Below are 57,671 nucleotides of genomic sequence, written 5' to 3'. Positions count from 1 at the left end.
TACTCATTTGTAGCATAACTGTAACAGGGGCTTCCTGTCTTTTTTATAGCCCCCTTATACTCCAATTGAGCACAAGAGGTTTCCATGTCTGCCACGACTGTGTTTTCCGATACCCCGGTCATCGAAACAGAAGAATTAAGCTACACGCCGGAAGTCGCCAAGCGCACGGCAGGAATTTTCAAACGCGTTGCTCCAGCCATCAGCGCAGAAGAATGGCCCGACTTTGCCCCTTATGTCGATGAGATCGTACGTCTAAAAAAAGAACGCAATGCCGTCATCCTCGCGCACAATTATCAAACTAGGGATATCTACCACTGCGTATCCGATATTGTGGGAGACTCTCTTGCCCTCGCGCAAAAAGCTGTTGATGTAGAAGCCGATGTCATCGTCATGGCTGGCGTTCACTTTATGGCGGAAACCACCAAACTGATGAACCCGACCAAGACGGTTTTAATCCCCGACCCCGAGGCGGGATGTTCTCTCGCTGATTCAATCACGGGCGAAGACGTCAGAAACCTGCGCAAAAAATATCCCGGCGTGCCCATTGTCACCTATGTAAATACGTCAGTAGAGGTCAAAGCTGAATCAGATATCTGTTGCACATCGGGCAATGCAGTCAAAATCGTTGAATCCCTCGGCGTAGATCGCGTTTTACTTATTCCTGATCGTTTCCTGGCTGCCAACGTTGCCGCAGAGACCAATGTTGAGATCCTGACCTGGGCGGGAGAGTGCGAGGTTCATGAACGTTTTACCGCGCAACAAGTGACACAACTGCGCAAAGAACATCCCGATGTCACGGTTCTCGCTCACCCCGAATGTCCCCCAGAAGTGGTTGAGGCCGCGGACTATTCTGGCTCAACCGCAGGCATGATAAACTTTGTAACAGATCGAAAGCCAAAGGAAGTTGCGCTGATTACCGAGTGCTCCATGGGCGATAACATCGCGTCACAAAATCCGGACACGACCTTTATCCGATCCTGTAATCTTTGCCCGCACATGCAGCGCATCAACCTGATGAATATCTGTGATTCGCTCAAAACCATGACACACGAAGTCACAATAAATCCAGAACATGAAGACAGAGCACGTTTGGCAGTACAGCGGATGCTTGACGCAAGCTAAGGAGCGATGAGGTGATGGGCACAACGACAGAGAACGCCCTAAAAACGGGCGTATTGGTGATCGGGGCCGGGCTTGCTGGTCTTATGACCGCCCTCACCCTTGCGCCAAAATCCGTCATTCTCCTCTCCAAAGGGCCGCTCGGTGAAGAAGCTTCCAGTACCTGGGCTCAGGGGGGGATATCCGCAGCGCTGTCCCCTGAAGACAGCCCCGCCAATCACCTCCGCGATACCCTTGCTGTGGCAGGGGGCATTGCCGATGAAGATATCGCAGCACTGGTAACCGACCTTGGCCCGGAACGAATTCAAGATCTAATCGATCTCGGGGTTATTTTTGATCAGGATGAAAACGGCTTATCTCTTAGCCGTGAAGCAGCCCACAGTCACCGACGCGTTGTTCATGCCAATGGCGATTCCACCGGGCGCGAAGTCATGCGTGCCCTGAGACTTCGCACTTTAGAAGCTTCCCACATTACCGTCTTGGAAAATGCCGAAGCTCTCGACCTGATCACTGAAGAGAGTGAAGAGGCAAAAATTGTCGGGGGCGCAACTGTTTTTCAGGATCAACAACACATCGTTATTCAAGCAGAAGCCGTTGTATTGGCCACGGGCGGAATTGGTCAACTCTATAGCGCGACCACAAATCCCCTTGCTGCTTGTGGAGATGGTCTTGCCATGGCGGCACGGGCAGGCGCGACACTGAAAGACCTTGAGTTCGTTCAGTTCCACCCCACCGCAATCGATGTCGATGCTACCCCTCGTCCCTTGGCGACAGAAGCTTTGCGCGGGGATGGCGCCTGGTTGGTCAATGATCTTGGCGAGCGCTTTATGAAAGCTGAACACCCTTTGGCTGAACTCGCACCACGAGACATCGTTGCCAGAGGGATTTGGCGACAGAGAGAAGCGGGCCAGAAGTGTTACCTCGATACCAGAAACAGTATTGGGCGGGCCTTGCCGGAGCACTTCCCAACAGTGTTTAGCCATTGTCAGGACCACGGCATCGACCCAAGAACAGACCTGATCCCGGTTGTCCCCGCCGCGCATTACCACATGGGCGGTATCGAGGCTGATAACCGAGGACGTACCGATATCAAAGGGCTTTGGGCCTGTGGCGAAGTGGCGTGTACCGGATTACACGGCGCAAATCGTCTTGCCAGTAATTCTTTGCTGGAAGCACTGGTCTTTGCGCCGTTGGTAAGCAAAGACATTAAAGATCAGCAGCAAAAGCACCCATTATCCAGCGATATAAAAAACTTGGCGGTAAGCACTCCTCCTTACCCAAAACTTAAAACCGGACTTGAGACAGATGTTATTGCTGAGTTACAGGTCCTGAATTATCGCTATATCGGCCTTTGCCGAAACGCCCACGGGTTGGAGACGCTTGTTACGCACCTCGATAATCTCAAACAAAAATACCCCGCTCCCTCTGCAAGACTACGAAACCTGATGACGGTTAGCAGACTAGTTGCTCAATCAGCTCTGACACGGAAAGAAAGTCGAGGAGGCCATTACCGCGATGATTATCCAGAGACACTGGATGGCTATAAAGCCCACAGTCGCCTTACCTTCGACGACACACAAAAAACAAACTTTGAAATCACACGAAGCCCCTCTTTAAAAATGGCTTCATAAGTTAAAAAAAGTACCTATATCATGACAACTAGCCTCACCCCCCTTCCGCGCCCCTTAATCACCAAAGCCGTTCAAGCCGCCTTACTTGAAGATTTGGGATCAACCGGGGACCTCACCAGCGATAGTACCATCCCAGAAGATGCTGTTCTTTCCGCCTCTGCTGTCTCTCGGCAAAACGGGACCATTGCTGGCACAGATTTTCTGATCGCTGCAATGGCTGAACTATCCGAAGATGTCAGTGTTGAAGTTCTGGTAAAGGACGGTACCAAGGTCACTCCCGGCACCATCATCGCCCAAATTTCAGGTCCAGCGCGTGCCATCCTCAGTGGAGAACGGGTTGGCCTTAATTTTATGGGACACCTGTCAGGAATTGCCACAGCAACCCGCAACATTGTTGATCTCATTGAGGGTCTGCCTGTACGTGTGACCTGTACGCGTAAAACTACACCGGGTTTGCGCGCCTTTGAAAAATACGCCGTGCGTTCCGGCGGCGGCCACAATCACCGCTTCGGTCTCTATGACGGTGTCATGCTCAAGGACAATCATATCGCCGCTGTCGGTGGGAAAATTGGCAAAGCAATTGATCAGGCACGTGCCAATATCGGACACATGGTCAAAATCGAAGTTGAAGTCGATACTCTTGCACAATTACAAGAAGCCCTGCCCCATAAACCGGATATCATTTTACTCGATAATATGAGCCTCACAGAGCTTCGGGAAGCCGTCGCAATGATTGATGGCAATGCCATCGCCGAGGCCTCGGGTGGCATCACTTATGAAACCGCCCGCGCGATTGCCGAAACAGGTGTGGACGTGATCTCACTTGGTTGGCTCACCCATAGCGCTCCATGCCTAGATCTTGGATTGGATATTCTTTGAATCGGGTTCTTAACATTACATACCCAGCCAGTAACGAATACCGTATCCGATAACCGCTAAAGACAGAACACCCCCCAACCAAAGGGCCATAAACCATCCAAGCTTGCTTATCAGTGGCGAGGTGTCCTTTGCCATCAGTGATAACCTTCCGATGGGTCAACCTTACCTCTGAACACCCAATAGGCATAGGCGGTGTACGCCAAGATAAGCGGAATTAAGACGGCTGAGCCAACCAACAGGAATGACAGACTTTCGTCAGGCGCCGCGGCCTGCCAGATGGTTACACTTGGTGGGACCATATAGGGAAAGAAACTGATCCCCAGACCTATATAAGTAAGAATAAAAAGTGCAATTGCCGCGACAAACGGCTGCCCGTCTCGTTGTAATCTTATTCCCCTGAGAAGAAGCCAAGCGACTAAACAAACCAGAAGAGGGACTGGCGCCGTATAAAAAATCCGAGGGACGGAGATCCAGCGTTCCATGAAAATCGGGTTAAGAAACGGCGTCCAAAGACTAACTGCACCGATCAAGAACAACATGCCCCACAAAGCTGGTTTTGCAACAACGTACGCTTTGTCTTGAACGGGGCCAAAGGTCTTCAAAATCAGCCACGTAGATCCAAGCAGGACATAGCCGACAACCACCGCCAAGCCTGTCAGTAAAGAGAACGGCGTCAACCAGTTCCACCATCCTCCCGCATAAGCACGGTCAACAACGTCGATGCCCTGAACCAAAGCTCCTAAAGCTATACCTTGGCAAAGTGCCGCTGCGAGAGAGCCAGCAAAGAAAGCAAAATCCCACTTCCCTTGCGAATTAACACTGCGCCATCTGTATTCAAAGGCAACACCCCGAAAAACAAGGCCCAGCAGCATAATGGTCAAGGGAGCATAGAGCGCAGGAAGCACAACTGCATAGGCAAGAGGGAAAACTGCAAAGAGGCCCCCGCCGCCAAGGACAAGCCAGGTTTCATTACCATCCCAAACTGGCGCGATCGTATTCATAGCATAATCACGTTCACTCCCCTTATTAAAGAAAGGAAACAAAATCCCTATGCCCAGATCAAAACCATCTAAAAGCACATAAGCCAAAACAGCAAAAGCAATGATAAGAGACCAGATCAGCGGAAGATCAAACATCATTGTCTTTCTCCTTTGTTGTTTGTGGCTTTTCGCGTCTCCGGTAACAGTGCCGCCATCGGCGTGATCCCGGCAGAGCGCAATGGCCTATCCGTCATAAATTCGGGGGCTTCACAATCAGGCGTTCGTTTCATCAATCGTAAAATGTAAACCAGACCAACACCGAAAACCGCGAAATAGACAACGACAAAAGCCAGAAGCGAGATAGCAACAGCAGGTGCATCGATAGGAGATATTGAATCCGCTGTGCGCAGCAACCCGTAAACAGTGTAGGGCTGGCGCCCCACTTCGGTGGTAACCCAGCCAGACAAGAGAGCAATAAAACCTGCAGGCCCCATAAGAATCGCAAATCGAAGCATCAAGGGCGTCTCAAATAACTTACTCTGCCAGCGCCGGACCAAGCTCCAGATCCCCAAACCTGCCATCAAAAATCCCAACCCCACCATTATGCGGAACGACCAGAAAACGATCGCAACGTTTGGCCTATCTTCTTTTGCCCATTCCTCTAATCCCTTGATCTCGCCATCCGGATCATGGGTTAAGATAAGGCTGCCAAGTTTAGGAATTTCCAACGCATAATGAACCTCCTCATCTTCCATACTCGGAATACCAAACAGGATTAAGGGCGCGCCCTTTTTCGTTTCAAAATGTCCTTCCATCGCCGCGATCTTGGCGGGTTGATGCTCCAGCGTGTTCAAACCATGAAAGTCCCCGGCAACAATCTGAATTGGGGCCACAATAACCGCCATCCACATCGCCATAGAAAACATAATCCGCGCGGCCTGATTGTCACTATCGCGGTACAGGTGCCACGCCGACACCCCGCCAACGACAAAAGCCGTGGTGAGATAAGCTGCCAGTACCATATGGACCAGACGATAGGGAAAAGATGGGTTGAACACCGCCGCAAACCAATCCACAGGGATAAACTGGCCAACGTCGTTAATTCCGTATCCGGCTGGTGTTTGCATCCAAGAGTTGACAGACAAAATCCAAAAGGCGGAAAACAAAGTTCCCACAGCAACCATTAAGGTCGCAAAGAAGTGCAACCTCTTTCCGACCTTGTTCATGCCAAACAACATGACGCCGAGAAACCCGGCTTCGAGGAAAAAGGCTGACAAAACCTCATACGCCATTAGAGGTCCGAGTATCGGCCCAGTTTTATCAGAAAACACGCTCCAGTTAGTCCCGAACTGATAACTCATCACAATACCGGATACCACGCCCATACCAAATACAACGGCAAATATCTTTATCCAGTAGCGGAAAATTTGCAGATAAACATCGCGCCCTGTCCACAGCCATAAACCTTCAAGAACGGCAAGATAGCTTGCCAAGCCAATTGAAAATGCAGGAAAGATAATGTGAAAAGAAATTGTAAATGCGAACTGTACCCGGGCAAGAAGGGTTGCATCAAGGAACTCGACCATATCCAAATACACCGTTTCAAACGATGTCCTTAGCTGTTGCTTTGATGGATATTGTCATACCAAATCATATCGAGAGCAACTAGCCAGCTCGGTGCGAATTGTCTCGCACAAATTGTAGGGACATTAATTTAAGTTCAAAAACATTCTTAACCAAAGACCAAGTTTAGTTTGCTGAAACAGGCAAACAATCATTCCGTCACCTTGAAAGACAACTATAAATAGATTTTTCATAAAATCACTGACGCAAATATCTTGATAACACAAATTTAATTATAGATTATATGGTTAATAATTAAAAAATTACCTAAGCAGGGATAGTAAATGAAATTAACTCAAGTCCTCTCAAGCACCAATCAAGTCGAGAAATCTAAGTTTATTTCCTGCTTAGACAAGCTTTGCTCTATTGCTGCAAATAGTGACAAACAGCTGGCAAAATCAGTAAATAAAATTGATGGTCAGATAAAAAATGCATCAGGCAGTGAAATCACAACACTATTTTCTTTGGTATCTTCAGATTTTAAAGATGCGATAAAAGAACAAATTGCTATGTCTGATGCTCAAATAGGCCTGTTAATTAATATTTTAACGAGGGATGGAAACGGCATAGCAAGAACGTCTTGGATCGAAAGTTTATACAATAAAGAATTGAGCAAACTCAAAAAACTATCGAAAGAACTTCAGCTTGAAATTGAATCAAGTCAACATTCAGATTCTTTTAGTCGCGGTACATTCTTAAGTATTTACTACGATTGCCTAAAAATGGCGTTTGTAAATGATGAAAAAATCAATCGGGAAGCAAGAATTACCGATGATGAAAGAAGCATCCTCAACGTATTGGCAGACAGATTAACCATTTCTATGGATGAGGCTTCTGCTATTGAGCATTTAATCAACCCTATATCCCACAACAATGTATTAGATGGTTTAAATACACTCAGAGAAATGGGCCTTCTGTTCATAAATAGAAAGCGTTCCGAAGTTTTAATTGCTGATGAAGTTGTTGCCATCCTCAATGACTTACAGGGAAAAGAATTAGCAGATAAACATACCTTACGAGTTTTAAGAAGCCTAAGTGATGCAGAGCTTTCCAATATACTTAAGCATTACGGCAAGAAAATTAGAGGCATTGAAAGAGTAGAAAAAATTCATGACATAATTCATTCAAGAACATCGATTAGATGCATACTTCAGCGGGATATCTTTGCCTCAAATGAAACTCAGAATCAGAGAAAAGAGAGACTCAAAATATTAATTGATGAACTGGATTTGAGTATAGAGAAAATTGGCACAACGCTAGATGAACGTATAGATGTTATTTTAAGTGCTCTCAATCAATCAGCACATAATGAATTTGAAGCTCTGAGTGCCGCTGGCTTCAAAGAAATGTATTCAACTCTTCAGGTTCACTTCCCCGCACTAGAGAAACTACTTAAAAGGGAATTTGAACTTGAAGATAGTCAAGAAATAGACACTGACAAGCTTCGAGCATTAAGCATAACACCCGTTGATATCTTATATTTGCTGAATAATGATCAGATAAAAATTATTCGTGATAAAATGTCACTTCCAAAGAGAGGAAAACCAAGACAAGTTATCTTGGAATCATTTGCGAATGCTAATGATAAATTGATCGAAAACTATGCCGCATTAGCTCAAAGGGATTTGGCAAACTTAAAGGGTGCAGGTATTGAAATTGCGGAAGCAGAGCTAGGTGTCAAATTCGAAGAAATAACAAAAGAGATATTTGAAACACTCAACTTTGTAGTAGATGAAGACCTCCGCAAAGCAATAAATTCCACGAAAGATAAAGCAGATATTATCATTTCATTAAGCGATGATGACGTCATTATAGGAGAGGCAAAAACTTGTAAAAGCGGTGATTTCGCTAAATACTCTACAACATCGCGGCAAGTAAAAGCTTATGTGACCAGATGCGAAAACCAAGGCAAAAGAGTTGCACAAGTCTTGATAATTGCTCCGAGTTTTTCTAATGATTTTGTTGAAAGCGCCGAGATGGATACTGAAGTAAATATATCCTTACTTGAAGCTAAAGGCTTAAAGTTAATTTACGATGCATTCAAAGCGAGACGAAACCCTAAATTCTCTGCTAAGCTATTGACCAAGGGTGGATTATTGAAAGCTGAACTCATTGCTAAAAACATTTAACCCACATAAATAATTTTTCTTTTTATACAAAGTGTTATTACCCAATGAATTACGAAAATACCCGGGTTACCCGGGCATTTTCATTTCAAACACGGCTAGAATGAAAAAAATTTAGCCCGCTGATATCGCCGAATAATCATTCCAGCTTGATACAGGAACGATCTCTTCGCGCGGTGAGACGTTTGCTCTGGTGACAGGGCGGTAGCCGTCGGCGGCTTTTTTGCGAAGAGCATGATCTATTTGAGCAGTTTCCTCTGGTGATTTTCCGCCGTGTACCAGAATTTTCTGGCCATCTTGATGCACGGGGAAGCCCGCCTTGATGGTGTCGCTGTTTTCAACATAACACACGCCGTCAACCAGGTCTGAGACCGTATCATCGGTGAAATCATGATCCGCAGAATATTCCAGAAGTAACGGCACAGAAGATCCCAGCTCGATCAAAGCATGACGCGCGGATGCGAGTTGAGCACGCGCTTGTTCAAGACCAGACACTGGACTAAAACTCAATGCATCTACACCACCGGATACAAGCCCCTGAACCTGAATATACGCATCATTGCGTAACTCATTGTCGCTGCCTTGTGCAGATGACTGGTCAACCACGCCAATAACAAAACGCCTGCGATCGCCGCCCGCGAGCGAATCAACTGCCTGACAAGCTGCTTCAGCTGCAAGATGATTGATAATAAATGTCTCTTCTCTCATGCCGTACTTATCCAAAGCAACAGGCGATGCTTGCGCCGTATTGGTTCGAATGACATCAGATCCCGCTTCGAGGTAGCTTTTATGAATTGCAGTGATGACATCAGGGCGAGATATATTCAAAGCTGCAAGACACTCAGGATGACCAAAAGTTGCTCGGTCAATATCTACACTTAACTTTGCCAACACAGGCGCAATATCGCCATCTGTGAGAAGTACGCGTGAGTTCAAAGCATCAATAAAATTACGCATTATGCAGCTTCCTTCTGTTTTGTCTCTAGCGCCAACAAGCGGCATACAGCTTCGGTTAATGGTGAGCGATTGAGGGTATAAAAATGGAAAGCGTCAACACCCCCTTCAACAAGGTCACGACACAGATCAAGACAGAGCGAAACAGCAACCGCTGCTGATGTTTCTGGGTTATCTTCCAAACCATCAAATGCCTTGATCACCCAGTTTGGTATTGTTGCACCACAACGATCCGCAAACCTTTTGAGTTGAGAGATGTTATTGATCGGAAGGATACCCGGGATAATCGGAATCGTAATTCCGGCCTGACGTGCTGCCTTAACAAAATTAAAATAGCTCTCAGCTTCGAAGAAGAACTGTGTGATTGCACGGGTTGCCCCGGCATCTTGTTTATGCCTTAGAAATTCGAGATCCCGTGCCAAAGACTGGCTATCAGGATGAGGGTCAGGATAGGCCGCAACTGCAATATCGAAATCACCAAGCTCGCGGAGCGCCGCAATGAGCTCTACCGAATCTTGAAATCCGTCAGGATGCGGAACAAAAGCTTCGCCCGGAACCGCAGCATCACCACGAAGAGCTACCAGACGTTTGATGCCCAATACCTGCCAGGATTTCACGGTATTGATGATTTCTTGGCGCGATGCCCCCGCGAGAGTGATATGCGCCGCAAGCGTCAGATCTTTATCTTCCACCAGCGTATTTATCAGCTCATTGGATTTTTGCTGGCCTGAGCCACCAGCGCCGTAAGTTATTGAATAATATTTCGGATCGAAACTCTTCAGGCGTTTAACCGCCTGTCCGAGGTTGTCCAAGCCATCTGCCGACGCCGGCGGGAAAAGCTCAAAACTGATATCAGGTCTTTTCATTGTTTCCTTGCTCCGTTTCGGGATCGCGACGGGCTGTCCATATACAGACTGTCAGCGGGTCCCCGGGAAGATGTTCCGGTTTCGATAGGCTTAAACCTGCATCGATACAGAATTCTTCGATTTGTGTATCTTCAAAGCCTAGCCAGTGGTGTGCGTGATCATCACGCAGGCTGTCCATACGGTGGGGCGCGAAATCCACCAAAATCAATCGGCCGCCAGGTTTAATAACGCGGGCAGCTTCGCGCAGACACATTCGCGGGTCTAAAGCGTAGTGGAGCACCATATTGAGGCACACAGCATCGAATCGACTGTTCCCAAAAGGAATTTGGTACATATCCCCTTGACGGACCTGACAATTATTTAATCCTGCGCGGTCGATGTTGTTACGCGCGATGGCGAGCATCTCACGAGAGATATCAAGACCAACGACAGAACCAACCTCACTTGAAACCAATTCAAGAACACGACCTGTGCCCGTACCAACGTCGAGTAACTCTTCGACAGGCTCTTCAAGCAATTTCCCTTTAAAGGCACTTTCGATTTGAGTGGTATCAATATGCAGGGATCTGATTTCGTGCCAGTCTGAAGCATTTTTACTGAAATACTCATGTGCTTTACGTGCACGCTCAACCTTGATGTCTTCAAGACGCTGAAAATCGAGTGCTAATTTAGGATCATCAATTGGTATCAAGTCGATAATTAAACGACCAAGCTCTGAACAAGGCTGATTATCTGACAATCGGAAATACGCCCAGTTGCCTTCTTGATGACGTTCAAGAAGGCCAGCTTCCATAAGAAGCTTTAAGTGACGCGAAACACGTGGCTGACTTTGTCCAAGAATTTGCACAAGCTCACTGACGGTTAATTCAGCGTGCGCACACAACCCCAACACCCTTAAACGAGTTGGTTCGGCAATAGACTGAAGACCTTTAAGTAATACTTCCACGTGACTTCTCCATTATGGCAGCACGTTGGCTGCTCGAATTGACATAACAATATCTTTATATCGTAATTTGACAAGAAAAAAAATACCCCAATTGCGCACATTTTTCATCTTTTTACGACTACAAATAACATAAGTTATTGATATTAATAAATATTTATTAAATATTCACTCGTTAGTTTTTTTGACATTAATGAATGCAACAGTTTTTAAGTGGTAAAACAGACAAAGAACCATCATTTTCACATTCAAATTGAAATGAATTTAGAAAATCCAAAAATCACCGTTTTGCCACATTTATGGCTAAGTCCCTTCGCAATTGGGAACTACATTTAAATTCGTAGAGAGCTTCCCCTCTCTATGAGAGATCCTGAAGATCTCCACATTACCCCAAAGCTGGACTCTCGCGGCTGCTGGATACCCGACTGGCAGCCGCATCCTTTTTTGATCTCCCAAATTCTTCCCCTGCGTCATAAGGAAACATCCCATTGGCGACAGGGGATTTTTTTTGTTATACGCAACAGCAATAATTCGGCATGATGGTGCTTACACAAACCATCTTCATATATTTTCTGCGATGTAATAAAGGGTGAGAGTTTGGGCAAGAGCCTTTTTAGCGGTGAAAACCTGACATGTATCAGGGGCGGTCGCACCGTCTTCATCGGACTAAATTTTCATTTGAACGAAAGCAGTGCCCTTATCCTTGAAGGTCCAAACGGCAGTGGGAAATCAAGCCTGATTCGCATATTATCCGGTCTGCTACGCCCTCGATTGGGTTCCTTGACATGGCAAGAACAAGACGCCACGAAAGAGCCAGAAATTTTTCAAGACCATATCCATTACATCGGTCACCGTAATGCGATTAAACTGGTTCTGTCTGTTCAAGAAAACCTCTCCTACTGGTCTGGATTAAATAAAGATGATCCACAACTCGACAAGGCGCTTGACCAATTCAATATGCTACCCCTTAAGAACACACCAGCTAACCTGCTCTCATCAGGGCAAAGCAGGCGCTTAGCTCTATCTAGATTACTCGCATCAAAAAGAAAATTATGGCTATTGGATGAACCCTCGGTGGGTTTGGATATCGCTTCTGTACAGTTACTGGAACAAGCTATTACCAAACACCGGGCCAGCGGCGGGTCAGTTATTTTTGCCACCCACAGTCCAATTAAAGTCACCACTCCAACCATATTAAACCTTCGCGATTACAGTCCCCTTTATAATCGCGGCTTAGTGAACTTGGATGACGAAGAGGAATGCTGGATATGAACGCTTTCCTTAATATTGTCTCCAAGGATTTGCGCCTCGCCTTACGCCAAAGATCCGACCTGACGATGGCCGTGTTATTTTTCATACTCACCGCCATGCTCTTTCCCTTTGGCTTGGGGCCAGAACCTAACCTACTTGCGAGAATCGCCCCGGGCATTATCTGGGTCACTGCTTTGTTATCTGTGCTTTTATCATTAGAACGTATTTTTCTGGCTGATTATGAAGACGGCAGCCTTGAGCAACTCGCACTCTCACGCGCCTCTTTCGAAATTGCGGTTTTGGCAAAAGTACTCGCCCATTGGCTAACAACAGGTTTGCCTCTTATATTGGCCGCCCCTTTAATCGCTCTGTTATTCAATATGGATACAGAGGCAATGACGATTCTTTTAATAGCCATGTTACTTGGCACACCAAGTTTAAGTCTCATTGGCGCCATCGCCGCAGCCCTCACACTAGGTGCGCGGCGCGGTGGCGTACTCATCCCCCTGCTCGTCTTGCCGCTTTACATCCCAACACTTATTTTCGGGGTAGGGGCAATTGATGCCGCCATGAACAGCCTTGAAGCAGGGGCGGTTATCGCCAATGCGCGACCTCACCTTTTGTTGCTTGGCGCAATCCTGCTGGTTTCGCTATTAATAGCACCACTGGCTGGTTCTGCTGCTTTAAAACAAGCACTAGAATAAAGTAGAACGAAAATATAAAACCGTTTGTCGATCCTAAAACACTGATCGACATCAAGGAAATGGTAAGATCGATCAACTATGATCTTACCCATAATCATAAAGCGTGTGCTCTGCACACAAACAGACGTCAATGGAAGGGATAAGGAATGTCGGTCTTTCACCGATTGGCCAATCCAAACCGCTTTTTAAAGCTAACAAACACAATACTCCCATGGATTTCAGGGATTACGATACTGTCGCTGGTTATCGGCCTTTACATGGCCTTTTTCACGTCGCCACCCGATTATCAACAGGGTGAAAGTGTGAGAATTATGTACATCCATGTGCCTTCCGCCTGGATGGCGATGTTTATCTATTCCGCTATTGCCTTTGCCTCTGTGTGCTCTTTGATATGGCGCCATCCTCTTGCAGACCTCGCAGCAAAAGCATCAGCCCCCATTGGCGCGGGCTTTACCTTCCTTGCCCTTGCGACAGGCTCTCTATGGGGCAAACCCATGTGGGGTGCTTGGTGGGTATGGGATGCACGACTTACATCCGTATTGATTTTGTTCTTCTTGTATCTTGGCCACATGGCCTTGATGAATGCATTTGAAGAACAAGAACGGGGTAATCGTGCCGCTGCCGTTCTCGCCATCGTTGGCTTCGTCAACATTCCCATTATCAAGTTTTCGGTGGATTGGTGGAACACGCTTCACCAACCAGCCTCTGTCATGCGCGCAGACGGTCCCGCCATTGACCCCTCGATGCTGTGGCCGCTTCTCATCATGGGTCTGGCCTTCAAGTTTTTTTACCTCGTGGTTGTGCTTATAAGGATTAAAAGCGAGCTTATTGAAGCTAAATTGAGAAAATATCGCCGCGCAGTCGTTGATAACAGCTAAGCATCGATTTCGATCAAGAAAATTTGATCACAATTTGAAGTAAAAACCGAGAGCAATAGTGTGACATAATGCGCTAGTGTTTACGCGATACAATTTAGTTATCGTTATATGACGAGAATAAGTATTAACGAGCTTAAGCTGGGAACATGTTATCATCAATCTCGGCACAACTCTGGTTACGCAGGATAGTATGGATCAAGTAATGAACTTCTTCTCCATGGGAAACTATGGAGCTTACATTTGGACGGCGTATAGTCTGACCGCCGCCGTCATGCTGACCCTGCTTGTCACCACCTTACAACGTCTTCGCAAGAATCAAGCCGAGCTTTTGGAGCTTCAAAGCCAGCGAGAATCTTCAGGACAAAGTAACAATAAGGAAGAGACAGCCCGCCCATGACGCGGAAAAGCCGTAGAATGTATATAATCGTGGTCGCCTTTGCATTATTGGCCTCTGCGACAGCTTTAGTATTAACCGCTTTCGAAGATAATTTGGTTTATTTCTATAGCCCGAGCGATCTCAAAACCAAACAAGTAACAATTGGTCGCTCCCTACGTCTGGGTGGTTTGGTAGAAGAAGGCACTTTCGTCAAACTTGGCGATGGTTTGAACATACAGTTCTCCATTACGGATGGTGCCGAGAGCATCCCTGTTTCGTACAAAGGTATTCTTCCGGATCTCTTCCGTGAAGGTCAGGGAGTGATTACCGAGGGAAGCCTGAATGAAAAGGGTGAATTTATCGCCCATGAAGTCCTCGCCAAACACGACGAAAATTACATGCCTGCCGAAGTCATTGAAGCCTTGAAAGCATCTGGCGAGTGGCGCGGCGACGAGGAAGGTCAGGCAACAGAATGATTGCGGAACTTGGTCAGTATGCTCTTATCATGGCTTTATTGGCGGCCATCGCTCAATCAGTTCTCCCATTGATTGGCGCAGAAAAACTCGATAGCCGCCTCATGGCTTTTGGCAACCACGCGTCCATGATCCAGCTTCTATTTCTCGTCATGGCATTTGGATGTTTAACCCAGGCTTATATCGTATCCGACTTTACTCTCCTCAACGTTGTTGAGAACTCTCATTCGACCAAACCCCTCCTCTATAAAATCAGTGGTGTATGGGGTAATCATGAGGGTTCCATGTTGCTCTGGGTCCTCATCCTTGCAATCTTTGGCGCCGCAGTCGCCGCCTTTGGTCGCAACTTACCTGTCACGCTAAAGGCGCGTGTATTAGCCATTCAAGCCATGATCGGTGTAGGCTTTCTAACCTTTTTGATCTTTACATCTAATCCCTTTACCCGCCTTCTCGTTCCACCCGAAAACGGGCAAGATCTGAACCCGCTACTCCAAGACCCTGGTCTCGCGTTTCATCCCCCCATGCTATATGTGGGTTATGTAGGATTTTCAGTTGCCTTTTCCTTTGCAATTGCCGCCTTGATCGAGGGTAAGGTTGATGCAGCTTGGGCGCGTTGGGTACGCCCTTGGACGTTGACCGCCTGGATTTTCCTTACCGGAGGCATCGCACTGGGAAGCTGGTGGGCTTATTATGAACTAGGTTGGGGCGGTTGGTGGTTCTGGGACCCCGTCGAAAACGTATCTTTCATGCCATGGCTTATGGGAACAGCATTACTCCACTCTGCCATCGTCGTGGAAAAGCGAAACTCTTTGAAGGTTTGGACTATCCTGCTTGCGATTCTGACTTTCTCTCTTTCTCTTATTGGTACCTTTATCGTCCGTTCAGGCCTTTTGACCTCCGTACATGCCTTCGCCGTTAACCCTGAACGCGGAATTTTTATTCTCTTTTTATTAGCCATCGCTATTGGTGGATCGCTCACGCTCTTTGCCCTTCGTGCACCTGCGCTAAAGGCTGGAGGAATTTTCTCCCCGATCAGCAGAGAAGGCGGATTACTCCTGAACAACCTGCTGCTAAGCACCGCTTGTGCTACCGTCTTTTTGGGTACGCTCTATCCACTGTTTATGGAAGCATTGGGCGGTGGACGGGTCTCCATTGGACCACCATTTTATAATAAGACTTTTATTCCTGTAATGGTGCCGCTGTTCTTACTTGTATGTATAGGGGCACACCTGCCGTGGAAACGCGCAGATCTCCTTGGAGTTTTCAAGCGATTGAAATATGCCGGATTAGGATCACTACTTGCCCTGCTCCTTGCTTGGTACATATCCAATGGCGGTCCTCTTTTGGCTATTCTAGGTCTCGGCATGGCTGCATGGTTACTTTTGGGTACTCTCAGTGAATGGGCAGACCGGGTTAAACTGTTTAGAGTTCCCTTGGGCAAGAGCTGGCAACGAGCAAAGAATCTGCCCGGCTCCACTTGGGGCATGACCCTTGCCCACGGTGGCCTCGCCATCGCGATCGCCGGGATGATTTCTACGACAGCTTGGAAAGTGGAGGATGTCGCTGTTCTAAAGCCAGGAGAAACCATATCCGTTGCAGGCACTGATTATCGCTTTGATGGCGTTAAAGAAGTAACAGGCCCCAATTACACTGCGGTAGAAGGAACCTTTAACGTCAGCCAAAATGGCGTTTACATGGCTACGCTTAAACCAGAAAAGCGCCTCTACACCGTCAAACGTATGCCAACGACAGAGGCCGCCATATACTCGACCTTTATTGGGGATTATTACGCCGTAATTGGTGATTCGGACGGTTCCGGCGGCTGGACTGTTCGCATCTACCGCGAGCCTCTGGTTACCTGGATCTGGTTTGGATGTGGCCTCATGGTTTTTGGTGGCATATTATCTCTCGCAGATCGTCGACTACGTGTTGGCGCCCCAGCTGACAAACGTAAAAAACAAAAGATTAAAGAAGCACAAGCATGAGTGCGAAAAGAAAAATCATCTTTACCCTACCACTTCTGATTACAGTCGTGATTTTTGGATATTTTTTCTGGGCTTTAACCAAACCCGGACGGGATCCAAAAATACTGCCTTCGGTTTTGATCGACAAGCCGGCACCAACCTTCGATCTCGTTGCTTTAGAAGGACTCAATGTTCCAGGTTTCTCAAGACAGGATTTAACCAGCAATGGCAAAATTTCAGTGGTAAATATTTTTGCATCCTGGTGTATACCCTGCCTTGTCGAACATCCCGATATGGTGAAGTTGGGTCAAAGGAATGATATCAATCTATACGGTATCAACTATCGTGATAAACAAGAAGATGCCCTGAACTGGCTTAACAAAAATGGAAACCCCTATCATCGGATAGGACGAGATCCCAAAAGTCGCGCAGGTATTGATTGGGGCGTTTACGGCGTCCCCGAAACATTTATCGTCGATGCCTCCGGCACTATTCGTTACAAGCATGTAGGCCCCCTTAATCAAGGCGACCTAGAAGATACCATACTGCCGATAATAAATAGCCTACAGGCCCAGTCGTCGCAGTAATAAAGGAAGCACCTGAAAGCATGCGTGGCTTTACTCTTATAACACCCCTTTTCTTCGCCCTGATGATGGGCATCAGCCTTGTACAGGCTGTAGAACCCGATGAGGTCTTGGACGACCCTGTGCTTGAAGCAAGAGCACGCGAAATTTCAAAAGAAGTCCGATGCCTTGTTTGCCAAAACGAACCGATTGATTCTTCCAATGCAGATCTTGCCAAAGAACTGAGAATTGTCGTGCGAGAAAGGCTTGTTGCCGGAGACAGCGACGATGATGTGAAAAATTATTTATCATCTAGGTACGGGGATTTTGTGCTTTTCCGCCCTCCCTTTAAAACCTCTACCTTACTGCTTTGGTTCGGTCCTCTTTTAGTTCTCGTGATTGGTGTCGTTGGCATAACTTTCTTCTACCGAGGTAATCGCGGACTTAAAACCGCAACACCACTGAGTGCTGAAGAACAAGACAAACTCCAACAACTTCTTTTCGACACACAAGAATCTCCCCAAAAAGAAAAACCCCACAATAAGGGAAAGCCATTATGATTTTTTGGGTCCTCATTAGTCTTTTAACTGCACTTTCTCTCCTCGTCTTGCTCAAGCCTCTGTTAAACACGCCCAAAAGCGCGCCCGCCAATACTGCGGAATCAGATCTAGCCGTTTATAAGGATCAACTTTCAGAGATTGAACGAGATCTCAACGAAGGTAATTTAGGCGAATCACAGGCTGAAACTGCACGCATTGAAATTCAGCGCCGAATTTTGAACACCAGCCAAGAACAATCGTCTTCAACAAAGGGCATGCCTTTGTCATCTGCAGGTATAAAGGCGGTCGTTGGCCTGTTAACTTTAGCTTTCCCTCTTGGAGGTTTGGTTCTTTATCTCGAGCTTGGACAACCTGGAATGCCAAGCATGCCTCTGGCTGCAAGAGATATTGCTGCAGAACGTTCTGCCCTCGCGGAACAACAGAATACCTCAAGAAACGAAGAGATGATGGGACTGGCGCAAAAGCTGGAAGCCAGATTACACAATGACCCGACCAACCTTGAAGGTTGGATGCTACTCGGCAGTACATATGCTGAAATAGGCGCCTATTCAAAAGCTGAAAACTCTTTCCGACAAGCCATGGAAAACACCCCACCTTCCGCTATTGTCTATGGTGCCGTGGCTGAAATGATGGTTGCCAGAGCAGACGGCCAAGTCGCTCCTGAAGCACGCGCTTTGTTTCAAAAGACCCTCGACCTCAATCCCGAAGACCCAAGAGGACTTTTCTACAGCGGTCTAGCCCTGAGCCAAGTCGGCGAAAATGACGGCGCGCTCAAACTCTGGCTCAAATTACGACAATTAACTTTTGCCAATGATCCATGGCTTCAAGTCCTGGACACACAAATTAGCGATTTGGCCAGTAGGGTTAATAAAAGCCCATCCGAAATCATTGCTTCTAATCCAGCCAAAGCACCTCCTATCGTCCCTACTCAGGAGCAATCGAATCAGGAAATCCAACCACAGCCTGGCCCAACGGCAGAAGAGATGGCCAGTGCCGCAGAACTCAGTGCTGAAGATCGCAACGAAATGATTAATGGTATGGTCAATCGTTTGGCGGATAAACTCAACAAAAATCCTGATGATTTCAACGGTTGGCTGCAGCTGATTCGTTCCTACCATACTTTGGGGCGTGTTCAGGAAATTGCACCCGCTTTTGCGAATGCAGAGAATGCCGCATTACAACAACCTGACGTACAACAAGCTCAAGAACAAATCATCGCGTTGAAACAAGAACTTGGATTTTAGCAACCGCTTACATTTCATCTTTCCATTAAACATAGGCATTGCGATTTAGAGCGCCAACAAGTGTCTTCGTGTTATTTTTGCTTTTCATAATGAAAAAATCACACTAACTTCATTAGGAGGAAACATAGCATATAATTTAAAAATGAGGACATAACCTATGGCGTCAAACGCCGCGGCTATGGTGAACAATACACCTGCACTTGTTTGTGATGATATATACAAATCATTCGGCAACATTGAAGTCCTTAAGGGTGTTTCTCTGACCGCTCACCAAGGTGACGTTATTTCCATGTTGGGCTCCAGTGGCTCTGGGAAAAGCACCTTTTTGAGATGCATAAATTTGTTGGAGACTCCGAACTCCGGTAAAGTCACGGTTGGTGGTGAACTCATCAACATGAAGCTGACAAAATCCGGCGAATACACACCAACCGATCCAAAACAAATTGTCCGTATCCGGTCTAAGCTTTCGATGGTTTTTCAAGGATTTAACCTATGGGCACATATGACGGCGTTGGAAAACATCATCGAAGCACCCATCCATGTTCTTGGCCTCAGTAAAGCCGAGGCAACCGAACGTGCTAATGCGATGATGGAAAAAGTAGGTATTTACGAGCGCAAAGACTACTATCCTGCGCACATGTCTGGTGGACAGCAACAACGTGTCGCTATCGCGCGTGCTCTGGCAATGGATCCATCGGTCATGCTTTTTGACGAACCTACCTCGGCTCTGGACCCGGAATTGGTCGGAGAAGTTCTTAAGGTAATCCGGGATCTCGCTGAAGAAGGACGTACGATGATCGTGGTAACACACGAGATGGGATTTGCACGGGAAGTATCGAACAAAACACTATTCCTCCATCAAGGACAGATCGAGGAACAAGGAAATCCCAAGGAGATCTTTGCAAACCCTCAGTCCGAAAGATTTAAGCAATTTATCGCTGGAAACTTGAAGTAATAAAAAAAACAAAACCACAAAACTCAATTAGGGAGCTTATAAATGAAAAAAATTCTAATCACGGCTGTTGCAGCCGCTATGACTTTTACAGCAGGTTCTGTATCTGCTGAAGATCTACGCATCGGTGTAGAGGGTGCTTACCCTCCGTTCAGCAGTATTGACACAAACGGCAACGTCGTTGGTTTCGACATTGAAATCGCAAACGCCCTTTGCGAAGAAATGAAAGCAAACTGCACCATGGTCGTTCAAGACTGGGATGGCATTATTCCCGGCCTAGAAGCAAAAAAATATCACGCTATTATTGCTTCTATGTCCATTACGGATGAACGTAAGAAGAAAGTAGATTTCTCTGAAAAATACTACAATTCACCTGCTCGCTTCCTGCGTAAAAAAGGCTCCGGTATTGAAATCACTGCAGAGGGCATGAAGGGCAAATCCGTTGGCGTACAACGCGGGACCATCCATGACGTTTTCCTGACAGCAGAATTCCCAGAAGCTGAAATCAAACGCTACGGTACACAGGACGAGGCTTATCTTGATGTTGCAGCTGGTCGTGTAGATCTTCTAATCGCAGACTCCATTGCTATGGATGATGGTTTTGTCAAAACACCTGCAGGCAAAGATTTCGAACTATTTGGCCCTTCGTATAACGAACCAAAATACTTCGGCGTTGGTGCTGGCATTGCTGTTCGTAAAACCGACACAGATCTTCGTGATCGTTTCTCTGCTGCGATTAAAGCCATCCGTGCAAACGGTGTCTATAAAACGATCAACGATAAGTACTTTGACGTAGATATCTACTAGGATTTAGATGGCTTCTCCCATCAAAAAAATCTCAGTAAAACTCGAAAAGCACCACCAGAAATTATACTCTGGTGGTGCTTTTTATAAAAGCTTGATCCAAACAGGCTATACGACCGGAATTTAAAAATGATTGATCTTGGTGGCTACGGCTTCAGTATCCTTGTATCAGGTGCCAGCATTACAGTTTCTGTTGCGATCTCTTCTCTTGTGATCGCCTGCATACTCGGCATGATGTCCGCATTAGCAAAATTATCAAAAAGCCCTGTGGCCCGTGCATTGTCGACTTGTTACACGACGGTTATTCGTGGCGTACCTGATTTGGTTTTGATGCTTTTGATTTTCTTTGGCGGCCAAGTCTTCATTAACAATCTTCCCGACAATCTTTTAAGCCTAACGTCAATGCTCGGTGATTTACCGGGAATAAAAGGAAATTTAGTAGATAACGGTGAGCACTTAAAAATCTTGGCCCAACCTTATTTTGATTGGGGCTACATTGACATTAATCCATTTATAGCAGGCGTCATTACTGTTGGATTTATCTTTGGGGCCTACATGGGCGAGACCTTCAGAGGCGCCATCCTCGCCGTTGATAGAGGCATGCTCGAGGCCGGCACCGCTTACGGCATGACCAAGTTCCAAATCACAAGACGTATACTCTTCCCCCAAATGGTCCGCCATGCTCTTCCTGGCTTTGGTAACAACTGGCTGGTTCTCATGAAGGCAACAGCCATTGTCTCTATTATCGGCTTGGAAGATATGGTTCGAAAAGCGGGCCTTGCGGCTGGTGCAACGCGTCAGCCTTTCAAGTTTTACTTAACAGCTGCAGTAGCATTTCTGCTCTTTACTACAATTTCGATTTGGCTACAACGAATGGCTGAGAAGAAGTATTCAGTTGGCGTAAGGAGTGCTCTCTAATGGATTTTGAAATCATTTGGAACGAGCTTCCCCTTTATTTTGACGGGCTTCTCTTAACTGTACAACTTGTTCCACTCGCCCTTGCTATTGGATTTGTACTCGCTGTACCGCTCGCGATTATGCGGCTTTCAAAAAATCCTCTTATCAATTATCCAGTATTTGCTTTTACCTATGCTTTCAGAGGTACGCCCTTAATTGTACAGCTTTTTTTACTCTACTACGGAGTTGGACAATTTGAAGGCTACAGTGAGCTCGCGAAGGAATATTCATTTCTAAAAGGGGCATACTTTTTTGCACTCGCAGGCTTCACTTTAAATACAGCAGCTTACACGACGGAAATTTTTCGTGGTGCAATGGCACAAACATCCTTTGGAGAAGTTGAGGCAGCAAAAGCCTGCGGGATGAGCCAAAGTTTGATATTTAGACGTATCATTATCCCAAGTGCGTTACGTAGAGCTCTGCCTGCATATTCAAACGAAGTTATATTCATGCTACACGGTAGTGCCCTTGCAAGTACAATAACGCTCGTTGATTTAACCGGGGCTGCAAGAATTGTCATGTCTCGGTACTACGCGCCTTACGAAGCCTTTATCACCGCTGGCGTTTTCTACTTCTTTTTGACCTTTGCTTTCATATGGGCGTTTCGTCTGGTTGAAAAGCGGTACAACAAGCACCTCAACCGACGGGAAGAAACAGTCCAAGTTGTGACCTGATCTACACAATAATCTGAACAAAAGGGAGGATTGGCAATGCTGGTCCTCTTTTTTTGCTTTATCTATAAAATATTAAATAGTGAAAAGCACACCCGTAAAGCGACTTTGTAATATCAACATCTACCTATAGGGACACCCCAACTCAAAAGCGATAGGTACATTTACTAAATTGCGGTTTGGTTTAAGACATTGTTTACCTAACCCCATGTTATCATCATGGAACTCAACCGCATTAGATCCTTATTTATACAAGATTAATGGTTAATTCGTATACTCAGTAACGAATAAGAGAAAGTACCTTAAATTTTAATGATAGTTAATGAGGAACTTGCCATAGATATGAATGTTAGCAAAGTCGATCTCGATAGTATCAGGGCCCAACTTCCTGGTTCTAACATTGACGAAAAATCCTTATTAGCGACGGATTACCTCAATCATTTAAATGAAGCTGTTATGATGCTTGAGATGGTCCCCGACATGCCCGATCTTTTTGAAGAAGTATTGGCGTGGCAGCCCAAAACATATCAACAACATTTTCTCGACAGTAGCTTTCAGGCAAAAGAACTTGCCGTTTCGGCTTATGAAGCTGCCCTTCCAGAATTTCGTCAACCTTTCGATAAAGCCGTCGATATGGCGAACAAAGGGATCATGGATAGTAGAGACGCAATCGAACAAGCACTGGCTGCTGGTGACCATGTATCTATTGCTGCACTGGTTCCCGATGCTTCCACTCATATTCGTCATATGATCGATATTGCAAGTGCCGTCATACACGGTAACCCCAAGGTATTGTCTCCCGAAAAAGCCGTTGAAATAGAGATGGACTGGCAGGCAACTCTCTCTGGTAACATGATGGCTGGCGGTATGGCCGTCGAGGAAGAAGAGGCCCTTGATGCAGAAGCTATGGGTCAAGACGATATCGACGCTCTCTTCGATTAACCCTCGGCTTTTTTTACGATTTTTCACATAAATCTACAAACGCCTGCATCCTGCGAAATCTATTCCTATTCATAATTAGAAAAATCCAACCCACAGTCTTGACGTCACCTCTTTCCCTCAGCACACTCCCCGCGCGTGTTAAGAGGAGAACTCATGCAAGATTTATCTCAATTTTGGGACATCACAGTCGAAGTTTGGTCCAAGGGTGTTTTTGGCATTGATATCGGACAAATATTAACGGCCATCGTTATTTTTATAGGCTTCATGGTCATTCGGGGTCTTTTTTCTCGCTTGGTGATCAATCGCCTAAAAGCGATAGCAAGCCGAACTAAAAACTCAGTGGATGACAAGGCACTCGAGGCCCTAGAAGGCCCTATACGCATGATCCCTGTCGCTCTCGGGGTGTTTTTATCACTCGATTATCTCAATCTCGACGGTGAAGCCGCGAAACTAGGTAGTAATTTTGTTCGCTCCCTCATCGCTTACACTCTTTTCTACGCTGTCTATAAGCTTATAGATCCCCTCGACTTTCTCCTGCACCGCTTTACCACTGTTCTTACCAGTATCATGGTTGATTGGATCATCAAGGCTCTCAAGATCATTGTCGTTCTTTTGGGAATTGCCAGTATTCTTGAACTTTGGGGCATCAACGTCGGAGCCATTATTGCAGGTCTTGGCCTCTTTGGTGTCGCAGTTGCTCTTGGCGCTCAGGATTTATTTAAAAACCTCATCGCCGGTATACTCATCATTGCTGAAAAGCGCTTTAGCCGGGGAGATTGGGTCAGTATCGAAGGCGTTGTTGAAGGTACCGTTGAAGATATTGGTTTTCGCTCAACGAGAATCAGACGCTTTGACAAAGCACCGGTCTACGTTCCGAACGCAAAACTTGCAGACAATGCTGTTATCAATTTTTCAAAAATGACCAACCGCAGAATTTACTGGAAAATTGGCCTTGAATACGACACGACCAGCGTGCAATTGAGGCAAGTCGTCAAAGAGATCAAAGATCACATTCGCAACAATCCTGATTTTGAAACAGACGATACCCGCGCAACAACTCTGGTCAACGTGGATAGCTTCAACAGTTCTTCTATTGATATCATGATTTATTGCTTCACAAAGACCACAAACTGGGGCATTTGGATGAACATAAAAGAAGATTTTGCTCTTACTTTAAAGGAAATCGTTGAGAACAACGGCACGGCCTTTGCCTTCCCGACCTCGACCCTTCATGTCGCATCTTTACCGGAAGCCCCGGCACAAATTGGCAACCTACCAGGACTGACTCCGGAGATGCCTTTAAACAAAACTTAGCCCTTTCTTTTTGTAAGGCGAGATGTAAAAAGAGCCCTCAAAATAGGGCTCTTTTATTATAAACATCTTATTTTTACCCCTCGGACCAAGGCATAATAGGTACCGAAGTAATAGAGTTCTTTGGGCTTCCTTCGATCAACCTGTCGCTATAGACCAGATAAACGAGAACATTACGCTTTTTGTCAAAAAAGCGCACAACCTGCATAGATTTGAAAACAAGAGATGTTCGTTGCGTAAAGACTTCTTCTCCATCCTTGAGCTCTTCTCTAAATTTAATAGGTCCAATTTGGCGGCAAGCTATAGAAGCATCCGTCGTATCTTCAGCGAGACCAACTGCTCCTGAAATTCCTCCAGTTTTAGCTCGACTTAGATGACAAGAAACTCCTTCAACCTTGGGATCATCAAAGGCTTCAATTATAATTTTATGGTTAGGGCCGACCCACTTAAACACGGTATCGACCGAGCCAATTATTTCTGCTGAAAGCGGCGTACTGAAAAGAATAACGAAACAAAAAAACGGAGTCAGTTTTTTTGATATTATTTTTGAAAAAATTCGAGACATCATAACCTCATAAATAAAACATTTTGGGATAAATAATTACGCGCGCGGAGAGATTTCCTCATGACGGAAACACCCCGTCACATGGTCATTGACCATTCCGCAGGCTTGCATATAAGCATAACAAATGGTCGGGCCAACAAATTTAAACCCCTTCTTTTTTAATAATTTAGATAGTTCTTCAGATTCAGCCGTCGAAGTCGGGGTCTCATTTAAATCATTCCACCTGTTGATAATCGTCTTTCCCGCCACAACGGACCAAATAAGATCACAGAAAGCACCTTCTCCCGCTTTCATGATTTCAACCCAGGCATTGGCGTTTGAGATTACGGATTTTATTTTTAAACGATTTCTGATAATTCCTTCATCGCTCATCAAGCGCTCAACATCATGATCTGTAAGCTCAATAATCGCGTAAGGATCAAATTTTTTAAAGGCTGCTCGATAATTCTCGCGTTTACGTAAAATTGTGATCCAAGATAATCCGGCTTGCGCCCCTTCCAAAATCAACATTTCAAAAAGCTCGCGATCATCCGTTACGGGCACACCCCATTCTTGATCATGATAATCAAGATAGAGTGTTTCGTCGCTAACCCAAGCGCATCGGACGGATTCTTCAGATATTTTTCCCAAAATTCGATCCTCTTACTCTTATTATCGTTACTCTGGTTAAAGAGGTATTATTATCTTAGCCTTATAATTTACACACGCTTTTGCTATTGTCTTTAGGTTTACAAGATATTGATAACCAGATAATCAATTCCTACTTAGGATCAGAACCCAAATCATACTGGTAAGATATATAGGACGGTAAATGAGCGAAATCAATTCACTGATTAAGGGGTATCACGCATACCACACCGTAGACTATCGTCGTGATGAAGCGTTGCTGCGTTCCCTCGCTGAAAAGGGACAGTCCCCAAAAGCTATGGTGATCAGTTGTTGTGATTCGCGTGTTGAGCCCTCAGCAGTCCTCGGCACAATACCGGGTGATTTGTTTATGGTTCGAAACGTCGCAAACCTTGTGCCTCCCTTTGCTGCGGATAGTAAACACCACGGTACATCTGCTGCCTTGGAATATGCGATTGATAAGCTCGAAATTCCCAATATCATCATTTTGGGTCACGCCATGTGCGGGGGTATCAAAGCCCTAATTGACGGTTCTGTTGATACTGAAGACGATAGTCTTTTTATCTCAAACTGGATGGCAATTGCCAAAGATGCAAAGAACAATGCCACTTGTTGTAAGGGTGACAAGATCGAGTTTCAACGTCACGTTGAACAAGCTTCAATCCTTAATTCATTAAAAAACCTTATGACTTTTCCTTTTATCAAAGAACGAGTTGAAAAAGGATCTCTTGAGTTACATGGCTGGTATTTTGATTTCTCTTCAGGAGAATTATTTGGCTACAATAAAAAAGAAGATATTTTCGAGAACTTATAAAAACGTTTAAATGATTCTAAACGTTAACCTTTAATCAAATTTATCGAGTCATTATCATCCTCAATAAAAATAACTTTGGGGGTAGTGCGTTTGCGCGTACTACAGGGATTATGGCACTCGCGGAATTAGATGAAAGAAAAGGCGCATCAACTAAGGCAGCCTTTAAGGACGACAAAAAAATCTCTACAGATCTTTTTATAAAGCATTATTTTGAAAGGATTTCGCCTGAAGTTGCTGCAACTTTTACTGATGACCAGAAGCACGCCATCAAACAAATGTTTGGAGCACGAGGATATGCTAAACACCCTGTCGAAATCAGACGCTCCATTCCTTTTGGACGGAACAGATTTTATTTGATTTTCCTCCTCGGTCGTGAGCGCCGGGCGTATGATCGACTAAAAACAGAAGGACAAGCCTCAGGCTACGTCGCTTATGCGCTTGCCAGTGCTTTTTGGCTTGCACCAGCCATCATGCTCGCAGTAATCATTCATTTCCTGAACTAATTAGACCTGTTGTTATCTCAAGAAATTGAACTAGAGTTTACTTTTGTGAATACGCGCAACTGTATTCGTTGTTGAGAACCCATCTTCGATATTTGCCAATATGACTTTACCACCATTTTTAATAACGATGTCCCCGCCAATAACCTGATCGATGGTATAATCTGCGCCCTTAACAAGTACGTCCGGTAAAATCGCTTTGATTAACGACAACGGCGTGTCCTCATCAAACAATACAACCTGGTCAACAATTTCAAGAGCCGCAAGTACTGTTGCTCGCGCCATCTCATTTTGAATGGGGCGCGTTTCTCCTTTGTATCTCTTCACAGAAGCATCAGTATTTAAACCTACAATCAAACGATCACAGGCCGATTTCGATTGTTGCAAAGATGAAATATGTCCCGGATGCAAAAGGTCAAAACTTCCATTAGTAAAACCGATTTTATAACCTGCTTTGCGCCATTGTCCAACGCGGTGAAGTACCGTTTCCAGTTCTGCGATCTTTCCTTGTGTAGAAAGACCGTTACGCGCAAGTAAAGCCTGCCTGATCTCGCTACCATAGGCCACAGCAGTCCCGGTCTTACCAACAACAATCCCCGCAGCCACATTTGCAAGAAAGGCTGCCCGAGTTAAATCCAACCCAGCAGCAAGGGCAGCGCCCAAGACAGCAACAACGGTATCTCCTGCCCCTGACACATCAAAGACTTCTCTTGCCTCGGCATCCAAATGTTCGACAAGCCCATCATCCGTGACCAAGGTCATACCCTCCTCACTCCGTGTGGCAAGAACACCCTTGATACCGCAGGTATCAATCAGATAACGGCATGCTGCAATCACCGCATTATCGCCATCAACCGACATCCCTGTTGCTTCATGTAATTCGCGTCGGTTCGGCGTTACAATGGATACCCCTCGGTAGATACTATAATCCCGCCCTTTGGGGTCCGCGATAATATGACACCCTGCCTTTACCCCAACTTGAATGACCTTCTCTAGAGCGTCTGGAGTAAGGACTCCTTTGCCATAGTCCGATAAGATCAACACCGGCACCTGTGATACCGCTTTATCTATCTTGGTAACGACTGCCTTACAGGTCTCTGCATGAAGTGGTGCACTCATTTCTCTGTCAGCACGGAGTAGCTGTTGGTTACTTGCAACAAATCGTTCTTTTATAGTCGTTTGGCGACCTTTTTCGATTACGAGATCTTTGGAAACACCACCAGTCTCGGCCTCAACAAGTTTACGGACTTCCCGGCCAACTTCATCATCGCCCACAACAGCAACAAATTGAGCCGTCGCCCCCACAGCAGCAAGATTGCGTAAAACATTACCCGATCCTCCCAACATAGAGACTTGTCGATCAATTTTTAAAACCGGGATAGGACCTTCAGGTGAAATTCTCTCAACATGACCATATATAAAGCGATCTAACATCAGATCACCTACGGTCAGGACATTGGCACCTGCCAGATCATCCACGCGTGCAACAAGATCAAGAAGGTCAACAGAAGAAGGTGTATGTAAAGTCATTAAAGTTATAACCAGTTTTCAAATTTATGCGTCTCTTTTGTGCAATCAAATGACTTATTGAGCAAGGGTTTTGCGGATCAAAGTCATATTTCTGATACTGCTACTTCAAAAAAATTATCACTCCGACTCTCACGCTATAAATTATGAAATGAATTATGACAGTTGAAAACATTATGTTCTTCTAAAAATTTGAGAAATAAGCGAATAGAGCGAACACTCGCCCCTTCAGAATAATAAACTGCATATATTGGTGTCGGATGGTATTCCGTTTGCTCTTTAAGAACGGGCGTTAACTCTCCGCGCTCTAATTCCCCTATCACCGTAAACTTCGATAAACAGACAATACCATTATCAAAGACAGCAAGCATCTTAAGCGCTTCACCACTATTTGCAGACATGCTGGGCTTGATTGAAACCCACTCCCCGGTTTTTGTTTTTAGTGGCCAAGTATTCAGGTTCTTTGGATGAGAGAACCCTAAGCAACTGTGCAGATTTAAATCATCCACGCAGGTAAGCTCTCCGTTCTGCTCCAAATAACGAGGTGAGGCATAAAGACCTCTGTTTACAAATCCTATTTTTTTAGCCTTTAAAGAGGAATCCTTTAAATTTCCCATCCGAATGGCAACATCAACCTTATCTTCAATCAAATCAGAAATGGCCTCGTTACTCTGAAGATTTATTTCAATTTTTGGGTAACGTTCAACAAATTCAGAAATGATCGGAGCTATTCCGTGCAAGATAAAAGGTGTTGCGGCATCAACCGTCAACACCCCTTCTGGCTCAACTTCCCCATTGCGAAAATGGTGATAAATTTGATCCAAATTCTCGACGGTCTTTGTGGCTTGCGTTAACAGCCACTGCCCCTCACTTGTGATAAGAATTTTACGCGTTGTGCGGCTAAATAGTGTTGTTTGTAATCTATTTTCAAGATTCTTAATGCTTCTACTCACCACCGGTGGAGCGATATCCAAACGATTTGCCGCTGCGACAAAGCTCCCAGCTTCAGCAACCGCAATAAAAACTTTCAATTCATCTAATTTGATCATAACAAAAATCACATTAATACAAATATATTAACAATAAGGTATCAAATAATACATTTTTGATAACAATCAAGATCTTTAAGTAATCTCTGTTGTTACAAGCCCTATTTGGAGATTTTAGATATGAACAGAATTAAAATTCACGAACTTCAACCCGCCGCCTATGAAGCAATGTTTGGACTGGAAAAGTATCTCGGCACCACCGATTTACCTGGCCAATTGGTAGAAATGATTAAAACACGCGCCTCTCAAATAAATGGCTGCGCTTATTGCATTCAAATGCATTCTAAAGCCGCGCAAAAATTAAACGAGACCACTGAGCGTCTTCTCGCCCTTTCTGGATGGAAAGAATCCCCTTTGTTTACAGCACAAGAACGCTCGGTTCTGGCGCTGACCGAAGAGGTTACACGAATATCAAATCACGGTGTCAGTGATGTGGTTTATGAAGAAGTTTCGAAACATTTTACAGAAGTACAGATGGCTCAATTGATTATGGTCATCACCGGCATTAATGCATGGAACCGCATTGCTATCGCGACACAGGCCCAATAAATTCACCCGAGAAAGACACGCCATGCGATCTCTACTTATATTGTTAACCACGGTTCTCATTTTTATGGCTGAGTTGGCACCAAACACCACGATGGCACATGGAAATGATAATAAAAACCGTCGCCAATTATTGTTGAAAGAAACGCTTACCAATGTTCCCGGTCACAACCTGACAGCCATTACTGTCGAGCTTGCCCCAGGCAATGTTTCTCCAGCACACGAACATAACGGCTTTGTATTCGTTTATGTCCTATCGGGTAAAGTGCGAAGTCAACTTGGCAATGCTCAAGCTGTCGACTACGTCACAGGTGACAGTTGGGTTGAGCCCCCTGGCGTCGTACATACCTTAACCCAAAATCTCAGTGATAAAGAAGTCGCCAAATTACTGGCTGTATTCGTGCATAAAAGTGGATCCAAGCTCACAACCTCGGGAGAAATTGAGCAGTAAAAATGAGCCTCCCCTTATTATTACCGCCTCAAGAATCATTCTTGAGGCGGTTTTTATTTAAAAGAAATCAAATCGCTTCAAATATTGAATATCGAAAAAAGCACCCGTGATATTAAAAAGACAATATTTTCAAACTATTAAGTCCTGATTACAAAAAAATGACTACATAGGTTTGAACAAAAAAAATTAAGGTTAACGAACTTTGAAGACTCTTCTCTGTATTAATGATACATGCAATAGTTCAATTAAGGACGTAGTGTAGCCCACTCTCATGAATAATTCTTTTTCAAGCAGTTCTCCCGATGGCCAGTTCAATCAAGAAAAGGTCTTCCTCGATTTTGTAAAACGTATAGGAAAACAAACTGAGGGCCGTACGGCTGTTCATGTTCACCTTTCACGATTACGCCCATACCATCAAAGAGATCATCATTTACGTATTGCTCAAAATGCGTGCGAAGAACTCATTTCACGATTTTCAGGCACACTTTTTCGTCTTTATAACAATGACATCGTTCTCTTTACCACCAATGCCACTGTCGCACAGATTGATGAAACTATATTGCGACTTAGATACCTCTTCAGTGATGACCCCATGCTTGCAGGGGACTATAATCTGGATTCAGACCAATTCTGTTCGTGGTATGACATTGATCGACAGTATGCAGATGTCATTGCGCTCGCGATCCAAAAAAATGAAGAACTGGAAACTCATCTAAGACGAGAAAAAGCCGAGGCAATAGCAACACTTAGTGGGAAACCCCCGGAAAAACCAACTATTCCTCTAATGCCATCTCATTTGGCTGTCGTCACCAAAGCTATTGACCAGGCTGATCTATCAAGCCTGATGAAGCGACAAGCGATCTATTTGGTAAATGAAGGACAAAAACCTGAAGCACTTTTTAAAGAGCTCTTTTTCTCGATTGATCAGCTACAAAAAACAATCCTCCCCACACATAATTTATTATCAAACCGCTGGTTGTTTCAAGATTTAACCAGATATCTTGATAAAAGAATGCTCGTAATCTTACGACAAAATGATGATTCCACTCTTTCGCGTTCCTATAGCCTGAATTTGAATGTTGCAACGTCATTATCAGATGAATTTTTAAAGTTAGATCAGGCACTTGGAGACTCTGCGAGAAGATCAATCGTTATAGAGTTCCAACTTCTTGATGTCTTTGCTGATGTCGGCAGCTTCACTTTCGCCCGCGATTTTTTAAAAGAACGTGGTTATAAAATTTGTCTCGATGGAATTACACACTTGTCGTTGCCCATGATTGATCGCCGTAAAATGGGGTTTGATCTCGTAAAGTTGCAATGGAACCAAGATTTAACAAAGTTCTTAAGCACTGCGCGTGGAGAAGAGATCCGAACAACTGTCAAAAATGTGGACCCCAACCGCATGATCCTCTGCCACTGTGGAGCAGAAGAAGCTATCGCGACAGGCCGAGATCTTGGTATAAAATTGATGCAAGGTTTTTACATTGATCAATTTGTTAGAGGCTGGAAACGTACCACCTCAGAAGAATCACAGAACCTCGCAAACGCAATGGGTCGACATAGAGCCGAGGCCGATCACACTCCTGAATAATACCAGGAACAAAGATATCTTTTCAAACCAATTGGCTATCAGTAGATATGCGGCCTCATTCCTAACTAAGCGTGTGGGGCATATTTAGCTAATATACGTTGCAGCGTACGACGGTGCATCCGTAACCGACGAGCTGTTTCCGATACATTCCGGTCACACTGCTCATATACTCTTTGAATATGTTCCCAACGCACCCGATCAGCAGTCATGGGTAACTCTGGCGGCGGTGGCATGTCCCCATCTTCACTTGATTGTAACAACGTCGCAGCAACTTGATCAGGATCCGCAGGTTTGGGTAGATAATCCAAAGCACCCACTTTAACCGCAGCCACAGCCGTCGCAATATTGCCATAGCCCGTCAAAACGACAACACGTGCATCTTTTGACGTTTCATGAATGGCTTTGACAACATCAAGCCCGCTACCATCCTGTAACCTCAGGTCAACAACGGCATATTCCTGATTTTCAGAGTTTGCCAACCGCGTGCCATCAGCAACAGAGTTAGCGACAGTAACGGCAAAACCCCGGCGCTCCATAGCTCGCGACAACCGCTCGGCAAAGCGTTCATCGTCATCAACAATCAGCAGCTTTTTAACTTCAGCTTCTTGTGAATCCGGCATTACTTATTTACCCCTAGATCATATCAATTTTTTTAGTTGTTATCTTATTTTAGGGACACAGTCCCTATTGGTCAAAGCACCAAATGTCTGACCAGCTTTGCAAAATGATCATGCTTGATTAACAACGACTTCCAATCTTTGTCTCGGCCATATGATGGTAACAACAGCCCCCCCCTGAAGGTGGTTTGAATAGGTCACTTTGCCTCCTGTATGCGCCAAAAGTGTCGTCGCTATAAAAACACCCAACCCCATATGTTCACCATCTTCTTCTTTTCGCGAAGAGATGGATTTCTGCGTCTGCTCTCTAGTAGAAATTAAAGGGTCACCCAATCTCCCTAAAATCTGAGGATCAAAGCCGGGTCCGTCATCATGAATCGTTAAAGAAATCGTTCGATTATTCCAGACAACGGAAACCTCTACTTTTTCTTCCGCGAATTGAATGGCATTTTGAGCAAAAAGCCCCAGACTATGCAAAATTTCAGGACTCCGTAGCACCATCGGATGTTCACTTTTGTCTTCTGAATCAGAAGTGATCGACGTTTTTATTTCAAGCTTTTCATAGGGTTCAACAGCCGTTTCAATCAAACTTACAATGGGAATTATATTATAAGGATCCCCGCCATCTTCTTCAGGCCAATTCGATAAGTTTTGTAAAATCTCACGACACCTCAAAATTTCGCTTATTAGAAGCTCGACATCCGGTAAATATATATCATCCGGCGGGAGCTCTTCTTTCATCTCCTTAGCAACAACAAACATTGTCCCCAATGGACTTCCGAGTTCATGCGCCGCCGCTGCTGCTAGACCTCCTAAAGCAGAAAGTTTCTGTTCTCTGGCCAGAGCCATTTGCGATGCCACCAAGGCCATCCCCATTGAACGCGCCTCTTGCGTTAAAGATGAAACGTATACCGCCAAGAAAATTGCCGTAAAAACGAGTGCCGCCCAAAGTCCGTACAGATACAACGAATGTAGAAAAAAACTACCTTCCGGCCAAGGAATTGGCGCGTACCAAAAAACATTAACTGTTACTGAAATAATGGCCAATAGACTCAAAACGAAGGTACTACGACGGGTTAAAATTGATGCAGAAACGGTTACGGGTCCCAAAATTAATATGGAAAAAGGATTGGTCAATCCCCCCGTTAAGGATAACAGAACCGAGACTTGCAACAAATCAAACGCCAAAGCCATGGTTGCTTCTTTGTTCCTCAACCAGGAAGATGCCGGTCTGGTTGTTATCTGAGCAACATTTAGAACACCCGAAATAAAAACCACAAACAAAGCCGGAATAAGAGGAAGCTCAAGGCCCAATCCAAAATGTACTGTAAACAAGGCTACAGTTTGACCACACAGCGCCATCCATCTGATAAACACCAGCGTCCGTAAACGTACCCGCCCTTGTTCGGGTTGAAATCCCACCTCAGGCTCTAAGCTGAAAGAAGCATTCAATTTTTTCACCTTGTTTTTTAATTGCTATATTTATTTTGTTTTAAATATCACTCTCATGGCAAAACAGAACAAGAATTGTTTATTAAACCTGTTATATTATTGAAATGACACAACCAGCTATCGATGTTCAAAACCTCAGTAAAAGTTATGACGATGTTCTCGCCGTAAAATCAATTTCTTTTTCGGTCAAGCCCGGCGAAACCGTAGCCCTTCTTGGTGGAAATGGCGCAGGCAAAACCACTACGATTTCGATGCTTTTGGGAATCCTGTTGCCAACAGCTGGAACTGTACGGCTACTCGGAGAAGATATTGCCCGTGATCGGTACAGAGTTATGCATAGAATTAACTTTTCATCACCCTATGTCGATCTTCCAAGACGCCTGACAGTTCGACAAAATCTGATTTTTTTCTGCAAATTATACGGTATCGTCAACGCCAAAGAGCGCATAATGGCTCTTTGCGAAGAACTTGATCTACGCGCATTTATCGACCGTCCCACGGGGAGCCTATCTGCTGGACAAAAAACACGTGTATCCGTTGCCAAAGCTTTGGTTAATAACCCTGAAATCCTCCTTCTAGACGAACCCACTGCCTCACTTGATCCAGATACCGCCGACTGGGTCCGGAGTTACCTAAAAAACTATCAGTCTCGCCATCAAGCAGCTATTTTGTTGGCATCTCATAATATGTCAGAGGTTGAGCGTATTTGTGACAACGTTCTGATGATGAAACGTGGAAGGATTGTTGATCAAGGAACACCCACTGAGTTATTGCACAGATATAGTAGAACAAATCTGGAAGAAGTCTTTCTCGACATTGCCCGCGACAGGGTCAACCCTGATCGTCAAGACAGCGATCTCCCCGGCGATTTTCCCGGCGATTTTCCCGGCGATCACCCACGAGATAATCTAGAGCTTGGAGATATTTAAATATGACAAAAGCTCCATTCCAAACACCGTCATCAACACCACAAAACGCCCCGCAGTTCACAGTAATCAGAAACTCATCCAGCCTGATGCGTATCTATGCCGTCTTACTCCGGCATCTCTATTTGATGAGAGCATCTTGGCCACGAATACTTGAGATGATGTATTGGCCCTCTATCCAAATGGTACTTTGGGGATTTATCACTCAATTCCTTATGACCAACAGCGACTATATCGCTCAGGCCTCCGGGGTGTTAATTTCTGCCGTATTGCTTTGGGATATTCTTTTTCGAGGTCAACTAGGCTTTAGCTTATCTTTCCTTGAAGAGCTTTGGTCGCGCAACATTGGTAATCTGGCCGTCAGCCCCTTACGTCCGGTAGAATTTCTCATCAGCCTGATGATGATGAGTATGATCAGAACCATTATCGGGATTGTACCTGCGACTTTTTTAGCCGTCTTGTTTTATGAAGTATCGATTTACGACCTTGGGTTACCACTGGTGCTGTTTTTTTCAAACCTGCTAATTATGGGATGGACTATTGGCTTGCTGGTTTGTGCCCTCATATTACGCGTTGGGCTGGGGGCAGAATCAATGGCGTGGCTTACCATCTTTCTGATCGCTCCAATTTCTGCGATCTATTATCCCGTCTCAATTCTTCCCGATTGGTTACAGACTCTCGCTTGGTGTCTGCCGACAGCCCCCGTGTTCGAAGGCATGCGCGCTATTCTTTTTGGAGAGGGTTTTCAGCTCTCGCTCTATTTGCATTCACTTGGATTAAACCTGATCTACTTCACTCTTGGGATGGGCATCTTTCTCTGGTCTTACCGTGTTGCGAGAAAGCGCGGTCTCTTGTTGCAGATTGGCGAATAGAACAGGCTGATTCTAGATTGATCCAACACCTGGACACCCTAATCTCGGGCATCACAGGTATTGATCATAGCATCAAACTTAATCAGCGGGACCACTAACACCAGCTTCCGCAAAAGTTGCCATGCCGTTGTGACAAGCACAGGCTGCCTTTAAGATCTGGATGGCCAAAACAGCGCCGGAGCCTTCGCCCAAACGCATATTAAAATTAAGCAGAGGTTCCTTGCCAATGTTTTTCATCAAGGCTGCGTGTCCAGGTTCGACAGATTGGTGCCCCACAACGCAGTGATCAAGCAAACGATCATCAATAGCATGGAGAACAGCTGCTGCTGCCGTACAGGTATATCCATCCAACACAACAGGCGTTCTAGCCAAACGAGCGGCAATAATCGCTCCGAGAATAGCCGCCAGTTCAAAACCTCCGACGCATCTCATAACCTGGAACGGATCTTTTTCAAATGTCGGCTTATGCAAGGCAATCGCCTGATTAATCAACGTTGTTTTAAGGGTGAGCGTCTCATCGTCAACCCCTGTGCCACGCCCAACCCAGTCAGCAGCATCACCGCCATACAAAGCCGTACAAATTGCCGCGGCCGAAGTGGTATTTCCAATACCCATTTCACCAAGAGCAAGAACTTCGATGCCTTCTTCAACGGCCATCATTCCATAAGCAACCGCACGTACAAAATCATCTTCGCTCATAGCCGGAGCTTGACTGAAGTCGGCCGTAGGCTCATCCAGAGCCAGCTCATAAACTCGAAGATCTGAATCTGCCATGCTGCAAAGTTGATTTACAGCTGCGCCACCGTGAATGAAATTCGCAACCATTTGCTTAGTGACTTCTGTGGGATAAGCAGAAACTCCTTTGGCTGCAATTCCGTGATTGCCCGCAAAAACAGCGGTAAAAGGGCGTTCAACTTCCGGTTTTGTCCGGCCCTGCCAAGATGCCAGCCAAATCGCCAGTTCTTCCAAACGACCCAGAGCACCAAGAGGTTTTGTTAACTGACTCTGACGTTCTTCTGCTGCTTTTGCAGCTTCCCTGTCTGGCCCCGGTAGCTCCTTTAACAGAACTCGAATTTCATCTAATGTTGAAATAGAAGCCGCATTGGCCATCATTTTTCTCCCTTACCCCTGATTTAACACAGGAAGTCATCACTTTTTGATCATCAAAGCACTTTACAGAACCGCGATTGAACGGCAATGGTTGCTTAGGAATTTGAAACTTACGGCAAAGCCATAACATAGCACCAAGACTTTGTCTTTACCCCAGAACAACACTATTTGTCGCATTAGCCCTAGAAAGGCATCCATGACCAATTCGACCACAAAAATACAGCTTTTTCTCAAGACATTTGAACAAGACATCCGTATTGCTTTTGCCTTTCTAACACGCATACCTGTGTCCTATCCCGTCGATAAAGATGGCAAGGCAATAGATCGTAACCTTGCCGATGCCTCTTGGGCTTTTCCTTTTGTTGGTCTTATCGTCGGTCTATGTGGCGCTTTGGTACTGATTATTTCGGACACGCTTCTTCATTTACCCATCTATGTCAGCGCCCTCCTCGCCATAACAACGACGATCATAATAACGGGTGCCTTACACGAAGATGGCCTCGCAGATGTCGCAGATGGTTTCGGCGGTAGTCATGACCGGGATCGTAAACTCGAAATTATGAAAGACAGTACCGTGGGAAGTTACGGTTCTCTCGCGCTTTGTATTACCGTCTTGTTGCGCACTGTCTTACTTGGCAGCTTGCTCGATTGGGGCGGCATGGATGTTTCTCAAGAAGGCGAAGGTTTTTTCATGGACCTCCCGACAGGCATCATCGCAATCATGATCTCTGCCCACATCATCGGGCGGGGATATGCGCCCCTGATTATGAGCCACCTTCCCCTTGCGCGTAAAAATGGGTTGGCTGCAATGGCAAACAAGCCCAAACTCCGCAGCAGTTATGGCGGATTTCTCATCACCTTGATCTTCGTTTTTAGTCTTCTCCCGTTCTTCCCAGCCCTGATTGTTTTGTCCTCAGCCTTTTGTGTTCTGATACTTCTTTCCTGGTTGAGCCTAAAGCAAATAGGGGGATACACCGGAGATGTCCTCGGCTCTGCGGTATTGCTGTGTGAAATAGCCGTCTACCTCAGTGCTTTAGGCACGCTAACTTAGGAACGAATGATGACACAAACACGTTGGTGGTGGATCCGACATGCCCCTGTCACCGAAAACAACGGCACCATTTATGGCAATCAGGATCTAAACTGCGACTGTAGCAACGAGGAAGCGTTCAAAGCTCTTGCCTCTGTTGTGCCTTCTGATGCGATTTGGGTGACAAGCAACTTAAAGCGCACAAAGCAGACAGCAGAAGCCGTTCAAAACCAGATGACAGCATCAGACTTTCCGTCTTTCACCGAGATCCCCGAACTTCAGGAACAATGCTTTGGCGATTGGCAGGGCATGACCCACAAGCAATTGGGTGAAATCCGCGGGGAAGCCTGGCATCGTTTCTGGCTTGCACCAGCTGCCGAAGCCCCTCCGGGTGGTGAAAGTTTCGAGGCCTTAATGGAAAGAACTTCAACCGCCATTGATATGTTGAACAATACCCATAAGGGGCGAGATATTATCGCTGTGACCCATGGTGGAACAATCCGAGCTGCCGTCGCTAAAGCATTGGGGCTGACTTCTGAAAAAGCCTTGGGACTCACTATTGGCAACCTGTCACTCACAAAGCTTGATCACTATGGTGCCGAAGAGGATCCCATCCAGGCACATTCCTCATGGGGCGTAGATTGTATTAACGCTGAACCACTTAGATTTCATGCCACAAAAAAGGCTCCTCAATAGGAGCCTTTTTTTAATGAACTATCAGTGCTAACTACATAACTTGCGTAATCACAAAGAAGATTGAAGCTGATAGCAAGGCTGACGCAGGTACAGTAATAACCCAAGCAGCAATGATCGTTGTGAAATGAGACCGACGGACCAGTTTCCGACGCCCTAATTCTTCCCGGTCGGCATTGCTCGTACCGTGGGAGTCTTCAGGATGACGGGTATGCTGCTTTACATACTGGCGACGACGTGAGCTATTTCGGGTGTAATATTCCCGGAAGAAACCAACACCAAACACGGCACCAACAGCAATATGCGTAGAGCTAACCGGAAGACCGAGTGCAGAGGCCATAATCACCGTGATTGCAGCAGAAAGTGCCACGCAATAAGCCCGCATCGGGTTCATCTTGGTAATTTGTTCTCCAACCATTCGAATTAGTTTAGGGCCATAAAGGAATAAGCCCAAACTAATCCCCATCGCCCCGATCACCATCACCCAAATCGGGATCGTAACCTTGGCCGCGATATCCCCGGATTGGGCAGCGTGCATCACCGCAGCAAGCGGACCAACAGCATTGGCAACATCATTTGCCCCATGGGCAAATGATAAAAGTGCCGCTGAGAAAATCAGAGGTAGATGGAACAGTTTACGTAAAGACTGGTTTCGATTTTCCAACCCCTCAGATTGCTTGCGAATAACGGGCTTGAGGGCAACATACGATGCAATAAAAATTCCAAAGCTGATTAAAACTATAATTTCAAAATCTGGTTTCCAGATCTTTTTTAAGCCCTTCATCATCAGATAACAGGAAAAAGCTGTCGCCATAATAGCAAGCAACATCGGCACCCAGCGTCGCGCTGCAGCAATTTTATCATCCTGATAGATAATATTACTTTTAATAAACGCTAGGAAAATAGCGGCGACTACACCACCAAGGACAGGAGAAATAACCCAGCTTGCCGCAATCTTACTCATGGTAAACCAATTAACCGCGCCAAAACCAACGGCCGCTATACCAGAGCCCATCACCCCTCCAACAACAGCATGTGTCGTCGAGACGGGAGCTCCAATATAAGTTGCGAGATTCACCCATAGCGCAGATGAAAGCAGCGCTGCCATCATAAGCCAGATAAAAGTCTGACTATCTGGCACCAATGAAGGATCAATGATCCCTTTTGAAATAGTTGAAACAACATCGCCTCCGGCCAACAATGCGCCCGCGCTTTCAAAAATCGCGGCAATAAACAAAGCCCCCGTCATGGTCAAGGCACGAGAACCAACCGCAGGCCCTACATTATTGGCAACATCGTTTGCCCCAATGTTCAGCGCCATATAACCGCCTAGTGTGGCCGCAACAACGATGTAGACTGCGTTTGGTTGCGCACCAATAAGGATTGATGCAAACCCGCCCGCAACCGCAAGAAAGAGTATCGCAAGGCCTGGCGCAAACAGTTGCTGGGAAATAGACCGTGTGGCCTCTTCTAACGTTACAATCTTGCTTAGATCTTTATCTAAGGAAGGCTTCGCTAATTTGGCTTCTTTCGAAGAAGCATTGTTCGCTTTACCTGATTGATTAGACGTCGTCATTTTTAAAACCTTCACACCACTATTTGGGTTATCCCGGCAACATGGGGCATCAGTACAATTTTGAAATGTGATAGTTTCGTTGCAGATAAATGACAAATTATCGTTTCGTGACTCTAATGTTACAGCAATATGACAGGATCAGCTTTGGTCACCCAAAAACACTTCGCCATTAGCTTCACAAAAACATAATTTGCCCATTATTATCTCTGATACTTACTCCAATACCCAAAACTCACCCAGTAAAAGTTGATGGTCTCAACATGATAACACATCGTGGATTTCTAAGACGGCTCTTATCGGGCATAGCAATGGTTGACACCATGTCTTACGCTTTTATCTAGAACAGGGCTTTCGCATGACGACATGCCTGCATAAAATTCGACCACCTTCATGGCCCCTCAATCCCACCTTGCGAATTGTTGCGCTCGCAGAGCCTCATATAGAGAAAATACATGACACAAAATGTCTCTGCCCCTTTTTGTATTTTCCTGTAATACTACAACCAGAATTTAATCATACTAATCCAACCCAACAGCTACCGACCAGGAGAACAAAATGATCAAGCAGCTCTCACAGGCTTTCCCTTTAGCCAGCGCCATGAGGCTTGCGTTTATCATCAGCCTACTCAGCCCACTTGCCCTTCTCACCCCCGCGCAAGCCGCAAGCGATGCAGAGGAACTCGTTGGAGAATCCCGATACACCCTTGAAAAAATGTTAAGTAATCCTGACTATGCCATCCTGAAAAAGTTCGCCAACAAAGCTAAGGGCGTCTTGATCATCCCGCAATTGGTCAAAGGTGGATTTATCGTTGGGGGTGAAGGCGGTTCCGGCATTTTACTGGTAAAAGGTTCTGATGGTACCTGGAGTAATCCGGCTTTTTACACTCTCGCCGCTGGCAGCATTGGCTTGCAAATTGGAGGGGAAGTGTCCGAAGTTGTTTTTACACTTATGAACCAAGGTGCTGTCGATGCAATGCTAGACAGCGAAATCAAATTTGGAGCAGATATATCAATTGCTGTCGGACCTTTTGGAGCTGGTGCAGAAGCTTCTACCACAACTAATCTTGATGCTGATGTTTATGCGTTCTCCAGCTCGGTGGGACTGTTTGGGGGCGGTGCCCTAGAAGGAGCCAAGCTCTTTACCCGTGAAAGTTATAACTCCAGTTATTATGGAGCAGGCGCAACTCCGCGTGCCATTACCATAGAGCGCGCTTATTCAAACCCACACTCTGAAAAACTTAGAGCAGCTCTGCCTTAGATCGATACTTTTGTGTTCTTTCCCTCAAAAAAGCCAGCCAACGATCTTTGGCTGGCTTTTCTATACTACCAGCCCTTAACATCAACTCCTCGGAATCTCGCCTCTCTCTTCCAGCAAGAAAGAAATTACTAGTGAAATACTACACCTCAGAAGCTTGTTACTCCCTGCCAAAGCTTTTCAAAGTGTGATTACAGCCAACACTCTAAATGAGTAAATATTAAAAATCTAAAGCCTTAGATTGTAAATCTCAACAAAACCGCGCCCGCAATTAAACCGATGCCCATAATACCCGCAATGAGAACCACAAGGTTTCCTCGCTCCAATTCTCTACGCCAATTACTCTCACTTGGTCCGCTAGAATTGAGTCTTAGCGCCCCACCCAAGGCGGCATCCGCCATACGTTTTCCCCGCCAACAACGGGAAAAAGCCTGCCCAAGAGAAGTCCCCGGCACAAAGATGGACGCACATATAAACAAAAGGGCACTCAACGCATCCGGAAGAACAAGGAGAACCTGATCAAAGGCCATAAAGGCTCTGCTAAAATTATGTTCCAACGGCGCTTGAAGGTGTCTTTGTCGATAAAACCTTACGCCTTGATGAACAGCCTGCTGTACAAACAAACCCGGTAGTCCCAATAGACCATACCAAAGTGCAGGAGCAACAAAACCAGTAACAAACCCTCTGGCCATACCTCCAACAGAAACCACAGCCATCTGGCTTTCGTTTAATCGATTGAGGTCCGGCAACCGAAACAAAGTCGATACCAGTGGGTAGAGTTCCCCCCTGGCCGTGACCAAACTTTTAAGAGCTAAGGCCTTACGTACCCGTCTCAACCGAACCTGATGCGCACGATGATCAAGGCAAAAGGCAATAAAAAACACCTCAATCAACCATAAAAATGGCGCATTACGGGTAATGATAGAAAGAGCATATCCTGCTGCCCCAAATATAATGGCGATAAGAATCACGGATATAGAGCCGTTCAAAAAACTCAAAGAGGATGATTTACTCGAACGATTTAGTGCACCATCAAATTTACGAATAAAAACGGCCATCAGTCGTCGAGGTCTTGGTAGCCATCGATCTATAACAACAGATCCTCCGTAGATGGCCTCTACCCCAAGAGCAAACAACAAAAGAAAGAGTGGTTCAGCAGAACCATATACACCAGGCAAAGGGCGACCTATCTACCATCTAAATCAAGTTCCTGTGCATCATTCACTTATTCCTCACCGATGGGAAGAGCTGAGGTCAAAAATTATACCGGAGCCTAATTGGAGCTCATCAATTTTTGCGTGAAAGCAACAAGATACGGAGGCATTTCCTGCTGTCCATTGGACGGACATGTTCATCTCTGGCTTCAATATAAGTTGTCTTTGCATCATAAAGAACCAGATCTAAAACACAGGATTTAGTGGAGTATTGCCAAATTTCAGCAGGGCTTTCATTTCGAATCAGCGATGGATCGCCCAGAATTTCCACCAGTTGCTGCGCATCAATTCCTAATAATTTTTCAGGGTTATCATCTATTTTTGGCGGTAGAAGTGCTGTCTCATGATCGAGCGCAGTAAGCTCCTCTTCTTTTACCTTGTCACCCTCATCAACTACTTTTGGTTTGTTGTCTGCGCTTTTCAACTCTATCTGCTGAGTTGCACTACTTTCAGCACCAATGACAGGCTTAGATTTACGCCCAGATTTCCCGCAGGCGCTCACACCAACGCTAAGTAGCACGACAAGGAGCAATTTTAAGTACGGAGACATTTGAAATCTAATCAAGCTGATATGCGACGAGCCCGTTCAAAACGGTGTAACATAAAGGCCGTTGCCCAAATAGGCATAACAATATTCAATATCGGAATGGTCAAAAGAAAAGCAAGAAGGAAGCCTGAAACCATCACACCGCCACTATTCATCTTGCGAGCTTTTTTGGCTTCAGCAAGCGGATAACGGCGCTGTGCAACCATTTCAAAATACTCACGCCCAAGCAGATATCCATTGATCAAGTAGAACACAAACAAGTTTACTACCGGAATAAAATAAAGCGGTAACGCGATAATATTCACCAGGAGAGTAACGCCAACAAAAGAAATTGAGCCCATGATTGTCTCTGCCAAAGGAGGCTCACGCCCCGGTTCCAGCTCGGGATAGTGTTTTGCTTCAACAGCTCTCGCTATATCTTCCAAAAACAACGGGATAATGATCAACATTACAGAAGGGAAAAGCATAAAGCTTAAAAATACGACCCCAAACCAAGACAGCGTCTCAGCTATCGTAACCATTATAGAAACAAACCAGTTATCTGATTCAGCCCATCCCACGATGAGCGCATCCAAAAAACTAACCCCATATCCAGCCAAGCTCCATAAAAGAGCAAAAATCACCAGTGACGCACCAGCTGAAATAAAGAAAACTTTGCGGAAAGCTGGATCACCAGTTTGGCCGAAGGCTTTTGAAAGATCGCTGAACATTGAATTGATTTCCGTTGCTTATATACTTCTGGACATTGGGACGAGAGACCTCAAATACAACCACAGTCGTCTATCACAGCCTACGCCCCCCGAATGGTCTTAATTCATTAAGGGGGAAACACGTCTTTTTCAAGGCTTCATCCTTAAACCCGACAATTAATAAGCATTCTACCGCATATTATTTCTTGAATTTATCTTGAATTGATATGGGCGTTTATGCCGCAAGCAGTCTGCCACCTAAAAGGTACTGGGCTGTTGTTTTCCCTGCCAGTTACCGCTAAAAACATCTTACCCTTTTCAAATATCGCATTTTTATTGGATCTCATCATGCCGAAAAGCTTTATCGCACGCTCAGCCTTCATTCTTTGCCTCGGATTAATTGTTGCTGCAGCAGCGTTTATCGGGATGAAGTATTTTGATCAATCCACTGCGACCAAAAAGACAAGCGCACTTATCGGCGGACCTTTCAATTTAGTTGACCACACAGGAAAAGCAGTAAGTGAAAAGGATTTTCAGGGTAAGTACATGCTAATTTATTTTGGTTATACTTATTGTCCTGATGTCTGCCCGACCTCGCTCACACTTTTATCCGAAGCAATGGATATTATCGAAGCAAAAGACCCTGCCCTCGCCAAACTTGTCACCCCAGTATTCATCACTGTTGATCCTGAGCGCGATACTGTTTCTGCAATGAACGATTATGTGGAAAATTTTTATCCGACGATGATCGGCTTAACAGGAACCACAGAACAGGTTTCTGCGGCGGCAAAATCCTACCGGGTCTTCTATCAAAAGGCAGAAGTTGAAGACAGTAATGAATACCTTATGGATCATTCCTCTATTACTTATCTAATGGGACCAGACAGTAATTACGTAAAACATTATGGACATGGTACAGGACCTGATGTGATGGCCGCCTCAATGTTGGAAATTCTCACCCAATAAAGGCTTAAGCACGTAATGTTAGCTTGTCGGGGCGAGCACGCCCCGATAGGCTCTGCCTATGAAATCTCAGCAACAATCGCATACACTGGATATCGAGGGGCGCAAAGTTGGCGTTATCGTTCAACCTCACCCAACTTCTCGTAAATTGTCGTTGCGTTTAGTTCCTGGGGAAGATGCAGTTAAAGTTGTTGCTCCCATTGGATGCCCTCTCTCCGAAATATTAGAATTTGTTAACCGCCAAAAAAACTGGGTCGCCGAGCGGTTTAACCAACATCCTATAAAAAAAGATTATCAAGACGGGGATTCCATTCCTATTCTGGGAAGAGAACACATAATAATTCGAATTAATCCAGAAAACAGCCCCCGCCAGTCGAAAGGCGTTGCTTGGCTGGAGGCTGAACAACTCTTTATTAAATCACACCCTGAACACCTTCCTCGTAGAGTAAAAGATTTCTTAAAAAAGGAAGTCCGTTTCGAAATTGATCTCCGCGCTCAAGAAAAAGCCGCTTTGATAAATAAAAAAATAACGGCGATTCGGATAAAAGATACAACCAGCCGTTGGGGCAGCTGTTCGACACACGGAAATCTCAATTTTTCCTGGCGCTTAATTTTTGCCCCAGAGCAAGTACTCGACTATGTAGTTGCCCACGAAGTTGCGCACCTTGAACACATGAATCACAGCGCAGCCTTCTGGGCGGTGGTTGATGAGTTAACCAACGCCAGAAAATGGTCTCAGAATTGGTTAAAGATAAATGGCTCTAAACTACTTTCCTATTGCTAAGGCCATTGATTTTCTAAATTGAAAGATCTTTGTCATTCAAGATTCTCAATTACCTTTTGGCAAGATTCTCAATTACCTTTCGGAATAAACTTCCAATTCTATAATTCTGAAATCTCCGCCATGATTTCCCATAACAAACCCATCAAACTCACCCGTTAATTTCGTGTCTGTTACCGTAAAGAGAATATTATCATCAAGCACCACTTCGATTACTCCTTCGCCATTGCGCCTAAGCTCTACATTATGAATTTCCCCTGTTAACTCCTGAGATAGAGCCATAGAACCAATAACGGACTGCCCGTCAAAAGATGTGCGAAGGAGTTGGATTGAACTGTTGCTACCCGTATTATAAGCGACTTTATAACCGTTTATTCTTGATGTTCCTTGATAGACCCCAAAGATCAAGCGACCGTTTGCAAGTAACCCATTTACGTTTACACGGGCTGAAAAACTGTTCGAAATGGGTGATGCATTATAGATTTCGGCATAGCCCGTATAATCATCTTGTTCTTCATCCTCTTGCGTCGCTTTTGCAAAGATATCAGAAAAAATACCGACAATCTCCTCAGTATCGCTTTTCTTTTTATTGGATGGCTTAATTCTCGGGACAGGAACTGATGTATATAGGTAATCCCGGTTTCCAACACTGAAACTCCCAGATTCTACAACCCAACGTGGGTTCAAAGTATAATCGCCATCGCGAAAATTATCATACAGAACACGGGTCAACCACGGACGATCATAATCCGCCAAAATAGCAGAGACTCGCTGTTTGTACTGAGTCCCAGAAAGGGGCGCATTTTGACCATCTTTGTCCAGTTCACGGAGTTGTGTTAGGAGCACATCTTCTCGCTTGATCTCCATAGATTCAGCTGTTTTCCCATCTGCAAAATTCCGGGACCGAAGATCACTTAGGATTTCTCGACTGACAAGGCCATCTACATCTATACCAAAGTCAGATTGATATGACCTAATCGCTCGGAGGGTACGTTCCCCCGGCAAACCATCAATCGGGCCAGGATCATACCCTGCATCCCTCAACCGCTTTTGAAGTTCTCGCTTTTCCGTACGGGACAATTCTGTCGTCTCATTTTCCAGAGCTGAGGGTGATAGCGTTGGTTCTGGATCAGACCACAAAATGACTGGTTCTGACGTATGCTGTTCTTTTTGTTCATTTTTTTCAATGCTTTGGGTTTGAAGCGGCTTCCATTCAGTAGCGAGTTGTTGTGCACGAGAAATTTGTTGCGCCGACATAAATTTCGTCAAACTGTCACGCGCTCTTCTTGCTTCTCGATCCCCTTGAGAGGACGCGAGGTTAAACCACTTGTGTGCTTCAACATAGTCCTGAGGTGTGCCATAGCCTTTAGAGTACACATAGCCCAACATAAACTGTGCATCTCTATCACCAGTCTGTGCAATAGATGAAAAATCTTGGTAAGCACTCGTGTAATCACGGTTTTCAAATGCTTCCATTGCTTCATCAAAACTTGCCGAATAAGCAAAAGAGCCAAAGACCATGCTGCAACTGATAATACCAGCATACAAAAGTTGCTGAATTAGCTTCATTTCAAACCTTCCCAATTAGGTAACCACACTCTGGTTACACTCCACCCCTCTACAGTATAAACATTGGAATTTGTCGAAAATATGCAGCACCTTATAAGAGTTCAACCTCTCAATATATCAACCATGGGCTAAGCTACTCACAGAAGGAACCCACATATAGCCCGAAGGGCTTGCAAGATAACTCTCTCTCAAACCATGCGGTTTATCTTGTGCTGGCGCAAAGATATCGTAATTTAATTTTTCCGCCCTTTGACAGGCCTCATCTGGATCAAGATTATAAAGCCTTAATTCAATCCCTACCCCACGCAAAGTCCCATTACAAAGTAAACCTGAAAGCGGGTGTCTGTCATAAGTATGATCACCATGGATCATAAAAATTTGCTCTAGATACCGAACGACAGCGAAATCTTTATCAGACCTCAGCACTTCAAGTAACAAAACGCCTGTCAAAAATTCGAGTTCACTTGCTACCGAGTTGACCAGAAGGTTGATACCCAAACCCGACAACGATCTGCCAAATTCTGGAGCATCCATCTTTTCTATTTTATCAATCATAATCGCTAAATCCTCATAGTGAATGCGAAATCGCGATCCAAAAATTTAGCAATTAGAGCGCTTTAGTTCTATTTGAATTTACCCGTGCCTTGATTTGAAGGTAGGTAGTCCATGTCATTTTTATCACGCTCTTTTTTTGTATCGTTTGAGGTCTTTTCAGAGCTGGTACCAAGTCTCCCAAAAAGGCTCTCTAAAAACCCTGAGGCTTCTTCAACCACGTCTTCGATGACTGTCGGAGATTGTTGGGGTAACTCTGCAACTGGTTTTCCCTGTTCCAATTCACGAACAAGATTTCCCCAAACCTTTGCCGGCAGTGATCCGCCTGTCACCCCTTTCATCGGTGAATTATTATCATTCCCAAACCAAATTCCCGCGACGGTATAGGGTGTATAACCAACAAAAAGTGCATCTCGGGAGTCCTGGGTTGTACCCGTCTTACCGGCCGCTGGGCGTCCGGTTTGTGCTGCCTTACCTGTTCCCCATGACACAGTAGCGCTCATCATGTCGTTGATCATTGCCACGTCACGTTTTTTAACGACCCGGCCCAGACCACTTCCCTTACGAACGTAGAGCTTATTACCCTTGCGATCTTGGATTTCCATTATCCCATAAGGTTGAACTGCGTTCCCCCCATTGGCAAAGACAGCGTAAGCACCTGTAAGCTCCAACAAAGTCACCTCGGAAGCACCAAGCGCGATAGAGGGGGATGCGTCAAGTTCTGATTGGATCCCCAGTCTTTGTGCGGCCTCAACAACTTTCCGTCGCCCCACTTTTTCAGTGACCTGAACCGCAACCGAATTCATAGAACGCGCAAAAGCATCCCGAAGCGTTACGTCCCCATAGTACTTGCCATTATAATTACCCGGCTTCCACTTCCCAACTTTAATTGGCTTGTCAGTGAAACGACTGTTCGGGCGCATACCACTCTCAACACCCGCCAAAAATACAAAGGGCTTAAAAGCAGATCCTGGTTGGCGTAGAGCCTGTGTGACTCGATTAAATTGGCTTGTTCGATAATCTTTACCCCCGACCATGGCGGTAACAGCTCCATAGTTGGACATCACCACTGCAGCGCCTTGGCCAACTTTGTATTTTGAGCCATTGTCCTTTAGCGCCTTTAGCAGTGTTTTCTCGGCTTGACGTTGATGGCGGGTATTGAGCGTCGTGTGAACAACAATATCGCCTCTGTACCCGCCAATATAGTCATCAACTTGCCGTAGCACCCAATCAGCGAAGAAGCGGTCCTGACCATTTTTATTTCGTTTAAGAGATGGGCGGTTCTTCTTTGCTTTTGCAGCTTCTTCTGCAGAAAGAAACCGCGCCGCAACCATCGCATCGAGAACGATATTAGTCCGCGTTTCAGCTTTCGCGGCGCTACTGTTTGGGTTGTATCGTGAAGGGGCCTTTAGAAGGCCTGCAATCAAGGCAGATTCATACAGTCCCAATTTACGGGCAGATAACCCGAAATAGATCCGTGCAGCTGCATCAACACCATAGGTACCTGCGCCGAAATACACCCTGTTCATGTAGATGGTAAGGATTTGGTCTTTGCTAAATTTTTGCTCCAGCCAAATAGCCAGTAAAGCTTCTTGAATTTTACGTTTTAAACTTCGCTCTGAACTTAAAAACAGATTTTTGGCCAACTGTTGGGTGATGGTTGATCCCCCATGTGCCATACGCCCAGCCTTAAGGTTCACCAACATCGCTCTGGCAATACCAAGAACATCAATACCAAAGTGATCATAAAAGCGTCGGTCTTCGATAGCAATAATCGCTTGAGGTAAATAAGGTGACATCTCGTTGACTTCGAGAACTTCTCCGTAGACGTCTCCGTAACTGGCAAGCCGTATTCCGTCATTGGACATCAAGGTCACAGAGGGACGGCGCGAAATTTGATCCAGATTCCCCACATCCGGTAAATCCCAAGCGTACCAACCAACAACACCACCAAGTAGAACCAGCCCCCAGATAGAGAGTACTGAAGCCCAAAGAAACAGCTTTTTAACAACACCATTTTTACGGACGGCTTTCCTTCTAGCCGTTTTACGTGAAGAAGTCCTCCGCTTTTTCGGGGCAGCTTTCTTTGCTGTCCCTTTTTTCTCAGGAGACGCTTTTCTACTCGCGCTGGTTACCCGGCTTTTGGAATCAGCTTTCAAAGACTTTGCACCTCGTGAGGAAGCCTTTTTTGGTGTTTTTTTGTCAGTGGCCATAATTCAATTATTAAACTATTCAGATAAGTCGTGCTATAGGCAGATACATGTCAAGAAAGTGACAAACATCCCTTTTTCAAAGAAAAAAGGTCGGACACCATAGTAGCCCGACCTTCCATTTTTCTTAGTTCGTATAAAAATTATACGTCCAAATTCTGAACGTCCAAAGCATTACTCTGAATGAACTCTCTACGCGGTTCGACGACGTCACCCATCAGGGTAGAGAAAATATCATTCGCCTCATCAATATGACCAACTTTTACTTGAAGAAGCGTACGGGCGTTTGCATCCAAAGTGGTTTCCCAAAGCTGATCAGGGTTCATTTCCCCCAAGCCTTTATATCGAGAAACGTTGATGCCCTTACGACCGAGATCAAAAACAAGGTTGGCCAATGCATTTGGGCCCGTAATTTGTGTTTCCTTATCTTTAACCCGGTAAGTAGAGCTTGATGCATAAAATTCCTGCATTTCTTCCGCCATATTATTCAAACGGCGCGCTTCACCAGTACGTGCCAAAGTCACGTCAATAACCCGACGCTCGGTTAAGCCTCGCAAGGTACGTGACAACGTAAGAACACCATCTACAGTATTGGCTTCGGCCTGCCATCCACGCTGCAACTCAGGAAGGTTGTCATTCATCCGTTGCGCAATTGTATCGCCAAGTGTCTGCGCACGATTTTCATCAAGAAGTAGTTGTTCATTAAGGGCACCAACAATTGCGGCCTGCTCAATAAGCTCCACACTTCCAACCTTACGAATTAAGGGTTCCATAAGATTACGTGCAATAACCGCATGTGTAACAACTTTGATTAGATCTTCACCTGCAACCTGAACTCCTTGTTTCGTCGAAAGTGTCGCTTCCTTAACACCGTTACCAATCAGGTATTCTTCCATCATGCGATCATCTTTGAGGTAGCGTATAGAATCTCCACGTTTGGCACGATAAAGTGGTGGTTGCGCAATATAGAGATACCCGCGTTCGATAAGTTCAGGCATCTGACGATAAAAGAACGTCAGTAAAAGAGTACGAATGTGGCTACCATCCACATCCGCATCGGTCATAATAATAACTTTGTGGTACCGGATCTTATCGATATTAAATTCATCCCGTCCAATACTGGTACCCAACGCTGTAATCAGGGTTCCAATTTCAGTGGATGACAACATTTTATCAAAACGGGCACGCTCAACGTTCAGAATTTTACCACGCAGTGGCAAGATAGCCTGTGTTGCTCTGTCACGACCTTGTTTCGCAGATCCCCCCGCAGAATCACCCTCCACCAAGAAGAGTTCAGATCGGGCCGGGTCTCTTTCCTGACAATCTGCAAGTTTTCCTGGAAGAGATGATATATCCAGCGCACCTTTACGACGGGTTAGATCTCGTGCTTTCCGCGCAGCTTCACGCGCAGCCGCCGCTTCAACAACTTTCCCGACAATACGTTTTGCTTCTACAGGATGCTCTTCAAAGAACTGGCTGAGTCGGTCGTTTACGATATTCTCAACAACAGGGCGTACTTCAGAAGAAACCAACTTATCCTTTGTCTGACTGGAAAACTTAGGATCAGGAACCTTAACAGAAAGAACACAGGTGAGACCTTCGCGCGCATCATCGCCTGTTAAGCTGACTTTTTCTTTCTTCATAATACCTGAAGAGGTCGCATAATTATTAATTTGTCGCGTCAATGCAGCACGGAAACCGGCAAGGTGTGTACCGCCATCACGCTGTGGGATGTTATTTGTAAAACAAAGCGTGTTTTCGTGATAACTGTCGGTCCACTGCATCGCGACTTCAACAGTCACGCCATCTTTCTCTGAAACCATATAGACAACATCATCAAACAGAGACGTCTTGGTCCGATCCAGATACTGAACATAAGCTCTCAAGCCACCTTCGTACACGAACACTGATTCTTTTGGCTCTGCATGGCGATCATCACGTAACGTAATCCGCACACCCGAATTCAAGAACGAAAGTTCCCGAAGACGATGCTCCAGAGTATTAAAATCAAACTCCGTCATTGTGAAAGTTTCTTTTGATGGCATGAAAGTTACATGTGTACCTTTTCTACCATTCGCAGGACCCAATTCGACAAGGTGATCAACAGCATCACCATGAGAGAAAGCGATATAGTGTTCAATATCATTACGGTAGATATGGAGCTCAAGCTTAACAGACAGGGCGTTTACAACTGAAACACCAACACCATGAAGACCACCGGAGACCTTATAGGAATTTTGATCAAACTTTCCGCCGGCATGAAGCTGGGTCATAATAACCTCAGCAGCAGAAACGCCTTCTTCCTCATGAATATCAACAGGAATGCCACGTCCGTTATCATGAACAGTCACAGATCCGTCACCATTGAGAATGACAGCTACAGTATCACAGTGACCAGCCAAGGCTTCATCGATCGCGTTATCAACAACCTCGTATACCATGTGGTGAAGGCCAGAACCATCATCCGTATCACCGATGTACATACCGGGACGTTTCCGCACGGCTTCCAGGCCACGCAGCACCTTGATAGAATCGGCATCGTATGCGCCGTCATTTCTATCTTTATTTTGGTCTTGCATATCGCCAGTATCGGTCATTTTTACCACTTTCTTCCTAGTTTGACGTTCATCGGCTTAAAGGCCAGTTGTCGCTGAAAAAACAGCGCCGTCTTTAATCGTTAAATGTTGCGCTTTACTTCCAAGGCTGGAGAACACTTCGGCATCCGTACCCGTCATCCAAGCTTGGCAACGCAAATGTATTATTTCTTCAAATAGACTATGTCGACGCGTCTCATCCAAATGAGCCACCACTTCGTCCAATAACAACAGCGGCGGCGCGCCTCGTTCCAACATCACCAACCGAGCATGCGCCAACACAATCGATAATAACAATGATTTTTGCTCACCTGTTGAACACAAAGCAGCAGGCATATCTTTTTCCACATGGTGAACCGCAAGATCGCTTTTATGTGGCCCCCAAGAAGCCCCCCCAGAAACTGCGTCTTTAGAGCGGCTATCTGATAGGCACCGCCTTAAATCTTCTTCGACAATCAAAGCTGGCTTTTCACCCAACCACGTCTCAACAGCACCCTCAAGAGCCAATCCAGCTATCGGAAAATCCCCTACAGTTTCAGCACATGCCTCAATTAACCGTTCTGTAATCTCTCTACGAGCGACAGCTATAGCAACCCCATGTCTGGCCATGCGATCTTCCAGTGTCGATAACCAGGCTTGATCGGGATTACCCGCCCTCAGAAGGCGAGAACGTTCTCTTAATGCATGATCATAAGCACTGGTATTTCCGGCATGAGCCGGATCAAACCCCAGAACCAAGCGATCTAAAAACCTACGCCGCCCAGACGCACTGTCCCTAAGTATCCCATCCATTTGCGGAGTCAACCAAATCGCTGAAAAAACCTCTGCCAAGGATTGTTGACTTTTGCAGTTCTCACCGTCCACCCGAACCAAACGGCGCTCTCGCATTGCGCCTATCATGTTTACAGGATCACGCCCAGTTCCAATGTCACGAAAACCTTCAGTTGTCGATACTTCGGCTGCAACGGCCCAAGCTTCCGGAGCTCCAGAAGGTGTACGCCTTGCAATCTCTGGTAACGGCGCACTCCGAAGCCCTCTCCCGGGCGTCAAAAGCGATATTGCTTCCAATAAATTGGTTTTCCCAACGCCATTCCCCCCTGTGAGGACAACGGGACGAGCATCAACCACTATTTCTGCGCGTTCGTAACTACGAAACTGGGTCAACACGACCCTTCGCAGCCACAAGCTATCTGACAAATCTTCGTCAGTCACAAATGACATTCCATTCGGTGTGACAGCCAGCATAAGATTGCTTTATCCAGATCCGGATTAAACCCGCATAGGCATCAGCACATAAAGCGCTGAAGCATCCGCGGAATCACGCACAATTGTAGGTGACGCAGCATCAGCCATCAAAAACTCGGCCGATTCACCCTCAATTTGCTGTGCAATATCAAGTAAGTAACGAGAATTGAATCCAATATCCAAAGACTCGCCTTCATAATTAACTTCCAAGACTTCAACCGCACTTCCATTTTCCGCAGATGTTGCAGAAAGGGTCAGCGAAGATCCCTCAAGAGTAATCTTTACAGCGCGACTTTTCTCAGTGGAAATAGTCGATACACGATCAACGGCAGATGAGAAGGTTTTACAGTCTAAAACAAGGCTCTTGTCGTTACCACTTGGGATAACACGTTGATAATCCGGGAATGTACCATCGATAAGTTTAGAACTCAGAACGGTTGAATCAAACCGGAACATAATTTTTGTTTCAGAGAGAGAAACTTCAATCGGATCATTGGTTTCATCGATCAACTTGCGAAGTTCATTCACCGTTTTGCGCGGAACAATAACACCCGGCAACTCTTCAGCGCCCTGTGGAAGCGGCATTTCAAATCGTGCGAGACGATGGCCATCAGTCGCCACAGCACGCAGGACAGGAACACCGTCTGCTTCGGTTGCATGAAGATATATACCGTTCAGATAGTACCGGGTTTCTTCCGTTGATATCGCAAAGCGGGTACGATCAATAAGGTTTTTAAGTTCGGTGACTTGCACACCAAAGACCTGAGGCAAGTCAACCACGCCAGCAGCGGGGAAATCTTCGCGCGGCAAAGTCTGTAGAGTAAAGGTTGACCGTCCGGCTTTCAGTGTCATCTGAGCAGTTTCAGAATTGGCCGTCAATTCCACTTCAGATCCGTCTGGAAGCTTACGAACAATGTCGTAAAAAGTATGGGCCGGCGCTGTTGTAACCCCTGCATCGACAACAGTTGCATCAACCTGATCCACAATGGTCAGATCCATGTCTGTCGCAGTCAAAGATAACTTTCCATCCTTGGCTTCCATAAGGACGTTGGAAAGGATGGGAATAGTATTCCGACGTTCAACTACGCTTTGAACATGCGCCAGGGATTTCAACAATGCAGAGCGTTCGATTGTGAGCTTCATGATGCTATGACTCAGTCCGTATCTTTCATCAATACCAAGTAAACCTTGTTCGCGGGTAACACCTTAGAACGAGGCCACGATTATTCCAAACCCCACACAGTATCGAGCTTAGGACTCTCTGGTGGGACTCGGGCTGAAAGTATAGCGGGTTCATTCACAGAAGGAAAACAATTATAATATCTTATCGTGATCTCACTGGATAAAATAAAATCTCAGAATCGCTTCAATAAGATAGTCAATATTTTGACCAGCAAACACCGAAGATAGCCTGACAAACCAGGGACAGAAACGAGATCAGAGCTTAATTCTCCAACATCCGGCTTAACAATTCAATATCTTCAGCAAATTCAACATCTGTGGATTTGAGTTCTTCTACCTTTTTCACAGCGTGCATGACCGTTGTATGGTCACGCCCCCCGAATTTACGACCGATTTCGGGCAATGACCGTGAGGTCAACTGCTTCGATAAATACATTGCAATTTGGCGTGGTCGGGCCACAGCGCGTGCGCGCCGGGAAGAATGCATATCAGAAACTCGAATATTAAAGTGCTCAGCAACCTTTTTCTGAATTTCTTCAATCGTTACTCGACGATCATTAGACCTGAGAAGGTCATGGAGTACCTCTTGCGTCGTCTCCAGAGTGATTGACCTCCCGACCAAAGTTGCATGCGCAACAATACGGTTAAGTGCTCCCTCTAGCTCTCTGATATTCGACGTAATCTTATGCGCTAAAAATTCCACAACCTTTTGAGGAATGACAACATCAAGTTGCTCTGCTTTGGACTCCAAAATACCCAAGCGCAACTCATACGTTGTTGGGTGAATGTCCGCAACGAGACCCCAGCCCATACGGGATTTCATGCGCTCTTCAACACCCTCTAAATCAGACGGGCTTTTATCAGCAGATATAATGACTTGTCTATTCTGATCGACCAAAGCATTAAAAGTGTGGAAAAACTCTTCCTGTGTCGCCTCGCGGCCACCAATAAACTGAACATCATCAATCATCAGAACATCGACAGAACGGAACTGCTCCTTAAAGGACATCGTATCCTTGATACGCAACGCACGTACGAACTGATACATGAATTTTTCTGCAGAAAGATAAATAACCTTTTTTTCCGGATGAGCTGTACGAATTTGATGAGCAATAGCGTGCATCAAGTGTGTCTTACCAAGACCAACTCCACCGTAAAGAAACAGAGGATTAAACGGGACAGCTTCTGCGTCTGCGACTCTTCGCGCCGCAGCGTAAGCAAGCTCGTTTGGCTTACCGACAACAAAATTATCAAACGTAAATCGGGGATCTAAAGGAGCCGTAATCCTCTGAACTTCTGCCTCATGCACGACTTCAGTAGAGAGATTGGGCACATCAACGACAAGTCGCTCAGATACTGCTTCCACAACCGGGGTAGGCGCTTCCACAACATCAACCAAGGCAGGCTTTGGTACAGGTCTGACAGGCTGTTGCACCACAATCTCAACTTGAGCAGGCACACCAATTTCTTCTAGCCAAAGCACCTGAATACGATCTTGATAGTTACCAGCGACCCAGTCGCGCATAAATCGAGTCGGCACAGCCATGCGAATAAAGGAATCGTTACCACTTAACAGCGACAAAGGCTTTAGCCAGCTGCGATAAGCCGCTTCACCCACTTCCGCACGGAGCCGATTAAGCACACGGTCCCACTGCTGCTGAAAAGATGGAATCACCTCACTCTGAGCCATATGCCGCCCCACTCACCCTCAATAAAAAAAACTATTAATAACAACATGTATTGCAGTTCAAGTATTCAAATTCGAACCACAGCCACTCAACATGACAAATGCAATAAGGCGATAGTAATACCCCTGCCTGAAATAGTAATATTTCAGGCATTTACTTAAATCACAAAATATCAAGGATGGAATAACCTCAACCCGCCAGTAACGCGCGGGGCTTTTCATACTTTAAATTTATGAACTTCCCTTCCCGAGCACAATTAATGTACTCGGCTATGTCTTTTCATGCAATACGATCAGAGCAAGAACACCGTATTTTTTCCATAGAAAATGTACTCTAGATACAAAGAAATTCTTTACCTACTAAACCTTGTGTCAGAATCGTCTCTAGCAAAAATAAAAACCGTGCTTATTGAGAGAATCGAAACGACTCGACATAAAAAAAGTCGCACTCCCAAGAGTACGACTTT

At 45.5% G+C, this 57,671-nt stretch carries 54 protein-coding genes; 31 read left to right on the top strand and 23 right to left on the bottom strand.

Features of this window, described 5'->3' with window-relative positions; genetic code table 11:
- Window positions 1-84 precede the first annotated feature (84 nt).
- From nadA to nadC, 3 genes are read left to right on the top strand one after another with little or no spacing between them, the layout of a single operon-like run.
- Window positions 85-1,122 carry a quinolinate synthase NadA gene (nadA, locus tag ACFSKO_RS05935; protein WP_380249388.1) on the top strand — a complete coding sequence of 346 codons (1,038 nt, stop codon included), beginning with the start codon at window positions 85-87 and terminating at the stop codon, window positions 1,120-1,122.
- A gap of 14 nt (window positions 1,123-1,136) precedes the next feature.
- On the top strand, window positions 1,137-2,750 hold the full coding sequence (locus ACFSKO_RS05930) for an L-aspartate oxidase (protein WP_380249386.1): 1,614 nt from the start codon (window positions 1,137-1,139) through the stop codon (window positions 2,748-2,750).
- Window positions 2,751-2,771: 21 nt separating this feature from the next.
- Window positions 2,772-3,629, top strand: a complete 858-nt coding sequence (nadC, locus tag ACFSKO_RS05925; RefSeq protein ID WP_380249384.1) for a carboxylating nicotinate-nucleotide diphosphorylase — start codon at window positions 2,772-2,774, stop codon at window positions 3,627-3,629.
- Window positions 3,630-3,763: 134 nt separating this feature from the next.
- Here the strand turns inward: nadC and cydB are convergent, their stop codons facing one another.
- Window positions 3,764-4,768 carry a cytochrome d ubiquinol oxidase subunit II gene (cydB, locus tag ACFSKO_RS05920; protein ID WP_380249382.1) on the bottom strand — a complete coding sequence of 335 codons (1,005 nt, stop codon included), beginning with the start codon at window positions 4,766-4,768 and terminating at the stop codon, window positions 3,764-3,766.
- On the bottom strand, window positions 4,765-6,195 hold the full coding sequence (locus ACFSKO_RS05915) for a cytochrome ubiquinol oxidase subunit I (protein WP_380249381.1): 1,431 nt from the start codon (window positions 6,193-6,195) through the stop codon (window positions 4,765-4,767). The genes cydB and ACFSKO_RS05915 overlap by 4 nt, the downstream gene beginning before the upstream one ends.
- Window positions 6,196-6,516: 321 nt before the next feature.
- On the opposite strand from ACFSKO_RS05915, the gene ACFSKO_RS05910 reads away from it, so the two are divergent.
- Complete coding sequence (locus ACFSKO_RS05910; RefSeq protein ID WP_380249379.1) at window positions 6,517-8,361, top strand: hypothetical protein; 1,845 nt, start codon at window positions 6,517-6,519, stop codon at window positions 8,359-8,361.
- Window positions 8,362-8,472: 111 nt separating this feature from the next.
- Here ACFSKO_RS05910 and ACFSKO_RS05905 read toward each other — a convergent pair whose 3' ends face one another.
- The 3 genes from ACFSKO_RS05905 to ACFSKO_RS05895 are packed head-to-tail and all read right to left on the bottom strand — an operon-like array spanning window position 8,473 to window position 11,124.
- Window positions 8,473-9,315 carry a homocysteine S-methyltransferase family protein gene (locus ACFSKO_RS05905; protein WP_380249377.1) on the bottom strand — a complete coding sequence of 281 codons (843 nt, stop codon included), beginning with the start codon at window positions 9,313-9,315 and terminating at the stop codon, window positions 8,473-8,475.
- Complete coding sequence (metF, locus tag ACFSKO_RS05900; RefSeq protein ID WP_380249375.1) at window positions 9,315-10,178, bottom strand: methylenetetrahydrofolate reductase [NAD(P)H]; 864 nt, start codon at window positions 10,176-10,178, stop codon at window positions 9,315-9,317. Before metF ends, ACFSKO_RS05905 begins: the two co-directional genes overlap by 1 nt.
- Window positions 10,165-11,124, bottom strand: coding sequence for an ArsR/SmtB family transcription factor (locus ACFSKO_RS05895; RefSeq protein ID WP_380249373.1), 960 nt, complete (start codon window positions 11,122-11,124; stop codon window positions 10,165-10,167). Before ACFSKO_RS05895 ends, metF begins: the two co-directional genes overlap by 14 nt.
- Before the next feature lie 594 nt (window positions 11,125-11,718).
- Here ACFSKO_RS05895 and ccmA point away from each other — a divergent pair.
- The 15 genes from ccmA to ACFSKO_RS05820 all read left to right on the top strand — a co-directional run bounded on the left by ccmA (window position 11,719) and on the right by ACFSKO_RS05820 (window position 24,774).
- Entirely contained in the window at window positions 11,719-12,393 is a 675-nt protein-coding gene (gene ccmA, locus ACFSKO_RS05890) for a heme ABC exporter ATP-binding protein CcmA (RefSeq protein WP_380249371.1), read from the top strand.
- A complete protein-coding gene (gene ccmB / locus ACFSKO_RS05885) occupies window positions 12,390-13,076 on the top strand; it encodes a heme exporter protein CcmB (protein ID WP_380249369.1) in 687 nt (228 codons plus the stop codon). The genes ccmA and ccmB overlap by 4 nt, the downstream gene beginning before the upstream one ends.
- A 146-nt stretch (window positions 13,077-13,222) precedes the next feature.
- Complete coding sequence (locus ACFSKO_RS05880) at window positions 13,223-13,954, top strand: heme ABC transporter permease (protein ID WP_380249367.1); 732 nt, start codon at window positions 13,223-13,225, stop codon at window positions 13,952-13,954.
- Between the two features lie 202 nt (window positions 13,955-14,156).
- The gene (gene ccmD / locus ACFSKO_RS05875) at window positions 14,157-14,351 is read left to right on the top strand and encodes a heme exporter protein CcmD (protein WP_380249365.1); all 195 of its coding nucleotides are present in this window, start codon (window positions 14,157-14,159) and stop codon (window positions 14,349-14,351) included.
- A complete protein-coding gene (gene ccmE, locus ACFSKO_RS05870) occupies window positions 14,348-14,806 on the top strand; it encodes a cytochrome c maturation protein CcmE (protein WP_380249363.1) in 459 nt (152 codons plus the stop codon). The genes ccmD and ccmE overlap by 4 nt, the downstream gene beginning before the upstream one ends.
- Window positions 14,803-16,788 carry a heme lyase CcmF/NrfE family subunit gene (locus tag ACFSKO_RS05865; RefSeq protein ID WP_380249361.1) on the top strand — a complete coding sequence of 662 codons (1,986 nt, stop codon included), beginning with the start codon at window positions 14,803-14,805 and terminating at the stop codon, window positions 16,786-16,788. Before ccmE ends, ACFSKO_RS05865 begins: the two co-directional genes overlap by 4 nt.
- The gene (locus ACFSKO_RS05860) at window positions 16,785-17,354 is read left to right on the top strand and encodes a DsbE family thiol:disulfide interchange protein (RefSeq protein ID WP_380249359.1); all 570 of its coding nucleotides are present in this window, start codon (window positions 16,785-16,787) and stop codon (window positions 17,352-17,354) included. The genes ACFSKO_RS05865 and ACFSKO_RS05860 overlap by 4 nt, the downstream gene beginning before the upstream one ends.
- Window positions 17,355-17,374: 20 nt before the next feature.
- Window positions 17,375-17,890 (top strand): cytochrome c-type biogenesis protein, encoded by a 516-nt coding sequence (locus ACFSKO_RS05855; protein ID WP_380249357.1) that lies wholly within the window; start codon window positions 17,375-17,377, stop codon window positions 17,888-17,890.
- Entirely contained in the window at window positions 17,887-19,134 is a 1,248-nt protein-coding gene (ccmI, locus tag ACFSKO_RS05850) for a c-type cytochrome biogenesis protein CcmI (RefSeq protein WP_380249355.1), read from the top strand. The genes ACFSKO_RS05855 and ccmI overlap by 4 nt, the downstream gene beginning before the upstream one ends.
- Window positions 19,135-19,291: 157 nt before the next feature.
- Window positions 19,292-20,089 (top strand): ABC transporter ATP-binding protein, encoded by a 798-nt coding sequence (locus tag ACFSKO_RS05845; RefSeq protein WP_465262310.1) that lies wholly within the window; start codon window positions 19,292-19,294, stop codon window positions 20,087-20,089.
- Window positions 20,090-20,131: 42 nt separating this feature from the next.
- Window positions 20,132-20,893: an ABC transporter substrate-binding protein gene (locus ACFSKO_RS05840; protein ID WP_380249353.1), complete on the top strand. Its 762-nt coding sequence runs from the start codon at window positions 20,132-20,134 to the stop codon at window positions 20,891-20,893.
- A 126-nt stretch (window positions 20,894-21,019) separates the two neighbouring features.
- On the top strand, window positions 21,020-21,808 hold the full coding sequence (locus ACFSKO_RS05835; RefSeq protein ID WP_380249351.1) for an ABC transporter permease: 789 nt from the start codon (window positions 21,020-21,022) through the stop codon (window positions 21,806-21,808).
- On the top strand, window positions 21,808-22,521 hold the full coding sequence (locus ACFSKO_RS05830; protein ID WP_380249350.1) for an ABC transporter permease: 714 nt from the start codon (window positions 21,808-21,810) through the stop codon (window positions 22,519-22,521). The genes ACFSKO_RS05835 and ACFSKO_RS05830 overlap by 1 nt, the downstream gene beginning before the upstream one ends.
- 339 nt (window positions 22,522-22,860) lie before the next feature.
- The gene (locus tag ACFSKO_RS05825; RefSeq protein WP_380249348.1) at window positions 22,861-23,460 is read left to right on the top strand and encodes a hypothetical protein; all 600 of its coding nucleotides are present in this window, start codon (window positions 22,861-22,863) and stop codon (window positions 23,458-23,460) included.
- Window positions 23,461-23,613: 153 nt separating this feature from the next.
- Window positions 23,614-24,774 (top strand): mechanosensitive ion channel family protein, encoded by a 1,161-nt coding sequence (locus ACFSKO_RS05820; protein ID WP_380249346.1) that lies wholly within the window; start codon window positions 23,614-23,616, stop codon window positions 24,772-24,774.
- 73 nt (window positions 24,775-24,847) lie between these two features.
- Here ACFSKO_RS05820 and ACFSKO_RS05815 read toward each other — a convergent pair whose 3' ends face one another.
- Together ACFSKO_RS05815 and ACFSKO_RS05810 are read right to left on the bottom strand one after the other, a co-directional pair.
- Window positions 24,848-25,336 carry a CreA family protein gene (locus ACFSKO_RS05815; RefSeq protein WP_380249344.1) on the bottom strand — a complete coding sequence of 163 codons (489 nt, stop codon included), beginning with the start codon at window positions 25,334-25,336 and terminating at the stop codon, window positions 24,848-24,850.
- 36 nt (window positions 25,337-25,372) lie between these two features.
- Window positions 25,373-25,966, bottom strand: a complete 594-nt coding sequence (locus ACFSKO_RS05810; RefSeq protein ID WP_380249342.1) for a DNA-3-methyladenine glycosylase I — start codon at window positions 25,964-25,966, stop codon at window positions 25,373-25,375.
- A 181-nt stretch (window positions 25,967-26,147) separates the two neighbouring features.
- On the opposite strand from ACFSKO_RS05810, the gene ACFSKO_RS05805 reads away from it, so the two are divergent.
- Both ACFSKO_RS05805 and ACFSKO_RS05800 read left to right on the top strand, forming a co-directional pair.
- Window positions 26,148-26,777 carry a carbonic anhydrase gene (locus ACFSKO_RS05805; protein WP_380249340.1) on the top strand — a complete coding sequence of 210 codons (630 nt, stop codon included), beginning with the start codon at window positions 26,148-26,150 and terminating at the stop codon, window positions 26,775-26,777.
- 110 nt (window positions 26,778-26,887) lie between these two features.
- Entirely contained in the window at window positions 26,888-27,280 is a 393-nt protein-coding gene (locus ACFSKO_RS05800; protein ID WP_380249338.1) for a hypothetical protein, read from the top strand.
- Between the two features lie 30 nt (window positions 27,281-27,310).
- Here the strand turns inward: ACFSKO_RS05800 and rfaE1 are convergent, their stop codons facing one another.
- Window positions 27,311-28,807: a D-glycero-beta-D-manno-heptose-7-phosphate kinase gene (gene rfaE1 / locus ACFSKO_RS05795; protein ID WP_380249336.1), complete on the bottom strand. Its 1,497-nt coding sequence runs from the start codon at window positions 28,805-28,807 to the stop codon at window positions 27,311-27,313.
- A 134-nt stretch (window positions 28,808-28,941) separates the two neighbouring features.
- Entirely contained in the window at window positions 28,942-29,865 is a 924-nt protein-coding gene (locus ACFSKO_RS05790; protein ID WP_380249334.1) for a LysR substrate-binding domain-containing protein, read from the bottom strand.
- Between the two features lie 108 nt (window positions 29,866-29,973).
- On the opposite strand from ACFSKO_RS05790, the gene ACFSKO_RS05785 reads away from it, so the two are divergent.
- The 3 genes from ACFSKO_RS05785 to ACFSKO_RS05775 all read left to right on the top strand — a co-directional run bounded on the left by ACFSKO_RS05785 (window position 29,974) and on the right by ACFSKO_RS05775 (window position 32,441).
- Entirely contained in the window at window positions 29,974-30,402 is a 429-nt protein-coding gene (locus ACFSKO_RS05785) for a carboxymuconolactone decarboxylase family protein (protein WP_380249332.1), read from the top strand.
- 22 nt (window positions 30,403-30,424) lie between these two features.
- Entirely contained in the window at window positions 30,425-30,850 is a 426-nt protein-coding gene (locus ACFSKO_RS05780; protein WP_380249330.1) for a cupin domain-containing protein, read from the top strand.
- A 271-nt stretch (window positions 30,851-31,121) separates the two neighbouring features.
- Complete coding sequence (locus tag ACFSKO_RS05775) at window positions 31,122-32,441, top strand: EAL domain-containing protein (protein ID WP_380249328.1); 1,320 nt, start codon at window positions 31,122-31,124, stop codon at window positions 32,439-32,441.
- A gap of 65 nt (window positions 32,442-32,506) precedes the next feature.
- Here ACFSKO_RS05775 and ACFSKO_RS05770 read toward each other — a convergent pair whose 3' ends face one another.
- Window positions 32,507-33,061, bottom strand: a complete 555-nt coding sequence (locus ACFSKO_RS05770; RefSeq protein ID WP_380249326.1) for an ActR/PrrA/RegA family redox response regulator transcription factor — start codon at window positions 33,059-33,061, stop codon at window positions 32,507-32,509.
- Between the two features lie 108 nt (window positions 33,062-33,169).
- Window positions 33,170-34,510, bottom strand: a complete 1,341-nt coding sequence (locus ACFSKO_RS05765; RefSeq protein WP_380249324.1) for an ActS/PrrB/RegB family redox-sensitive histidine kinase — start codon at window positions 34,508-34,510, stop codon at window positions 33,170-33,172.
- A 104-nt stretch (window positions 34,511-34,614) separates the two neighbouring features.
- Here ACFSKO_RS05765 and ACFSKO_RS05760 point away from each other — a divergent pair, with 104 nt between their 5' ends.
- The gene (locus ACFSKO_RS05760) at window positions 34,615-35,439 is read left to right on the top strand and encodes an ABC transporter ATP-binding protein (RefSeq protein ID WP_380249322.1); all 825 of its coding nucleotides are present in this window, start codon (window positions 34,615-34,617) and stop codon (window positions 35,437-35,439) included.
- A 2-nt stretch (window positions 35,440-35,441) separates the two neighbouring features.
- Entirely contained in the window at window positions 35,442-36,308 is an 867-nt protein-coding gene (locus ACFSKO_RS05755; protein WP_380249320.1) for an ABC transporter permease, read from the top strand.
- 78 nt (window positions 36,309-36,386) lie between these two features.
- Here ACFSKO_RS05755 and cobT read toward each other — a convergent pair whose 3' ends face one another.
- Window positions 36,387-37,418, bottom strand: a complete 1,032-nt coding sequence (cobT, locus tag ACFSKO_RS05750) for a nicotinate-nucleotide--dimethylbenzimidazole phosphoribosyltransferase (RefSeq protein ID WP_380249450.1) — start codon at window positions 37,416-37,418, stop codon at window positions 36,387-36,389.
- Between the two features lie 196 nt (window positions 37,419-37,614).
- Between cobT and ACFSKO_RS05745 the strand changes: the two genes are divergently transcribed.
- Together ACFSKO_RS05745 and ACFSKO_RS05740 are read left to right on the top strand one after the other, a co-directional pair.
- Window positions 37,615-38,469, top strand: coding sequence for an adenosylcobinamide-GDP ribazoletransferase (locus ACFSKO_RS05745; protein WP_380249318.1), 855 nt, complete (start codon window positions 37,615-37,617; stop codon window positions 38,467-38,469).
- Between the two features lie 9 nt (window positions 38,470-38,478).
- Window positions 38,479-39,144, top strand: a complete 666-nt coding sequence (locus ACFSKO_RS05740; protein WP_380249316.1) for a histidine phosphatase family protein — start codon at window positions 38,479-38,481, stop codon at window positions 39,142-39,144.
- A gap of 31 nt (window positions 39,145-39,175) precedes the next feature.
- Here the strand turns inward: ACFSKO_RS05740 and ACFSKO_RS05735 are convergent, their stop codons facing one another.
- The gene (locus ACFSKO_RS05735; RefSeq protein WP_380249314.1) at window positions 39,176-40,717 is read right to left on the bottom strand and encodes an inorganic phosphate transporter; all 1,542 of its coding nucleotides are present in this window, start codon (window positions 40,715-40,717) and stop codon (window positions 39,176-39,178) included.
- A gap of 555 nt (window positions 40,718-41,272) precedes the next feature.
- On the opposite strand from ACFSKO_RS05735, the gene ACFSKO_RS05730 reads away from it, so the two are divergent.
- Window positions 41,273-41,974, top strand: a complete 702-nt coding sequence (locus ACFSKO_RS05730) for a lipid-binding SYLF domain-containing protein (RefSeq protein ID WP_380249312.1) — start codon at window positions 41,273-41,275, stop codon at window positions 41,972-41,974.
- A 233-nt stretch (window positions 41,975-42,207) separates the two neighbouring features.
- On the opposite strand, the gene ACFSKO_RS05725 is transcribed toward ACFSKO_RS05730, so the two are convergent.
- The 3 genes from ACFSKO_RS05725 to ACFSKO_RS05715 all read right to left on the bottom strand — a co-directional run bounded on the left by ACFSKO_RS05725 (window position 42,208) and on the right by ACFSKO_RS05715 (window position 44,442).
- Entirely contained in the window at window positions 42,208-43,149 is a 942-nt protein-coding gene (locus ACFSKO_RS05725) for a cobalamin biosynthesis protein (RefSeq protein WP_380249310.1), read from the bottom strand.
- Window positions 43,150-43,258: 109 nt separating this feature from the next.
- Complete coding sequence (locus ACFSKO_RS05720; RefSeq protein WP_380249308.1) at window positions 43,259-43,735, bottom strand: hypothetical protein; 477 nt, start codon at window positions 43,733-43,735, stop codon at window positions 43,259-43,261.
- An 11-nt stretch (window positions 43,736-43,746) separates the two neighbouring features.
- Window positions 43,747-44,442 carry an EI24 domain-containing protein gene (locus tag ACFSKO_RS05715; protein WP_380249306.1) on the bottom strand — a complete coding sequence of 232 codons (696 nt, stop codon included), beginning with the start codon at window positions 44,440-44,442 and terminating at the stop codon, window positions 43,747-43,749.
- A gap of 327 nt (window positions 44,443-44,769) precedes the next feature.
- On the opposite strand from ACFSKO_RS05715, the gene ACFSKO_RS05710 reads away from it, so the two are divergent.
- Both ACFSKO_RS05710 and ACFSKO_RS05705 read left to right on the top strand, forming a co-directional pair.
- Window positions 44,770-45,387, top strand: a complete 618-nt coding sequence (locus tag ACFSKO_RS05710; protein ID WP_380249304.1) for an SCO family protein — start codon at window positions 44,770-44,772, stop codon at window positions 45,385-45,387.
- A 58-nt stretch (window positions 45,388-45,445) separates the two neighbouring features.
- Window positions 45,446-46,168: a M48 family metallopeptidase gene (locus tag ACFSKO_RS05705; protein WP_380249302.1), complete on the top strand. Its 723-nt coding sequence runs from the start codon at window positions 45,446-45,448 to the stop codon at window positions 46,166-46,168.
- 72 nt (window positions 46,169-46,240) lie between these two features.
- Here the strand turns inward: ACFSKO_RS05705 and ACFSKO_RS05700 are convergent, their stop codons facing one another.
- From ACFSKO_RS05700 to dnaA, 7 genes are all read right to left on the bottom strand, one after another.
- Window positions 46,241-47,734: a peptidoglycan-binding protein gene (locus ACFSKO_RS05700; protein ID WP_380249300.1), complete on the bottom strand. Its 1,494-nt coding sequence runs from the start codon at window positions 47,732-47,734 to the stop codon at window positions 46,241-46,243.
- Window positions 47,735-47,851: 117 nt separating this feature from the next.
- Window positions 47,852-48,289, bottom strand: coding sequence for a hypothetical protein (locus ACFSKO_RS05695; protein ID WP_380249298.1), 438 nt, complete (start codon window positions 48,287-48,289; stop codon window positions 47,852-47,854).
- A 68-nt stretch (window positions 48,290-48,357) separates the two neighbouring features.
- Window positions 48,358-50,445, bottom strand: a complete 2,088-nt coding sequence (locus ACFSKO_RS05690) for a transglycosylase domain-containing protein (RefSeq protein ID WP_380249296.1) — start codon at window positions 50,443-50,445, stop codon at window positions 48,358-48,360.
- Window positions 50,446-50,639: 194 nt separating this feature from the next.
- Window positions 50,640-53,093 carry a DNA topoisomerase (ATP-hydrolyzing) subunit B gene (gene gyrB, locus ACFSKO_RS05685; RefSeq protein WP_380249294.1) on the bottom strand — a complete coding sequence of 818 codons (2,454 nt, stop codon included), beginning with the start codon at window positions 53,091-53,093 and terminating at the stop codon, window positions 50,640-50,642.
- Between the two features lie 36 nt (window positions 53,094-53,129).
- Window positions 53,130-54,311, bottom strand: a complete 1,182-nt coding sequence (recF, locus tag ACFSKO_RS05680; protein WP_380249448.1) for a DNA replication/repair protein RecF — start codon at window positions 54,309-54,311, stop codon at window positions 53,130-53,132.
- 48 nt (window positions 54,312-54,359) lie between these two features.
- Entirely contained in the window at window positions 54,360-55,478 is a 1,119-nt protein-coding gene (gene dnaN / locus ACFSKO_RS05675; RefSeq protein WP_380249292.1) for a DNA polymerase III subunit beta, read from the bottom strand.
- Window positions 55,479-55,779: 301 nt separating this feature from the next.
- Window positions 55,780-57,207: a chromosomal replication initiator protein DnaA gene (dnaA, locus tag ACFSKO_RS05670; RefSeq protein ID WP_380249290.1), complete on the bottom strand. Its 1,428-nt coding sequence runs from the start codon at window positions 57,205-57,207 to the stop codon at window positions 55,780-55,782.
- Window positions 57,208-57,671 lie beyond the last annotated feature (464 nt).

This window comes from Kiloniella antarctica (assembly GCF_042682825.1).
GTDB lineage: Bacteria > Pseudomonadota > Alphaproteobacteria > Kiloniellales > Kiloniellaceae > Kiloniella > Kiloniella antarctica.
The sequence above is the reverse complement of the archived record's forward strand: the minus strand, read 5'-3'. Positions and strand labels throughout refer to the sequence as shown.

Excerpts from the sequence above, each read along its gene's own strand:
- ACFSKO_RS05735 (WP_380249314.1), bottom strand. The coding sequence starts at position 40,717 with ATGACGACGTCTAATCAATCAGGTAAAGCGAACAATGCTTCTTCGAAA.
- ccmD (WP_380249365.1), top strand. The coding sequence starts at position 14,157 with ATGAACTTCTTCTCCATGGGAAACTATGGAGCTTACATTTGGACGGCG.
- ACFSKO_RS05710 (WP_380249304.1), top strand. The coding sequence starts at position 44,770 with ATGCCGAAAAGCTTTATCGCACGCTCAGCCTTCATTCTTTGCCTCGGA.
- ACFSKO_RS05780 (WP_380249330.1), top strand. The coding sequence starts at position 30,425 with ATGCGATCTCTACTTATATTGTTAACCACGGTTCTCATTTTTATGGCT.
- ACFSKO_RS05915 (WP_380249381.1), bottom strand. The coding sequence starts at position 6,195 with ATGGTCGAGTTCCTTGATGCAACCCTTCTTGCCCGGGTACAGTTCGCA.
- ACFSKO_RS05800 (WP_380249338.1), top strand. The coding sequence starts at position 26,888 with ATGGCACTCGCGGAATTAGATGAAAGAAAAGGCGCATCAACTAAGGCA.
- ACFSKO_RS05770 (WP_380249326.1), bottom strand. The coding sequence starts at position 33,061 with ATGCCGGATTCACAAGAAGCTGAAGTTAAAAAGCTGCTGATTGTTGAT.
- ccmI (WP_380249355.1), top strand. The coding sequence starts at position 17,887 with ATGATTTTTTGGGTCCTCATTAGTCTTTTAACTGCACTTTCTCTCCTC.
- ACFSKO_RS05730 (WP_380249312.1), top strand. The coding sequence starts at position 41,273 with ATGATCAAGCAGCTCTCACAGGCTTTCCCTTTAGCCAGCGCCATGAGG.
- ACFSKO_RS05835 (WP_380249351.1), top strand. The coding sequence starts at position 21,020 with ATGATTGATCTTGGTGGCTACGGCTTCAGTATCCTTGTATCAGGTGCC.
- ACFSKO_RS05910 (WP_380249379.1), top strand. The coding sequence starts at position 6,517 with ATGAAATTAACTCAAGTCCTCTCAAGCACCAATCAAGTCGAGAAATCT.
- ACFSKO_RS05740 (WP_380249316.1), top strand. The coding sequence starts at position 38,479 with ATGACACAAACACGTTGGTGGTGGATCCGACATGCCCCTGTCACCGAA.
- ACFSKO_RS05755 (WP_380249320.1), top strand. The coding sequence starts at position 35,442 with ATGACAAAAGCTCCATTCCAAACACCGTCATCAACACCACAAAACGCC.
- gyrB (WP_380249294.1), bottom strand. The coding sequence starts at position 53,093 with ATGACCGATACTGGCGATATGCAAGACCAAAATAAAGATAGAAATGAC.
- dnaA (WP_380249290.1), bottom strand. The coding sequence starts at position 57,207 with ATGGCTCAGAGTGAGGTGATTCCATCTTTTCAGCAGCAGTGGGACCGT.
- ACFSKO_RS05715 (WP_380249306.1), bottom strand. The coding sequence starts at position 44,442 with ATGTTCAGCGATCTTTCAAAAGCCTTCGGCCAAACTGGTGATCCAGCT.
- metF (WP_380249375.1), bottom strand. The coding sequence starts at position 10,178 with ATGAAAAGACCTGATATCAGTTTTGAGCTTTTCCCGCCGGCGTCGGCA.
- ACFSKO_RS05820 (WP_380249346.1), top strand. The coding sequence starts at position 23,614 with ATGCAAGATTTATCTCAATTTTGGGACATCACAGTCGAAGTTTGGTCC.
- ACFSKO_RS05880 (WP_380249367.1), top strand. The coding sequence starts at position 13,223 with ATGTCGGTCTTTCACCGATTGGCCAATCCAAACCGCTTTTTAAAGCTA.
- ACFSKO_RS05905 (WP_380249377.1), bottom strand. The coding sequence starts at position 9,315 with ATGCGTAATTTTATTGATGCTTTGAACTCACGCGTACTTCTCACAGAT.
- ACFSKO_RS05930 (WP_380249386.1), top strand. The coding sequence starts at position 1,137 with ATGGGCACAACGACAGAGAACGCCCTAAAAACGGGCGTATTGGTGATC.
- ACFSKO_RS05775 (WP_380249328.1), top strand. The coding sequence starts at position 31,122 with ATGAATAATTCTTTTTCAAGCAGTTCTCCCGATGGCCAGTTCAATCAA.
- nadC (WP_380249384.1), top strand. The coding sequence starts at position 2,772 with ATGACAACTAGCCTCACCCCCCTTCCGCGCCCCTTAATCACCAAAGCC.
- ACFSKO_RS05855 (WP_380249357.1), top strand. The coding sequence starts at position 17,375 with ATGCGTGGCTTTACTCTTATAACACCCCTTTTCTTCGCCCTGATGATG.
- cydB (WP_380249382.1), bottom strand. The coding sequence starts at position 4,768 with ATGATGTTTGATCTTCCGCTGATCTGGTCTCTTATCATTGCTTTTGCT.
- ACFSKO_RS05705 (WP_380249302.1), top strand. The coding sequence starts at position 45,446 with ATGAAATCTCAGCAACAATCGCATACACTGGATATCGAGGGGCGCAAA.
- ACFSKO_RS05825 (WP_380249348.1), top strand. The coding sequence starts at position 22,861 with ATGAATGTTAGCAAAGTCGATCTCGATAGTATCAGGGCCCAACTTCCT.
- dnaN (WP_380249292.1), bottom strand. The coding sequence starts at position 55,478 with ATGAAGCTCACAATCGAACGCTCTGCATTGTTGAAATCCCTGGCGCAT.
- ACFSKO_RS05830 (WP_380249350.1), top strand. The coding sequence starts at position 21,808 with ATGGATTTTGAAATCATTTGGAACGAGCTTCCCCTTTATTTTGACGGG.
- ACFSKO_RS05805 (WP_380249340.1), top strand. The coding sequence starts at position 26,148 with ATGAGCGAAATCAATTCACTGATTAAGGGGTATCACGCATACCACACC.
- recF (WP_380249448.1), bottom strand. The coding sequence starts at position 54,311 with ATGTCATTTGTGACTGACGAAGATTTGTCAGATAGCTTGTGGCTGCGA.
- ACFSKO_RS05865 (WP_380249361.1), top strand. The coding sequence starts at position 14,803 with ATGATTGCGGAACTTGGTCAGTATGCTCTTATCATGGCTTTATTGGCG.
- cobT (WP_380249450.1), bottom strand. The coding sequence starts at position 37,418 with ATGGCCAATGCGGCTTCTATTTCAACATTAGATGAAATTCGAGTTCTG.
- ACFSKO_RS05760 (WP_380249322.1), top strand. The coding sequence starts at position 34,615 with ATGACACAACCAGCTATCGATGTTCAAAACCTCAGTAAAAGTTATGAC.
- ACFSKO_RS05785 (WP_380249332.1), top strand. The coding sequence starts at position 29,974 with ATGAACAGAATTAAAATTCACGAACTTCAACCCGCCGCCTATGAAGCA.
- ACFSKO_RS05700 (WP_380249300.1), bottom strand. The coding sequence starts at position 47,734 with ATGAAGCTAATTCAGCAACTTTTGTATGCTGGTATTATCAGTTGCAGC.
- ACFSKO_RS05815 (WP_380249344.1), bottom strand. The coding sequence starts at position 25,336 with ATGTCTCGAATTTTTTCAAAAATAATATCAAAAAAACTGACTCCGTTT.
- ACFSKO_RS05840 (WP_380249353.1), top strand. The coding sequence starts at position 20,132 with ATGAAAAAAATTCTAATCACGGCTGTTGCAGCCGCTATGACTTTTACA.
- ccmB (WP_380249369.1), top strand. The coding sequence starts at position 12,390 with ATGAACGCTTTCCTTAATATTGTCTCCAAGGATTTGCGCCTCGCCTTA.
- rfaE1 (WP_380249336.1), bottom strand. The coding sequence starts at position 28,807 with ATGACTTTACATACACCTTCTTCTGTTGACCTTCTTGATCTTGTTGCA.
- ACFSKO_RS05720 (WP_380249308.1), bottom strand. The coding sequence starts at position 43,735 with ATGTCTCCGTACTTAAAATTGCTCCTTGTCGTGCTACTTAGCGTTGGT.
- ACFSKO_RS05745 (WP_380249318.1), top strand. The coding sequence starts at position 37,615 with ATGACCAATTCGACCACAAAAATACAGCTTTTTCTCAAGACATTTGAA.
- ccmE (WP_380249363.1), top strand. The coding sequence starts at position 14,348 with ATGACGCGGAAAAGCCGTAGAATGTATATAATCGTGGTCGCCTTTGCA.
- nadA (WP_380249388.1), top strand. The coding sequence starts at position 85 with ATGTCTGCCACGACTGTGTTTTCCGATACCCCGGTCATCGAAACAGAA.
- ACFSKO_RS05845 (WP_465262310.1), top strand. The coding sequence starts at position 19,292 with ATGGCGTCAAACGCCGCGGCTATGGTGAACAATACACCTGCACTTGTT.
- ACFSKO_RS05860 (WP_380249359.1), top strand. The coding sequence starts at position 16,785 with ATGAGTGCGAAAAGAAAAATCATCTTTACCCTACCACTTCTGATTACA.
- ACFSKO_RS05695 (WP_380249298.1), bottom strand. The coding sequence starts at position 48,289 with ATGATTGATAAAATAGAAAAGATGGATGCTCCAGAATTTGGCAGATCG.